37 protein-coding genes, 2 pseudogenes and 1 riboswitch (1 of these 40 running past the window's edge) are annotated in these 57,671 nt (G+C 68.3%); of the genes and pseudogenes, 15 read left to right on the top strand and 24 right to left on the bottom strand.

Features of this window, described 5'->3' with window-relative positions; all coding sequences use genetic code 11:
* Positions 1 to 552: 552 nt before the first annotated feature.
* Entirely contained in the window at positions 553 to 1,308 is a 756-nt protein-coding gene (locus ABZU74_RS28015) for a DUF1707 domain-containing protein (protein WP_355429835.1), read from the bottom strand.
* A 711-nt stretch (positions 1,309 to 2,019) separates the two neighbouring features.
* Here ABZU74_RS28015 and ABZU74_RS28020 point away from each other — a divergent pair.
* The gene (locus tag ABZU74_RS28020) at positions 2,020 to 2,919 is read left to right on the top strand and encodes a DUF1963 domain-containing protein (RefSeq protein ID WP_355429838.1); all 900 of its coding nucleotides are present in this window, start codon (positions 2,020 to 2,022) and stop codon (positions 2,917 to 2,919) included.
* 1,293 nt (positions 2,920 to 4,212) lie between these two features.
* Here ABZU74_RS28020 and ABZU74_RS28025 read toward each other — a convergent pair.
* Together ABZU74_RS28025 and ABZU74_RS28030 are read right to left on the bottom strand one after the other, a co-directional pair.
* Entirely contained in the window at positions 4,213 to 4,608 is a 396-nt protein-coding gene (locus ABZU74_RS28025) for a hypothetical protein (protein ID WP_355429840.1), read from the bottom strand.
* 81 nt (positions 4,609 to 4,689) lie between these two features.
* Positions 4,690 to 5,681, bottom strand: a pseudogene (locus ABZU74_RS28030) (transposase).
* Between the two features lie 849 nt (positions 5,682 to 6,530).
* Between ABZU74_RS28030 and ABZU74_RS28035 the strand changes: the two are divergent.
* Together ABZU74_RS28035 and ABZU74_RS28040 are read left to right on the top strand one after the other, a co-directional pair.
* A complete protein-coding gene (locus ABZU74_RS28035) occupies positions 6,531 to 8,216 on the top strand; it encodes a hypothetical protein (RefSeq protein WP_355429843.1) in 1,686 nt (561 codons plus the stop codon).
* Positions 8,217 to 8,399: 183 nt separating this feature from the next.
* Positions 8,400 to 8,606, top strand: coding sequence for a phosphopantetheine-binding protein (locus tag ABZU74_RS28040; RefSeq protein ID WP_355429846.1), 207 nt, complete (start codon positions 8,400 to 8,402; stop codon positions 8,604 to 8,606).
* Here ABZU74_RS28040 and ABZU74_RS28045 read toward each other — a convergent pair.
* The 8 genes from ABZU74_RS28045 to ABZU74_RS28080 all read right to left on the bottom strand — a co-directional run bounded on the left by ABZU74_RS28045 (position 8,592) and on the right by ABZU74_RS28080 (position 24,421).
* Entirely contained in the window at positions 8,592 to 10,580 is a 1,989-nt protein-coding gene (locus ABZU74_RS28045) for an amino acid adenylation domain-containing protein (protein WP_355429849.1), read from the bottom strand. The genes ABZU74_RS28040 and ABZU74_RS28045 overlap by 15 nt on opposite strands.
* Positions 10,577 to 13,459, bottom strand: coding sequence for a type I polyketide synthase (locus ABZU74_RS28050; protein WP_355429852.1), 2,883 nt, complete (start codon positions 13,457 to 13,459; stop codon positions 10,577 to 10,579). The genes ABZU74_RS28045 and ABZU74_RS28050 overlap by 4 nt, the downstream gene beginning before the upstream one ends.
* Complete coding sequence (locus ABZU74_RS28055; protein ID WP_355429854.1) at positions 13,456 to 16,869, bottom strand: amino acid adenylation domain-containing protein; 3,414 nt, start codon at positions 16,867 to 16,869, stop codon at positions 13,456 to 13,458. The genes ABZU74_RS28050 and ABZU74_RS28055 overlap by 4 nt, the downstream gene beginning before the upstream one ends.
* Positions 16,869 to 17,135: a phosphopantetheine-binding protein gene (locus tag ABZU74_RS28060; RefSeq protein ID WP_278146919.1), complete on the bottom strand. Its 267-nt coding sequence runs from the start codon at positions 17,133 to 17,135 to the stop codon at positions 16,869 to 16,871. Before ABZU74_RS28060 ends, ABZU74_RS28055 begins: the two co-directional genes overlap by 1 nt.
* Positions 17,135 to 19,390, bottom strand: coding sequence for a beta-ketoacyl synthase N-terminal-like domain-containing protein (locus tag ABZU74_RS28065; RefSeq protein WP_355429857.1), 2,256 nt, complete (start codon positions 19,388 to 19,390; stop codon positions 17,135 to 17,137). Before ABZU74_RS28065 ends, ABZU74_RS28060 begins: the two co-directional genes overlap by 1 nt.
* Positions 19,383 to 22,610 carry an amino acid adenylation domain-containing protein gene (locus ABZU74_RS28070; RefSeq protein WP_355429860.1) on the bottom strand — a complete coding sequence of 1,076 codons (3,228 nt, stop codon included), beginning with the start codon at positions 22,608 to 22,610 and terminating at the stop codon, positions 19,383 to 19,385. The genes ABZU74_RS28065 and ABZU74_RS28070 overlap by 8 nt, the downstream gene beginning before the upstream one ends.
* 165 nt (positions 22,611 to 22,775) lie before the next feature.
* Positions 22,776 to 23,615, bottom strand: a complete 840-nt coding sequence (locus ABZU74_RS28075) for an aminoglycoside phosphotransferase family protein (protein WP_354974201.1) — start codon at positions 23,613 to 23,615, stop codon at positions 22,776 to 22,778.
* A 5-nt stretch (positions 23,616 to 23,620) separates the two neighbouring features.
* A complete protein-coding gene (locus tag ABZU74_RS28080; protein ID WP_355429863.1) occupies positions 23,621 to 24,421 on the bottom strand; it encodes a response regulator transcription factor in 801 nt (266 codons plus the stop codon).
* A gap of 389 nt (positions 24,422 to 24,810) precedes the next feature.
* On the opposite strand from ABZU74_RS28080, the gene ABZU74_RS28085 reads away from it, so the two are divergent.
* Positions 24,811 to 26,058 carry an MFS transporter gene (locus ABZU74_RS28085; RefSeq protein WP_355429866.1) on the top strand — a complete coding sequence of 416 codons (1,248 nt, stop codon included), beginning with the start codon at positions 24,811 to 24,813 and terminating at the stop codon, positions 26,056 to 26,058.
* A gap of 66 nt (positions 26,059 to 26,124) precedes the next feature.
* On the opposite strand, the gene ABZU74_RS28090 is transcribed toward ABZU74_RS28085, so the two are convergent.
* Positions 26,125 to 26,496 carry a hypothetical protein gene (locus ABZU74_RS28090; protein WP_355429869.1) on the bottom strand — a complete coding sequence of 124 codons (372 nt, stop codon included), beginning with the start codon at positions 26,494 to 26,496 and terminating at the stop codon, positions 26,125 to 26,127.
* Between the two features lie 116 nt (positions 26,497 to 26,612).
* Between ABZU74_RS28090 and ABZU74_RS28095 the strand changes: the two are divergent.
* A pseudogene (locus tag ABZU74_RS28095) lies at positions 26,613 to 26,807 on the top strand (Ig-like domain-containing protein); the annotation flags it as partial.
* Between the two features lie 259 nt (positions 26,808 to 27,066).
* On the opposite strand, the gene ABZU74_RS28100 reads toward ABZU74_RS28095, so the two are convergent.
* Positions 27,067 to 28,020 carry an EamA family transporter gene (locus ABZU74_RS28100; protein ID WP_355429872.1) on the bottom strand — a complete coding sequence of 318 codons (954 nt, stop codon included), beginning with the start codon at positions 28,018 to 28,020 and terminating at the stop codon, positions 27,067 to 27,069.
* A 72-nt stretch (positions 28,021 to 28,092) separates the two neighbouring features.
* Between ABZU74_RS28100 and ABZU74_RS28105 the strand changes: the two genes are divergently transcribed.
* The gene (locus ABZU74_RS28105; protein WP_355429874.1) at positions 28,093 to 29,022 is read left to right on the top strand and encodes a LysR family transcriptional regulator; all 930 of its coding nucleotides are present in this window, start codon (positions 28,093 to 28,095) and stop codon (positions 29,020 to 29,022) included.
* 494 nt (positions 29,023 to 29,516) lie between these two features.
* Positions 29,517 to 29,637, top strand: a riboswitch (SAM riboswitch).
* 213 nt (positions 29,638 to 29,850) lie between these two features.
* Positions 29,851 to 30,267 (top strand): hypothetical protein, encoded by a 417-nt coding sequence (locus tag ABZU74_RS28110; protein ID WP_355429877.1) that lies wholly within the window; start codon positions 29,851 to 29,853, stop codon positions 30,265 to 30,267.
* A gap of 134 nt (positions 30,268 to 30,401) precedes the next feature.
* On the opposite strand, the gene ABZU74_RS28115 is transcribed toward ABZU74_RS28110, so the two are convergent.
* From ABZU74_RS28115 to ABZU74_RS28125, 3 genes are all read right to left on the bottom strand, one after another.
* Complete coding sequence (locus ABZU74_RS28115) at positions 30,402 to 30,827, bottom strand: hypothetical protein (protein WP_145796055.1); 426 nt, start codon at positions 30,825 to 30,827, stop codon at positions 30,402 to 30,404.
* A gap of 204 nt (positions 30,828 to 31,031) precedes the next feature.
* Positions 31,032 to 31,769, bottom strand: coding sequence for a Stf0 family sulfotransferase (locus ABZU74_RS28120; protein WP_355429880.1), 738 nt, complete (start codon positions 31,767 to 31,769; stop codon positions 31,032 to 31,034).
* 269 nt (positions 31,770 to 32,038) lie between these two features.
* Positions 32,039 to 32,995, bottom strand: coding sequence for an aldo/keto reductase (locus tag ABZU74_RS28125; RefSeq protein WP_355429883.1), 957 nt, complete (start codon positions 32,993 to 32,995; stop codon positions 32,039 to 32,041).
* A gap of 468 nt (positions 32,996 to 33,463) precedes the next feature.
* Between ABZU74_RS28125 and ABZU74_RS28130 the strand changes: the two genes are divergently transcribed.
* The 5 genes from ABZU74_RS28130 to ABZU74_RS28150 all read left to right on the top strand — a co-directional run bounded on the left by ABZU74_RS28130 (position 33,464) and on the right by ABZU74_RS28150 (position 38,129).
* Positions 33,464 to 34,384 (top strand): hypothetical protein, encoded by a 921-nt coding sequence (locus ABZU74_RS28130; protein WP_355429886.1) that lies wholly within the window; start codon positions 33,464 to 33,466, stop codon positions 34,382 to 34,384.
* A gap of 488 nt (positions 34,385 to 34,872) precedes the next feature.
* Positions 34,873 to 35,646: a hypothetical protein gene (locus ABZU74_RS28135; RefSeq protein ID WP_355429889.1), complete on the top strand. Its 774-nt coding sequence runs from the start codon at positions 34,873 to 34,875 to the stop codon at positions 35,644 to 35,646.
* A 389-nt stretch (positions 35,647 to 36,035) separates the two neighbouring features.
* On the top strand, positions 36,036 to 36,791 hold the full coding sequence (locus tag ABZU74_RS28140) for an SUMF1/EgtB/PvdO family nonheme iron enzyme (protein ID WP_355429892.1): 756 nt from the start codon (positions 36,036 to 36,038) through the stop codon (positions 36,789 to 36,791).
* Between the two features lie 962 nt (positions 36,792 to 37,753).
* A complete protein-coding gene (locus ABZU74_RS28145) occupies positions 37,754 to 37,993 on the top strand; it encodes a VOC family protein (RefSeq protein WP_355429895.1) in 240 nt (79 codons plus the stop codon).
* Positions 37,914 to 38,129, top strand: a complete 216-nt coding sequence (locus tag ABZU74_RS28150; protein WP_355429898.1) for a VOC family protein — start codon at positions 37,914 to 37,916, stop codon at positions 38,127 to 38,129. Before ABZU74_RS28145 ends, ABZU74_RS28150 begins: the two co-directional genes overlap by 80 nt.
* Before the next feature lie 195 nt (positions 38,130 to 38,324).
* Here the strand turns inward: ABZU74_RS28150 and ABZU74_RS28155 are convergent, their stop codons facing one another.
* The 3 genes from ABZU74_RS28155 to ABZU74_RS28165 form a co-directional block, all read right to left on the bottom strand.
* Positions 38,325 to 39,164, bottom strand: coding sequence for a nucleotidyl transferase AbiEii/AbiGii toxin family protein (locus ABZU74_RS28155; RefSeq protein WP_355429900.1), 840 nt, complete (start codon positions 39,162 to 39,164; stop codon positions 38,325 to 38,327).
* A 126-nt stretch (positions 39,165 to 39,290) separates the two neighbouring features.
* The gene (locus ABZU74_RS28160; protein ID WP_355026968.1) at positions 39,291 to 41,516 is read right to left on the bottom strand and encodes a hypothetical protein; all 2,226 of its coding nucleotides are present in this window, start codon (positions 41,514 to 41,516) and stop codon (positions 39,291 to 39,293) included.
* A 635-nt stretch (positions 41,517 to 42,151) separates the two neighbouring features.
* The gene (locus ABZU74_RS28165) at positions 42,152 to 43,222 is read right to left on the bottom strand and encodes a restriction endonuclease (protein ID WP_355026969.1); all 1,071 of its coding nucleotides are present in this window, start codon (positions 43,220 to 43,222) and stop codon (positions 42,152 to 42,154) included.
* 475 nt (positions 43,223 to 43,697) lie between these two features.
* On the opposite strand from ABZU74_RS28165, the gene ABZU74_RS28170 reads away from it, so the two are divergent.
* Entirely contained in the window at positions 43,698 to 44,171 is a 474-nt protein-coding gene (locus tag ABZU74_RS28170) for a hypothetical protein (protein ID WP_355026971.1), read from the top strand.
* A gap of 1,333 nt (positions 44,172 to 45,504) precedes the next feature.
* Here ABZU74_RS28170 and ABZU74_RS28175 read toward each other — a convergent pair.
* The 5 genes from ABZU74_RS28175 to ABZU74_RS28195 form a co-directional block, all read right to left on the bottom strand.
* Positions 45,505 to 46,083: a hypothetical protein gene (locus tag ABZU74_RS28175; protein ID WP_355429905.1), complete on the bottom strand. Its 579-nt coding sequence runs from the start codon at positions 46,081 to 46,083 to the stop codon at positions 45,505 to 45,507.
* Between the two features lie 26 nt (positions 46,084 to 46,109).
* Positions 46,110 to 52,571, bottom strand: a complete 6,462-nt coding sequence (locus ABZU74_RS28180) for an RHS repeat-associated core domain-containing protein (protein WP_355429908.1) — start codon at positions 52,569 to 52,571, stop codon at positions 46,110 to 46,112.
* Positions 52,572 to 52,801: 230 nt separating this feature from the next.
* On the bottom strand, positions 52,802 to 54,325 hold the full coding sequence (locus ABZU74_RS28185; protein ID WP_355429911.1) for a LamG-like jellyroll fold domain-containing protein: 1,524 nt from the start codon (positions 54,323 to 54,325) through the stop codon (positions 52,802 to 52,804).
* Positions 54,226 to 55,005 carry a transposase family protein gene (locus ABZU74_RS28190; protein ID WP_355429914.1) on the bottom strand — a complete coding sequence of 260 codons (780 nt, stop codon included), beginning with the start codon at positions 55,003 to 55,005 and terminating at the stop codon, positions 54,226 to 54,228. The genes ABZU74_RS28185 and ABZU74_RS28190 overlap by 100 nt, the downstream gene beginning before the upstream one ends.
* 42 nt (positions 55,006 to 55,047) lie before the next feature.
* The gene (locus ABZU74_RS28195; protein WP_355429917.1) at positions 55,048 to 55,719 is read right to left on the bottom strand and encodes a helix-turn-helix domain-containing protein; all 672 of its coding nucleotides are present in this window, start codon (positions 55,717 to 55,719) and stop codon (positions 55,048 to 55,050) included.
* A gap of 127 nt (positions 55,720 to 55,846) precedes the next feature.
* Here ABZU74_RS28195 and ABZU74_RS28200 point away from each other — a divergent pair, with 127 nt between their 5' ends.
* A complete protein-coding gene (locus tag ABZU74_RS28200) occupies positions 55,847 to 57,235 on the top strand; it encodes an MFS transporter (protein ID WP_355429920.1) in 1,389 nt (462 codons plus the stop codon).
* Positions 57,232 to 57,671 carry the start of an alcohol dehydrogenase catalytic domain-containing protein gene (locus ABZU74_RS28205; protein WP_355429921.1) on the top strand. Its footprint extends 667 nt past the window's final position, so only the first 440 of its 1,107 coding nucleotides appear in the window; the start codon lies at positions 57,232 to 57,234; the stop codon falls past the right edge of the window. Before ABZU74_RS28200 ends, ABZU74_RS28205 begins: the two co-directional genes overlap by 4 nt.

Raw genomic sequence — 57,671 nt, forward strand, 5'->3', positions numbered from 1 at the left:
TTGGTCGATTGCTGTCTTACCGGGAGCCTCGTCCTACATGGACAGCGGCCTCCCGCACCGCCCGTGACCTGCACCGTCACGATGAAAATGGCTCAAGGTGAAGCAATTCCTCAATCTCGCCCGGCACCGAGATCCTCCTGAACAGCTGGACCGCCCACGCCGCTGAACTGGTCGCCGTCGACCCCGCCACCGGCCAGCGCCGAGTACTGACCTCACTACCCGACCACGCGCGACTGACCGTCCGCGGCAACTAGAACTGTTCGAGCCAGCACCAGCACGGCCCAGCGCTCGTGAGCAACCAGGGATTCGAACCCACGACAGCCTCTTGTCGAGCCTGTTCAGGAGTTGTCATTGCTTGTCAAACCCCTTGCTACCGACAGCAGCCCAACCGAGCTCATCATTGCTTGCCGACAGTGGTCGTTGAGCTGCGGAGACATCGCCAGACGCTCATCCCGACATCGTCAAGATCACCAAATTGAGCAGCTGGGATCGACGAGGTCGCGGCAAATCGTCGCGTCGCGAATCGTCGACTCACGTACTTCATGACCGTGGTCAGCGATGGAGGATCTCGACCTGAATCGCACCGCCGAGCACTCCAGCGGGACAGATCGTCACCAGGGCTGCTACCACGGCAAACGAGACCCTCGGCCCACGCTCCATGCCCGGGTTGAGACGGTAGACGGCCGTCGCCACGAGGAGCAAGCCGGGAAGCATCATCAGGAAGCTACGTCCGCCTTCGGCGGCGCTGGTCGCCCCGACCATGAGCACGAACGCGATCGCTAGCAGCCACAGGTCGCCGGGGCGAGGCGGCGCGACCTTCAGGTCGGTGACTCTGACCTTGAGTACGTCCGCGAGTTCGCCGCGGGTTCGGGCGGCCTGGACAGCGACCGTCACACTCGCCATCTCGTCCGGCGTCATGTCACCTGCCGCGACTTGCGCGGCAACCGTCGCCAGAACATGCTCCCTATCCCGCTCGGTGATTAGCTTTTGGGCGATCGCAGCGGCGCGCCTGGCATCCTCGACCTCGACGACTGCGGGTTCGCACGCCTCTCTGTTGAAGTAGGACATCTGCTGTGCTCGCACGAAGACAAGGTCGTCCGCTTGCAGGGGCAGCGGCTCGGAGGCTGTCCACGAGGTCCATCGTCCAGCTCCGTCGAGCGGCTGGAGAGTGATCCTCGGCTGGCCGTCCTCGATCGTGATGTCCTTTACGGCGTGAAGCTTCCATCGACGATCGCGCAACTCGCTCTGCCGCTGGGCGACGCTGAAGTCACGGTGGCTCGGTGCCTGGCGACCACCCACGGTGGTCACGTGCCGTGCGGGGTGGTCGGTGCACGGATGCTTGGGCCATGGCGGTCCTAGATCATCGAAGAAGACTCGACTGCCATGCTCATTGGCGTAGAAATAGACCGACGCGCCGCAGAGGGGACAGCGGGCGTTAGGGGTAATCCACCCTACCGAGGTGCTGGACGGCGTTGGAGATGATGACGACCTCGTATAGCTCCGCCGCGGCGGCGCGGAAGCCCTAGCAGAGGAACGACTCACGTTGTGGGTGGACACCCAGTGCCGCTTACCGCCCGACGTTGTTCGCCAATGCCCGCGACGTCGGTACGTCGTCACCAGACCACCACGAGGCGTTGCGTCAGCATCGCTGGAGGATAGCCACCCTCGACGACAGGCCGCTAGCGGCTGTCGCACGCTGGTGCGCGGCTCGGCGTGGCGGGCGCCGATGCACGTCGAGCTGGTGTCAACGCCGACGCCAAGCATTTTGGTCACCAAAGGGTGGCTATAACGAACGAGATCGGCTCCACTGGGACAGCCATAACCGGCCCACCACATGCCGGTCTCGCCGATAGTCACGTAACGCCGCTCAAGGACTACGACTCCTGGCGCTGCCGCCGACAGTGCGCCGATCTGTCGAGATGTGTGCACCCGATCCCGGCGACAGCGATGCCGACGACAGCGCGTGCGGGCCGTGGGCGCACGGTCGCCGGGCTCGCCCTCGTGGCACCATGTTGCGCTATGGATCATCAGGGTCAGCTTCGTCGTGCAGCGCTCGCGTTGGGCATCCCGGACGACGAGATCAGCCGGTTCATCCAGCACCTCCGTTTGTCGATCCGGTTGAGCGGAGGATCCAGCGGTGATCCGGTCGGGCAGTTCGGTGGGTTGCCCCGGCTGCCGGTGGGCATGGACTGGCCGTCCGACGGGGTCAGTCCGTTGCCGTTCATCTTTTCGGTCGACTGTGCGGCGATGCCAAGAGTCGAGGGCTTCGGCCTGCCGGCAGACGGCTCGCTGCTGTTCTTCCTGAACCACGAGCAGGCCAGTGCCACCGGGGAGCGGAGGTACGGGCGAGTCGTGTATGTGCCGGCCGGCACCGATACCGAGGTGGCAGCAGGATCCACCGACCCCGCGTTCACCGAGAAGCAGTACGACGTCGGCGCCACGCTACGCGCGGAGTTCCCCGATTGGTTCGGGGCGGACGAGGACGAGGCTGACGAGGACGAGGACGAGGACGAGGACGACCTGTCGCCCTTCCAGCAGCAGTTGGCCCGGGACCTCGAGCGTGACCTGCCGCACCTGGACGAACTCCGCACGCTGGCCAACGATCTCTGGCCGCCTGACAACGGGTACGCCAGCGCCTACCTCGGCGGGTACGCCGACAAGGAGGTAATCAAGAGTATTGCGGAGCAGACCCTCGCGTGGCGCGAGAAGACCGGCGAGATCGTCATCCCGGTCGCGAAATGGTATTCCCATGTGGAGAAGGAGACGCACCGGCTGACGAGTGAGTGGGTGTCGCTCGCCCGCTTTCCCGTAGACAACGAGTTCTACTACCGGAGTGACGGGAGTTTCGTGATCCGTCACGACGACCTGGCCGCTGGTCGGCTGGACGAGGCGCTCCCCATGGCTGAGTTGATCCCGTAGAACACCGGCGGCGCCGGGCCACGATCTGCGGTGCCGGCGATGCCGACGTCAGATGCTGAGCATCCGCTTTTGCCGATCCGGATGTCGATTGTCGACGGCCGGTGTCAGCCTCAGCGCGTCAGGTCACCAGTTGCGGCGAGGTCAGCAGCGATGCCGGGCAGATTCCGTTGCGCTGGCCCGTCGCGTGCGGGCAGCCACGCTACGACGGTTTCGGCTCGGTCGTCGGCCAGCGGCACGAAAACCACCCCGGGGCGGCGAATGCTGCTGGCCAAGCGGGCCAACCGGGTCACCCCCCAACGCCAGCGGCGACGAGTCCGAGCAGGCTCGACATCCCGCCGGCTCGCTGGACGACCCGCGGGGTGAACTCGGCGGCGGCGAAGTTCGCAGGCCGGTGACCTCGTCACCCTGAGGGTCGTACATAACCAGGCCGTACCTTCGTTACGCGCCGCGAAAGCGCTGAAGCGGTCGGCGAGCGGTCCAAGCACGTCAGCCTGTTTCGGGCGCCGCACGGCGGCGTCTCCGCTCCCAGCGGGCTTGTCGATCGGCATAGGCACGCCGCGCATCCGCCAGACTGACCGGCCGTTCGGCATAGGCACGACGATTGGAAGCTGTCCCCTGACGAGAGGGCTCTTGTGGCGTCTGGCCATCTAGCGGTTCTATCCCTCTACGCCGCGACCGAAGCCGGATCGGCCCCGCGCCTTGACCCTCACACAGTCGTTCTGTTGTTGCCGATCATGAGCGACGCGGACCTCCCCTTGGATGCGGGCGATGTCCTCGCTGCGATGTTGACCGCCTGTGGCGCCGCTGGAGAGATCGGAGCTCTGGCGCGGATACTCCTTGAGGAGCAGGGCTGCTGGGGCCCGCAGCACTGGACTCTGAACCCGGCCGGGCGAATCAGCGAGAGTAGGTACGCATTCCGCCGCGCTGGGGCTATGTCGTCAGACATGCTGACTCAGGTCAGTTTGCTGCTGGGGTCCGGTGGCAACGCTTGAAAACCGCGCTGCTGCGGCGGATCTCCTCGTCGGGCAGTCGTTGACCGTCCAGCCTCCCACGGACGGGAACAAGGTGGAGCGCTCTAGGTCCGAACGACCTTGTCCCCGTCCGGGGAGGCTGGTAGCCCTTGTGGTGCCCGGCGAGGGGATCCGCAGCGATCTCTGAGGAGGGCCGGAGTTCGGGGTGGAAGAGAAGCACAATCCGCGGGGAATGAGGCGTCGCGTCTGCTGACGTTAACCGTTGCTCGCCGTTGTTTCGGGCACGGATCGGGCATGCTTGGACGTAGTGTCAGCCACGCCCTCACCGTCGACGGTTCGCCCTCGCAGCCTGGATGGCCCAGACGTTGGCGAAAAGAAGGCCACCCACTAGGCCGGCAAAGAGTGCGCCTCCCCCACCAGTCATGCCGGTCACTCTGAAAAAGATCCAGGCGGCCACTGCAACGGCTGCCGAAGTGATGCCGAGCCCGGCCGGAATCCCCTTGCCGGAGAGCCATCGCTGCATTCCGACGACTATCAATGACGATCCGATCAGCAGACCCGCAAGCAGACAGAGCGCCGATGTGAAGGCCTGTGCAGAGCTCGCGGTCACTGCGACCCCGAAAGCGGTCACGGCCAGACCAACGACTAGGGAGATTGGCCCCGCTCCACGCGGCCACGCACGATCATCGCGATGCGGAACCTGCTCGGCTTGGGTCACGGCCGAGATACTGCCATGCCGGCTGACCATAGAACCAAAGGCAGGCGACAAGGCGTTGCCATCCCGATGCTCCTCTGGGGGTCAAGTGCTCAGGGCAGGAGAGTCTGCGCGGAGGGCGGTGTAGACGTCGCGGACGATGTAGCGCTTGAGACAGCGCAGGATCTCCTGCTTGCTGAGGCCTTCGGTAATGCGTCGTTGCTGGTAGGCGCGGGTGCGTTCGTCGTAGCGCAGACGGCCAGAGGGCGATGGTGTGCAGGGCGTGGTTGGCGCCGCGGTCGCCTCCTCGGTGGAGACGATGGCGGCGCACACGTCCGGAACTGGCGGGGATGGGTGCCGCTCCGCAGAGGTGGGCGAGGGCGGCCTTGGAGTGGAGTCGGTCGGGTTGTCGCCGGCAGTGGTCAGGAGTTGGGCAGCGACGTCGGTGCCGACGTCCGAACAGAGCGCTGGTGCGTGGTGCGGTTCGACGGACCAGCGGTGTCAGTTGTCGGTCGAGGGCGTGGATCTCCTCGGTGAGAGCGAGCGCCCGTCGGGCGAGCCCGGCCAGCGCCGCAGCGGTGGCTTGTTCCTGGTCGTGGAGTCGGCTCAGGTCGGTGGTGAGGGCGGCACAGCGGTTGACCAGGACAGCGGCGCTGAGCGTGGTCAGCTCGACCCGGAGGGCTTGCGGGGCAGCGGCGACCAGGCCCCGCATCTGGTTGATCGCGGCGGTTCGGGCCTTGACCGCGCCCTGGCGAGCAACCCGTAGAGCGCGGATGGCCTCGACCGGACCAGTGCGGCTCTTCGGGATGCCCATGGCGGTGCCGGCGAGGGTGGCCCTCGCGGGCGAGGCCAGCGCCGTAGCTACCAGTGCCCTCAACCCCGACCGCCACCAGGCGACCGAAGGACCGCGTCCAGGCCAGCAGGTCCGCGTAGCCGTCGCTGGTCGCGGGGAACTCGACATCCGCCAGGAGACCGCCGGTACTGTCGATGATCGCCGCATGGTGAGTGTCCCGGTGGGTGTCGACACCACCGATGACCGATCGCTTCTTCGCTGCATTGCTGGTGAGGTCCGCCCTTCTCGGTCGCGTCGAGAACACGTGGACACGTCACCGGTCAGGCGATGCGGACAACACAGTGGTGGGCGCCTCTCGCACAGGCTCCTATCAAGTCACGACGCCTGACCGGTGACATGCAGTTGGCGGGGCCACCGAGCCGGCCGACGAATCGGGATCAGGACAGCAACCGTCGGTCTGCCGGTGAGTCAGACCAACCCGGCGACCCACCCCACCATCCTCACTGTCTGCCGCCGACCCACACCTTGGTGGAGCGGGCCAGGGCCAGGGTGACAAGGTAGAGCGCCCTACCGGACGAACGACCTTGCACCCTGGCCCTGGTCTGCTCGGCTCGCCTGGGTTGGTGGGCTGGCGGGTTGCACCGAGACGGCCCCACGCCGCTCCGGCAGGTCGGCGGCCCATTCGACGATTCCCACGACGCGGCTCGATCCCGAAACCACCGCCGCGATCGCGAGCAGTCCCGGCAGCGGATGGATCCGGCCGCTGGCGTCCCGTGGGTCCGGAACCCTGGCGAGGGCCTGCAGCAACCCTGGCGTGTCCTGTTCCGACAGCGGCAGTATTCGCCGCTGCACCGATCGCGACTCCTGCGTGACAAGACGTCTTTGATAAACAGCGTACGGCCCGGCTACCTGAAAGACATTGATCGATGTCTTGACTCCATGCGCCGGCCTGCTCATGATTTACTGCGGCGGTTCAAAAGTGAGGGTGGATGTGATGACGCAGGTAGAGCCACCGGCAGGAGGCCCCACATCAGCCGCCACTCTCAGCGAGCTTGGACAAACTGGCCGACTCGCGCGTGCCAGTTCAGGCACGAGGGACTGGCTGACACGTGGGGCCCATCGGCGGGAACTGAGTATCGCGAGCCTCGGTTCGGTGCTCCTCGCTGTCGCGATGATCTGGCTGATTCCGCCGTACGTTCGCGTGGTGACTGCCGGCGGCAAGACTGTGCCGATCGCCGACCCGGCCCACACCATCGTCGGTGACGTGGGTGACCCGACGGCCCAAGCATGGCTGGTGGGATGGGGTGGCCACGCTCTCACCCACGGTCTGCGTGGCCTGTGGGATACCAACGCTTTTTATCCCGACGCGTACGGCCTAGCCCTGAACGACAGCCTGCTCGGCTATGCCCCGGCAGGGCTGATAGGCACCGGTGTAGTCGGCGCCGTGCTGCGCTACAACATCCTGTTCGTGCTGGCTTTCGCGCTCGCCTTCCTCGGCGGCTACGCGCTCCTGCGCCAGCTTGGCGCGAATAAGGTCGCCGCCGCGGTAGCCGGGGCCGCCCTCGCCTACGCGCCCTGGCGCTACGGCCACGACGGCCATTTGAATATTCTCTCCACCGGTGGCATCACTCTGGCCCTGGCGATGCTGGCGCGCGGCCACGGACTCTCGTTCACCCGCGGCTACCTTGCCGAACGAGTCCGGCCGGGCTGGGCGTTCGCTGGCTGGCTGGTCGCGGCCTGGCAGGTCAGCCTAGGCTTCGGCGTGGGGCTGGGATTCGTATACGTCCTCGCCGCCCTCTGCCTGATCACACTGACAGCCTGGCTGATCCACCGCCCACGCCTTAGCCCGCGGCTGATCGTCAGTGATCTGATCGGCGGGCTGGCCTTCACCGCGGTGACCGGATACTTCGCGTACGCGTACCAACACGTGCGCGAGCTCAACCCAAATGTCACCCGGGACTGGGACTACGTCGCGTTTTTCTCCCCGACACTGCGCGGGCTTCTCGTGGCGCCGCAGTCCTCGCTGCCCTGGGGCACCCTGCACAACGACGCCCGCACCGCTCTTGGTGACGTACCGACTGAGAAAGTGCTGCTATGCGGGTATGCACTGTATCTACTGGCCTTCGCCGGTTTGTTCCTATCCCGCTGGTCACCGGTGCAACGGCTTCTGCTGCTGTTTGGGGCGGTCGTCGGAGTGCTGTTCGCGCTGGGCACGAACGGGCCGATCTACCGCCTGCTCTATCTTTACGTGCCCGGGTTCGATGGATCCCGTACACCAGGCCGGTTGATCTTGTGGCCCACTCTCTGCCTGGCCATCCTCGCGGCCGGCCTGGTCACCCACCTGGCCGAGGTGGCTCGCAGGGGCGCCAAGCCGAAATGGTCGGTGAGCGCGGCACGGCTGCTGACCGTTCCGTTGCTGGTCCTCGTGCTAGCTGAGGGCCTGCCTGACCTGGACCACCCCCAAACCCCAGCCGAACCGGCCGCGATGGCGCTAGCCTCCGCGCACGCTCCGATCATGGTATTGCCGTCCAACGACGGCATCGACCTCCACGTTCTACTTTGGTCGACCGACGGTTTTCCCACCATGGTCAACGGTGCGGCCAGCTACACCACACCCAACCGTCAGGCGATCCGCGACGTTATGGCGACCTTCCCCAGCGAGCCGGCCCTGGATCGGTTGCACCAGCTCGGCATCCGCAGCGTCGTCCTGCTGCGCGACCGGGTCCTAGGTACCCCATACGAACCACTGCTTCACATCCCGGACGTACCCGGCATCACCCGCCATGACGTCGGGCCAGACGTCGTTTACACCATCGACACCAACACTAAGAACCCCTAACGAAACGATGGTGGGCGTGTCCTCGGGACACGAGGATCGTTCCGTCTGAACGTGAGGAGGGGTGAGCAGTCCCCGCGCCGGTCGCCGCTCTGCTGCGTGGCCTCATCGCGGGAACGGTCGCACCGTGGTGCCGGGCCGAGGGCTCGCCAAGAGCACTCCGGCCGAGAGGGGGGCAGCACGGGCGTGGGGCCGACGGAGATCAAGGTGGTGGCCCTGGAGGTGGTGGGTGAGGTGCTCCAGCAGCAGGTGCGCAACACCGACAACTTCCTGGACCTGGGCGGACACTCCTTCCTCGCGGTCCAGGTCGCACAGGCCGTGGAGCAGCGCGTCGCCAAATCCCTCGGACCCGTTGCGGACTCCTCCGCTCCCGACGCCCTACGCCGAGGGTGACCCGACCCGTACCGGCCGGCGGACCCGGGCCGGCGGGGCGGGCAGAGCCCTGCGGTCGACCTTGCCGTTGGCGGTGGCGGGCAACTCGGGCAGCACCACGTGGCGCAGCGGCACCATGTGGTCGGGAAGCTGCTCGGCCAGGAACGCCCGCAGTGCCGCCTCGCTCACGTCGCCCGCGTCGGCGTGCCGCTCGGTCACCACGTACGCCACCAGGGTCGGGGCCGCACCCAGGTCGTCGCGGAGCAGCACCACGCTGTTCGCGACGAGCGGGTGACTGTTCAGCACCGACTCGATCTCGCCGAGTTCCACCCGCTGCCCACGGATCTTCACCTGCGTGTCGATGCGCCCGCCGTAGTTCAGGTACCCCTGTGGTGACCACCAGGCCAGGTCGCCGGTGCGGTACACCCGCTGGGGACGCCCGGCGACGTGCACGGTGCCGAACCGCTCGGCGGTCAGGTCGGGCCGTCCGGCGTACCCCCGGGCGAGGCAGTCGCCGCCGACCACCAATTCCCCGGGTACGCCCAGCGGGGCCAGCGCACCGTCGTCGTCCAGCACGTATGCCGTGACGTTGGTGATCGGCCTGCCGATCGGGACGGTGGGGTCCGGTTCGGGTCGGCGGCACGGCCAGGCGGTGACGTCGATCGCGGCCTCGGTGGGGCCGTACAGGTTGTCCACCCGCACCGTCGTCAGGGTGGCGGTGAGCTTGTTGACGAGCTTCGGCGGCAGGGCCTCCCCGCTACAGATCACCCGGCGCAGGGCTGCGCACGCGGCGACCCCGGGCTCCTCGACGAACAGGGCGAGCATCGACGGCACGAAGTGCACTGTGGTCACCGCCTCGCGGGCGATGACGGCGGCCATCTCCTGCGGGTCGCGGTGCGCCTGGGCCTCGGCCGTGACCAGCGTCGCGCCGGCCAGGAAGGCCCAGAGCAGTTCCCACACCGACACGTCGAAGGTGTACGGCGTCTTCTGCAGCACCACGTCGCCCGGCCCGATGCGGTACTCCTCCTGCATCCACGACAGCCGGTTGGCCAGCGACAGATGGGTCATCTGCACACCCTTCGGCGCCCCGGTCGACCCGGAGGTGAAGATGACGTACGACAGCCCGTCCACCACCTCCTCCGGCGCGCGGTAGCCGCGCCAGTCGACGGGCAAGGCGGGCAGGTCGGCGCCGGCCAGTGGTCGCACCGGAACGGCCGGGGCTCCGCCGGTGCCGAGCGCGACCCGTCCCTCCTCGTCGGCGAGCGCCAGCGCGGCGTCGGCGGTGGTGAGCATCAGGTCCAGCCGGGCCCTCGGATGGGACGGGTCGAGCGGCAGGTACGCCGCTCCGGCCAGCAGGACACCGAGCACCGCGACGACCATCTCCGGGCTCCGCTCGGTGCACAGGGCGACGACCGAGCCGGGGCCCACGCCCTCGGCGCGCAGTCGCCCGGCCAGCGCCGCTGCCTCGTCGAGCAGGTCCCGGTAGCTGCGGTCGCGTCCCCCGCCGCGCAGCGCGACGGCGTCCGGGGTGCGCTCCGCCTGCCGGCAGATCGCCTCGTGCACGGGTGTCCGGGGGGCCGGGGTCGGCGCGGGGTTGAAGCCGAGCAGGGTGGCCCGCTCCCGGGGACCGACGAGCACCGCCTCGCGCACCGGGCGGTCGGGATGGGCGGTGAGCCATCCGCTCAGGGTGTCCAGTCGTTCCTGGAGGTGGGTGGGATGACAGTGGTCGCCGGCGAGCCAGACCGGCACCGGGCCCACCGTTCCCGCCGCCTCGCCCGGTGGGCCGGGTGTCACCAGCACCACGTCCACCGGGGACAGCTCGGGTGACGGTGTCCGCGTCTGCGCGCGTACCTCTGTCAGAGTGGTGTCCGGGTGCACGCGCAGCGTGTGGTCGCCGTGCGGGCCGCGCACCGTTACCGACGTCGCGCCGGAGAGGCGTTGGGCGAGCACGGCCGCCACCGCTGCCGCATGTGCCAGGTCGGTGGGGTCGGTCATGCGGTCACCAGCTCGGCCAGGACGCGCGGCGTGGGTCGCGCGGACAGTTTCTCCATCGGGATGCGGACGGCGAAGCGGCGCTGCACCTGGTTGACCATGCGGATGAACAGCAGGGACTCACCGCCGACGGTGAAGAAGTCGGTGTCCGGCCCGATGTCGGGCGAGCCGAGCAACCGGCCCCACAGCTCCACGATCTCGCCCACCACCGTGCTCTCCCCGGTAGCCGCGGGAGGCGGCGACGGTTCGGCGGTGTCCGGGGCCGGTGGCGGTGTCGCCTCCAGCCAGTGACGGGTACGGGCGAACGGGTACGTGGGCAGCGCCACCCGTCGCGCCGGGGTGTCGCCGCGCACCGCCGGCCAGTCCACCGTCACCCCGGCCGTCCACAGTCCACCGAGCCCGGCGAGGACGTCGGCGGCGTCGGCCCGCGGCGTCGGTCGCGGCTGTATGGCGAACCCGGGCACCCCCCGTCCCTGCGGTGTCTGCCGGGCCATGCTGGTCAGCGCGGTGCCGGGACCGACCTCGACGAGCACGGGGTCGGGTAGCTCCAGCGCGGTCAGCAGGGCGTCGTGGTAGCGCACGGGGCTGCGCAACTGTGCCGCCCAGTAGCCCTCGGCACGCGCCCGGCCGGCGTCGAGCAGCGCGCCGTCGACGCTGCTGACCACCGGGATGGTCCGGGGTCGGTGGGGCACCCGGTCGGCCTCGACGCCGAGCAGCCGGGCCGCGTCGGTCATCATCCGGGTGTGGAAGGCGCGCTGCGCGGGCAGCGCCCGACAGGGCACGCCGGCCGCGTCCAGGCGTTCGCGGAACGCGGCGAGCGGTGCCGGCGGTCCGGCCACGACGGTGACCTCCGGCGCGTTGCGGGCGGCGATGTCGAGGGCGTCCAGGCCCGCGAGGTGTTCCTCCACGGTGCGCGGCCCGGCCAGCACGACCAGCAGGTGACCCTCCGGGGCGTCCTGCATGAGCCGGCCCCGGGTGGCGACCAGGCGCAGCATGTCGTCGTCGGCCAGCTCACCGGCGAGCGCGGCGGCCGGGAACTCACCAACCGAGTGGCCGATCATCGCCGCCGGACGGACGCCCCACGACAGCAGCAGCCGGCCGAGCGCCACCTCGTACAGGGCCAGGGCCGGCTGGGTGACGTCCGTGCGGTGCACGACACCTTGCGGGTCGTCGTCGACGAGGACGTCCCGCAGGTCCAGCCCGAGGACCGGGGCCAGCAGCTCCGCCCCGTGGTCGAGGTCGGCCCGCGCCGACGGGTAGTGGTCGTAGAGACCCCGCGCCATGGCGGGAAACTCGGCGCCCTGCCCGGGGAACAGGAAGACCACCCGGGGTCGGCGGGCCGCCGCGCGCACCCGCGCCCGGCGCAGCCCGGCGAGCGCCGCCGGGACGTCCCGCGCGGCCACCGCCAACCGGTGCGGGAAGTGCCGGCGGTACGCCTGCGCCGTCACCGCGACGTCCCGCACGGACAGGTCGGGGCGCTGCCGCACGTACTCGTGCACCTGCTCGGCGGCCTCGCGGACCGCCTCCGAGGTCCGCGCGGACAGCACGATCACCTCGGCGGGGCCGTCGGCGGCCGATGGCTCCGGCGGGATCGGGCCGTCGGCCTCCTCCAGCACCACGTGCACGTTGGTGCCACCCAGACCGAAGGCGCTGACCGCCGCGCGGCGCGGACCATCGGCGGCCTCCCACCGACGGGCGACGGTGTCCACTGTGAACGGTGTCGACCCGTCCAGCAGCTCGGGCCGGGCCTGCTTCAGGCCGGCGAGCGGCGGGATCTGCCGGAAGTGCAGGGCCAACGCTGCCTTGATGAGACCGGCGACACCGGCGGCGGCGTCGAGGTGCCCGACATTGGCCTTGACCGAGCCGATCGAGCACTGTCGCCCGCCGCTGCGGAACACCTCGGTCAGCGCGGCCAGCTCGATGGCGTCGCCGACCTCGGTCGCAGTGCCGTGCGCCTCGAGGTAGCCCACGGTCGCCGGGTCGACGGCGGCGGAGGCGTACGCGCGGGTCAGCACGTCGACCTGCCCGGCGATGCCCGGCGCGGTGTAGCCGACCTTCATCCCACCGTCGTTGTTCACCGCCGACCCCTTGATCAGGGCGTACACGGTGTCCCCGTCCCGGCGGGCGTCCTCGGCGCGTTTGAGCACCACCAAGGCGACCCCGTTGCCGGGCACGGTGCCGTCGGCCGCGGCGTCGAAGGGCCGGCACGTGCCGTCCGGCGACATGATGCCCTTCGTCTCGTAGAGGTACCCGGCCTGCTGCGGCACGGCCACGCAGGCGCCACCGGCGAGCGCCACGTCCGAGTCGCCGCCGCGCAGGCTCTGGCAGGCCAGGTGCACCGCCACCAGCGACGTCGAGCAGGCGGTCTGCACGGTGATGGCGGGTCCGCCCAGGTTTAGCCGGTACGCGATCTTCGCGGCCAGGTGGTCCTTCTCGTTGCCCAGCACGACCGACAGCAGCCCCTGCGACTCGACGACGTCGGGCTGGGCGAACACGTGGTGCAGCGCGTAGTAGTTGAACCCGGCCCCGGCGAAGACGCCGACCCGACCAAACGGTCGCTCGGTGGCGAGCCCCGCCGACTCCAGCGCGGCCCACGCCGTTTGCATCAGCAGCCGGTGCTGCGGGTCCATCGTCTCCGCCTCCCTCGGAGTGATGCCGAAGAAGGCCGCGTCGAACAAGTCCGGGTCGGCCAGGACTCCGCGCGCCGGCACGTACGCCGGGTCGTCGAGCCGGTCGGCGGGCACCCCGGCGGCCAGCAGCTCGCCCCGAGTCAGCGCACTGACAGTGGTCTTCCCGGCGACCAGGTTCGACCAGTACTCCCAGACGTCGGCGGCGCCGGGGAACCGACCGGCCAGGCCGACGATCGCAATGTCGTCGTTCATGAGGGTACGCCTGCTCTCTCGGTCTGCGCGTGCAGATGCTGGGCCAGCGTCTGGACGGTCGGGAAGCGGTAGAGGTCGGTGAGCGGGATGGTCCGGCCGGCCAGCCGCTCCTGGAGCAGCCGGCGCACGATCGCCAAGCGCAGCGACTCACCGCCGACGTCGAAGAACGCCTCGTCGACGTCGAAGTCGTCGGTGCCCAGCGCCTCCACCCAGGCGCCCATCACCAGCTCCTCGAACTCGGCCAGCGACGCCGAGCGCTGGGCGGGAACCCGGGCCGACGCGGCCGAGGTCTCCGGCGGCGCGGCCGAGGTCTCCGGCGGCGCTGTCGGTTGGGCCAGCGCTCCCAGCGCCCGCAGATCGACCTTGCCGTTGCGGTCCAGCGGGAACTCGGTCACCGTCACCCACTGCTGCGGCCGGGCGTACGGGGCCAGGTCGGGCTCCACCGCGCGGCGCACGGCGGCCACGTCGACGCCGTCCGGGTCGGGCTTGAGCGCCGCGCAGAGGCGTACCCCGCTCGCCGGGTCACCGGTGGGGAAGACCACGGCGTCGCGGACGCCCGGCTGCGCCCGCAACCGGCGCTCGACGTCGACCGGCTCCACCCGGTGTCCGGCGATCTTTACCTGGCGGTCGTTGCGGCCCAGGAAGCGCAGTTGGCCGTCGGTGCCCCAGCGCACCAGGTCCCCGGTGCGGTAACGGCGTTCCCCGTCGTGGCGCACGAAGGAGGCGTCCGTCCTCGTCGGGTCGCCCAGGTACCCGTCGGCCAGACCGATGCCGCCGGCCAGCAGTTCGCCGACGGCGCCCGGTGGGACGAGACGACCCGACGCGTCGACGACGGACAGGTCGGTGCCGTGCACCGGAGCACCGATCGGCAGCGGGTCGGGCGTCGCGTCGGCGTGCTCGACGGAGTACGTGGTGGTGAAGGTGGTGTTTTCGGTGGGGCCGTACCCGTTGGTCAGGCGCAGGCCCCGGCAGGCCCGCAACACCTGGCGCACGTGCGGCGGTGACACCACTCCCCCGCCGGTGAACAGCTGCCGCAACCCGGCGAACGCGTCCGGACGGTGGTCGGCGACCAGGTGGAACACGCCCGAGGTGAGCCAGGCGTGGGTGACCCCGGCGGTGCTCAGGACGTCGGCCAGCCCGCGTGGCGTCGGGTCCTCCGGCGGGAAGACCACCACCGTGTCGCCGGTGGCCAGGGGCACCAGCAGCTCCAGGGTGGACGCGTCGAACGCCAGCGGGGACAGCCGCAGCATCCGCATACCCGGCCGCTCGGCGAACATCCCCGGGTCGTCGGCCAGTCGCAGCACCGCCCGGTGCGGCACGACGACGCCCTTGGGCACGCCCGTCGAACCGGAGGTGAAGGAGACGTACGCGGTGCGCGCCGGGTCGGTCGGCGCCGCCTCGACCGGGTCTGCCCCGACGGGCGTCCGCGGATCGACGAGCGGGCAGTCGACGACTCCCGGCCAGGGCTCGCCCACACCGAGGCGGGCCCGCGCCGCGACGGTCGCCGCCAGATGGGTACGCCACTCGGCGGTGGCGTGCTGATCCACGGCCACGTAGTGCGCGCCGAGCCGCAGCACGCCCAGCACCGCAACCGCCTCGGCGGCCGAGCGGGGCACCTCCAGGAGAACCGCGTGGCCGGCACGCACCCCGTGGCCGTGCAGGAGACGGGACTGCTCGACCGCGGCGTCGTGCAGGTCCCGGTAGGTGAGCGTCAGCCCGGTGTGCGCGTCGACGAGCGCGGACCGCTCGCCCGCCGACTCCGCGTACGCCGCGAACCGGTGCCACACGTCGTCGGCGGTGTCGTACGTCCCGCCCGAGCCCAGCTCGCGCAACCGGGCGCGCTGACCCGCCGAGAGCGTGGTGACGTCCCGCACCGTCGCGTCCGGGTCGGCGGCCAACTCCCGCACCGCCGCCTGGAACGACTCGACCAGTTCCCCGGCGTCGGCGGCGGTCAGCAGGGCTGTCGCGTACTCCAGCGCGAACCGGGGACGATCCGACCACGACTGGAGGTAGAGCAGGGCGTCGAACACCGCGCCGCCGCAGTGGCTCTCGTGCACCCGCCAGGTACGGTCGCCCACCACCAGCTCGTCGGGCACCAGCTCGTGGTGGGCGGCGAAGCCGAGCTGGGCCAGGGGGTTCCGTCCCGGGTCGGTGCCGGCGCCCAGCGCGGAGACGACCTTCTCGAACGGCACGTCGGCGTCGGCGACCGCCGCGGCCAGGGCGTCGGCGATCCCGCGGACGAACTCCCGGACGGTGCTGTCGTCGGTCGCCGCGCAGCGGACCGGGACGACCCGGGTGCAGAGGCCCACCAGGCGGTCCATGCCCGCCTCGAACCGGCCCGCCGCCGGCACCCCGAGCACCAGGTCGTCCAGACCGGCGCGGCGGGACACTGTCAACGCCCAGGCTGCCAGGGCCACCGACGTGACGGTCACCCCGCACTCCCGGGCCAACCCGGTCGTCGCCTCCGCCGCCGTCTCGTCCAGGTGGAAGCGCAGTCGGGCGCCCCGCCCGTCGGCCTCGGCGACCGGCGGCAGGTCGGTGGGGAGCGTCACCGTCCACGGTGCCCCGTCCAGCCGCGCGGCGACCCGGGTCAGGGCGGACTCCAGCGCGCCGGACGACTCCTGCGCGGCGAGCCGGGTGCCGACCCAGTCCGGCGACGGGGCCGCCTCGGCCGGGCCGTCCCCGGCGTAGAACTCGGCAAACTCCCGCGCGAACAGTCCGACGCTCCAGCCGTCGCTGACCGTGTGGTGCACCAGCATGGTGAGCAGGTCGCGCCGGCCGGTTCGGGTCAGTACGAACACCACGGGTGGCTGCGCGAAGGGGCGCAGCAGACGCGCGGCGGCCGGGCCGTACAGGTCGTGCACGGCGCGTACCGCGTCGTCGTCGGGCAGCGTCTGGTGCAGCAGGCGCGGCTCGTAGGGCGCGGGCAGCACGATCCGGGCCTGGCGGGGGTCGCGCACGAAGCGTGTCCGCAGCGCCTCGTGTCGGGTGGCCAGCTCGCGCAGCGCCCACCGGACCCGGGCCGGGTCGAGGGGCCCGTCCGCCTCCACCGTGAACATCAGGTGGTACGGCGCGTCCTGGTCCAGCAGGTGCGCGGCCAGCATGGACCGCTGACCCGGCAGCAGCTCCCGCTCTGCCGGCCGCCGCGCGACGACGGGTGGCGCGGTGTCGACGAAGTCCACGGCGCCGGCGAGGGCCTGGGCCAGCGGCAACGCCGACAGCAGGCGGGCGCTGTCCACGTCCGCCCGCAGCTCGCGTTGGCCCAGCGCGACGAGGGCGATGGCCTGGAGCGAGGTGCCGCCCAGGGCGACGAACGACTCGGTGGCGGCCACCGCGCGGAGCTGTTCGGGGGTGCCGCCGAGCACCCGCGCGGCGAGCGGCGCCCAGGCGGCGAGGTCGGGGGCGACCATCAGGCGGTCTCCGCCGCCGGACGCTCCAGCGGCACCTCGCTCGCGACCTTGCGCAGGTCGGCGAGGCGGGGGTTCTCCAGCACGTGGCCGAACATCACCGCGAGGTTGAGTTCCTGGCGGATCAGGGTGCTCAGCCGCAGCGCGCTGAGCGAGTGGCCGCCGAGGTCGAAGAAGTCGTCGTCGTCGTCGACGGTGTCGACGCCGAGCACCTCCATCCACAGCTCTTCGAACTCGGCCACCCAGGTCCGGTCGTGTACGTCGCGCATCAGTGTCGCCTCTCTGTGGTCGGGTCGGCTCCGGGTGCGTCCAGGTAGTGCCGGGTGGCCGCGAAGGGGTAGGTGGGGGCGGGCAGCCGGCGGCGGCCGGTGTCGTGCACGGGATCCCAGGCGTCGGTGAGACCCAGCTGCCACAGCGCGCCGACGGTCGCCAGCAGTCGGGCGTGCCGGTTGGCGGGAAGTGCCGGCTGGTCGGCGTCCAGGTGCGGGGTGACGCTGGTGCCGACCTCGATCCAGAGCACCTGGTCGGGCGCGTCGGGGGGCGGCGTCGACGTCGGGGGACGAAGGGCGGCGGCCCGCCAGAAGGCGCTGTCGTCGGGCCGCCCGTCGATGAGCAGGGGCAGAGCGGCGGGGTGCAGGCGTACCCCGGAGTCGTCGGTGTCGCGCAGCAGCGCCAGCGCGTCCGCGAGCGACATCACCCCGGCCACGACGGCGGCGGCCACCGCGCCGACGCCGTCACCGGCCAGGGCGCGCGGAGTGACGCCCCGGCTGCGCAGCGACCGGGTCAGGCCGACGCAGGCCAGCAGCCGGTCGCCGCGTTCCCGGGCCGAATCGTCCAGGTCGTGGCCACGCAGCAGCGCGACGCCCTCGTCGACGGTCCGCCGGTACACCGGGTCGGCGTCGTAGTTGGGTCGGTTGCCGGTCACCGCACCGGCCCCGGTGAGGTGCAGCGCCACCCCGCGCGCCCGAGCCGTCGCGTCGACCTTGCGCAGCCGGGCGACCCCGTCGGTCACGCCGGTCAGGACGGCGGCCCGCCAGGGCAGCTCGGCGCGGCCGGTCCGCAGTGTGTACGCGAGGTCGGCCAGGTCCCCGGGGGCGGTTCCCGCCGCGAACGCGGTGACCCGGTCCAGGCTCTCCTGCGCCACCGCGGCGGTCTTCGCAGAGACCAGGACGAGCTGCGGGACGTGCCGGCGGGGTCGGGCCGCGATTGGCGGCGCCTCCTCCAGCACTACGTGGGCGTTGGTGCCGCCGATGCCGAAGGCGCTCACCCCGGCGCGGCGTACGCCGTCGACAGGCGCCCAGGGTCGGGCGGTCGTCGGCAGCTCGAACACCGAGCCGTCCAGTCGGATCGCCGGGTTGGGCGTACGGAGGTGGGCGATCGGAGGAATCGTCCGGTGCGTCAGGGCCAGGACCGTCTTGATCATGCCGACCACCCCGGCGGCGGTGTCCAGATGTCCGACGACCGACTTGACGGCGCCCAGCGCGCAGGGCGCCCGGTCGGGCCGGGCGGAGTCGAACACCTGCCGCAGCGCCGCCACCTCGATCGGGTCGCCGAGCGCGGTGCCGGTGCCGTGCGTCTCGACCAGGCCCACGGTGTCCGGGTCGACGTCGGCCACCTCCAACGCCGCCGCGATGACGGCGGCCTGACCGGTCGGACCGGGCGCGGTGAAGCCGGCCTTGCGGGCGCCGTCGTTGTTGACCGCGGAGCCACGGATCACCGCGTGCACCGTGTCGCCGTCGCGCAGCGCGTCGGTGAGGCGCTTGAGCACCACCACGCCCGCTCCGTCGCCCGGCACCGTCCCGTCGGCGGCGGCGTCGAAGGCGCGGCAGCGACCGTCGGCGGAGAAGATGCCGCCGGGCTCGTGCAGGTGTCCGCGCCGGGTCGGCGGGGCGACGGTGGCCGCGCCGGCCAGTGCCACGTCGGCGTCGTAGGTGAGCAGCGCCTGCGTCGCCTGGTGCACCGCGACGAGCGACGTCGAGCAGGCGGTCTGCACTGTCAGCGCCGGCCCCTGAAGGTTCAGCTTGTAGGCGATCCGGGTGGCGGCGAAGTCCTTGTCGCTGCCGATGATCACGCCCAGGCCACCGGCCGCCTCGACCGCGCGCTCATTGGGCCACACGTTGTCCAGCAGATAGACGTTGAGCCCGGTGCCGACGTACACCCCGACCCGGTTGCCGTCGGCGGCGACCGGCGGGTGGCCGGCGTGCTCCAGGGCCGCCCAGGCGCACTCCAGCAGAATCCGCTGTTGGGGGTCCATCAGGGCGCTGTCCGACGGTGAGTAGCTGAACAGCCGGTGGTCGAAGCGGTCCGCGTCGGTGAGCACCGCGCGGGCCGGCACGAAGCCCGACTGTTCCACCAGATCCTTGGGTACGCCCCAACCGACGAGCTGCTCGGGCGTGAAGACGCTGACGGCGTCGACGCCGTCGTGGACGTGTCGCCAGAACCGGTCCAGGTCGCGTTCGGCGCCGGGGACCCGGATGGCCATGCCGACCACCGCCACCGCGGCGCTGTCGTCCAGCTCAGCCACGGCCGGCTCCCACGCTGCGCCGCCGGTCGGCCAGCAGGGCGCGGCCATGGCGGCGCTGCGCCGCGTTGGGGTCCGCGACGACGGGCGCGGTGTGCTGGAGCGCCGCCGCGCAGCCGGCGATCGTGCCGCAGCGGAAGAGGTCGGTCACCGAGACGTCCAGACCCTCCTCGGACATCCGCTGCTGGAGCGCGATCAGCGCGAAACTGTGGCCGCCCAGGTCGAAGAAGTTGTCGTGCAGCCCGACGTCGGGCCGCCGCAGCACCTCGACCCAGCAGGCCCGGATCCGTTCCTCCAACCCGGTGCCGACCACTGCGGCCGGTGGCCGCGACGGCGCGGTGGCCGTCCGTGCCGCGCGGCTGTCGGCCAGCAGGCGGGGAAGGTCCACCTTGCCGTGCGCGGTGAGCGGGATGGTCGCCACGGTCAGGATCCGCGACGGCACCATGTACGCCGGCAGTGTCTCGCGCAGGTGCGCCCGCAGGTCGTGCTCGGCGTCCGGGCCGATCCCGTGGACCACGAACGCGACGAGTTCGTCGTCCTCGGCGGCCACGGCGCACGACCGCACCGCGGGGTGGGTGAGCAGGGAGCCCTCCACCTCGGCCAGCTCGACGCGGTAGCCGCGCAACTGCACCTGCGTGTCGTTGCGGCCGAGGTACACCATGCTCCCGTCGAGACCCCACTTCACCACGTCGCCGGTGCGGTACATGACCCCGCCGCCGTACGGGTCGGGCGGGAACCGCGCCTCGGTCAGCTCCGGGTTGTCCAGGTAGCCGTGCGCAACGAGCGCGCCGCCGCAGTACAGCTCGCCGGGCACGTTGAGGCCGGTCGGCCGCAGGTCCTCGTCGAGGACGTAGCAGCGCGCCGACGGCAACGGCACGCCGATGGCACCCTCGGGGACCCGGGGCACGTCGGCGGCCGACGCCTGGAAGATCGTGACGTGGATGGTGCCCTCGGTGATGCCGTACATGTTGACGAACACCGTTTGCAGACCCGGCGCGTCCGCGATCAGCGACGCCAGCCGCGACCAGCTCAGCGCCTCACCGCCGAGGACGACGTAGCGGATGCGGGAGGTCTCGTCGGGGTCGAGCGCCCGCAGGTACGGTGGCAGCAACCGGTAGAGCGCGCCCGGGGTCTGGAACAGCACGGTGACGGCCTCGCGACGCACCAGCCGGGCCAGCCGTTCCCGGTCCACCAGGTCGACCCGGTCGGCGATGACCAGCCGGGCGCCGGTGGTCAGCGCGCCCCACATCTCCCACACCGACGCGTCGAACGAGAACGAGCTGGCCGCCAGCCACACGTCGGCGGCCGTGACGTCCAGGCCCGCCGGGGTCGGGCTGTTCAGCGCGTCCAGGCCGCCGTGCCCGACCAGGACCCCCTTGGGTACGCCGGTCGAGCCGGAGGTGTAGATGACGTACGCCGGGTCGTCCGGCCCGGGGAAGGTCTCCTCGAGCACGGAGATTCCGTCGAGGGTGTGCGCGTCGGCCAGGGGGGTCCCGCTGTCGCGGGTGAGCGCCGCGGCCGCCTCTGCGGTCTCCGGGTCCACCACGAGCACCGCCATCCCGGCGTTCGCGGCGATCAGTTCGAGGCGCTGGCGCGGGTAGTCCGGGTCCAGCGGCACGTAGACGCCGCCGAGCTTCCACACGCCCAGGATCGCCGCGACGACCGCCGGTGAACGGCCGAGCAGCAGCCCCACCCGGACACCGGGGCGGACACCGCGGTCGGCCAGGCCCGCCGCGATCCGCCCGGCCCACCGGTCCAGCTCGGCGTAGGTGATCTCGACGTCCCGGTGGCGTACGGCCACCGCGTCCGGGGTCGCCGCCGCGTGGTCGGCGAAGCGACGCAGCACCGACGGGTGCGTGACCGGCGCCGACGCGAGCGGCGGGTTCACCCCCTCGGTGAGCTGCGCCCGCTCGGCCTCGTCCACCATGGACGGCTCCCGCTGCTCCTCGTCGACGATCGACCGCAGGAACGTCAGGTAGTGCGTGAGCAGCGTGCCGACGGTCTCCGCCGTGAACAGCTCGGTGCTGTACTCGGCGCGCAGGAACGGCACGTCGGTGGAGACGTCGAGGGTCAGGCCCAGGTCGAACTTGGTGACGTCGATCTCGACGTCGACCTCGGTCAGCCGTACCCCGGCGAACTCGGGGAACGCGAACGGGAAGTTCTGCACCGTCAGCGAGGTCTGGAACAGTGGCGCGTGGCTGAGCTGCCGCTCCCCCACGGTGGCCCGCACGATCTGCTCGAACGGCACGTCCTGGTTGGCGAAGGCCGCCATGCTGGTCCGTCGTGCCCGGTCCACCAGCTCGGTGAAGCTCGGCCGGCCGGACACGTCGAGCCGGATCGGCAGCGTGTTGACCAGACATCCGACCAGGCGCTCCTCGGCGTCGTCCATCCGGTTCGCCACCGGAACGCCGACCACCACCTCGTCCTGGCGCGCGTACCGGGACAGCACCGAGGCGTACGCGGCGAGCGTCACCGCGAACAGCGTCACGCCCCGCGCCCGCCCCCACTCCCCCAGCCGCCGCACCAGTTCCGGCTCGACCGGGCGGCGCAGCACCGCGCCGGTGGTGCCGAGCACGCTCGGGCGGGGGAAGTCGGTGGGCAGCGCCAGTTGTGGCACGTCTACCAGCGCCGCACGCCAGAAGTCGAGGCCCGAGCTGTCCCGCCGCCACGTCTCGTGCTGCCGCTCGGCGTACGCCAGGTAGGACTCGGCGGGCTCGTCGTAGGCGGCCACCGACCCGTCGACAGTGGCGTCGTACTCGGCGGCCAGGTCGCGCAGGAGCAGACCCACCGACCACCCGTCGCAGGCGATGTGGTGCACGAGCACCGCGAGGCCGTGCTCGTCCGGGCCCCAGGAGCGCAGGAAGGCCCGTACCACCGGCCCGTCGGCGAGGTCGAAGGGCTGCCGGGCCTGCTCGGCGACGAGCGTCCGCAGGTGGGCCTCCTGGGTGGCGCGATCGACCCACCCGTCGGCGGTGATGTCGACGTCCACAGCGGGCGTCGACGACACCCGCTGGGTGAGGACACCGTCGACCACCGCGAACGTGGTGCGCAGCGCGTCGTGCCGGGCGACCACCCGGGTCAGGGCCGTGCAGAGGGCCTCGGGTCGCAGCGCACCGCGCAGGTGCACCGCGAAGGCCACCACGTACGCCGGGTTTCCGGGCTGGAGCTGATCGAGGAAATAGAGGCGTTCCTGGGCGAAGGAAGCACGACCGGTACGAACCATGCACCGATCGTGCGGCCCGGCACGTCCCGCGCGGCAGAGCACGTTCTCCTGCCCCACCAGGAAAAGCTCCCGGTCGCGTCGGCGACACGTCGACGCGGGTCCCCGGGCATGGCGCGGCCCCGGCCCGACGCGGGTTGCCGTCGGACCGGGGCGGTGGTCGGCCGGTCAGTACTCGCCGCGCCCGAAGGCCGCCAGCTCGGCGGAGTGCACGGGATTGCTGACGTACGTGGCGCCGATCGGGGCCGTCACCCGGCACCAGGCGTCGAGCCGGCCCACGTCGATGCCGGCGGCGCTCGCCAGCTCGTCGCGGCGGCGCACCATCTCCGCGCGGTCCAGACCCTCCAGCACGTAGTCCACGGCGTCGAAGCAGGGGTCACCGGCGCACGCCATCGGGTCGATCGCCACCAGGCCCCTGCCTCCGCCGTTGAGCACGTTGCCGAGGTGCAGGTCCCCGTGCAGCAGCACGGTGTCGGTGGGCACCGCGAACAGGTCGTCGCGCAGCCGCTTGGACCCGCTCAGGTCGGCGCCCCGGCGCGTCGCCGAGTTGAACAGCACGTCGATCCAGTCCGCCAGTTGACGGGGAGCGGCAGCCGGGTCGCCCGCGCCGTGCAGATCGGTGAGGAAGGCGGCGTACTCCCGCGGTGAGGGCGGCTGCGGCATCTTCTCCACGAGGGTGCCGGGGTGGATCGCTTCGAGCAGGACGGCGCCCTTGGCCGACTCCCGCACCGCCGGCACCCGTCCGCTGGAGGCGAACTGGCGCAGCATGTCTACCTCCTCCCGCACGGCGTAGCTGTCCGGGGACAGCTTGAGCACCGCGTCGCCGAGCGGGCCCACGCACCGGAACACCACTGAGGAGTTGCCGGACTTGAGCGGGTCACCGAGAGTTAACTCCCACTGCTCGACGAGGTCGTCGAGCCGCTGGCGCAGCGTGCCCACCCAGCGGTGCGCGGCCCGGCCGAACCGTGGCTCCAGTCGGTTGGCGATCGCGTCCAGGTCCAGGCTCATCCCGCTCACCCCCGCACCGACCGCGCGCCGGCGTACGCGGCCGCGCCCGGCGCCACGACACCACGCCTGCCGGTCAGCAGAACGCTGCCACCAGGCACCACTGGTGACCGGGAGCCGGGCGGCCCGGGGCGCCCCAACCGCGCCCGGCGGGCGACCTCGATCGCCTCGTACCGGTCAGAAACGTTCAATTTGCTGAAGATGATGGAAATATGATTGCTGACCGTTTTCGGGGACAAATTCAGCTTCGCGGCGATCGCCACGTTGCGCATACCCGAGGCAATCAATTCCAGCACCTCCCGCTCGCGGGCTGTCAGCTCCGGGAAGAGCTGCTGATTGCGGGGCTCCAGGGTCAGTTGCCCGATGAGCTTGTCGGCCACCCGGGGGCCGAGGATGACCTCACCCGTCGCGAGGCCCCGGATCGTCCGGACGATGCCGTCGCCCGGGCAGCTCTTGAGCACGTAGCCCCGGGCGCCCGCCCACATGGCCGCGAGGATCGCGTGTTCGTCCTCGACCGCGGTGAAGACCAGCACCGCTGTCGAGGGCGACACCCGGTTGATCTCCTGGATCGTCACCCCCGCCTGGAACCCCGGCAGCTCGACGTCGAGAACGAGCACGTCGGGACGTGTGGCGGTGGCCAGCGCCAACGCCTCCCGCGCGGACGCCGCCTCACCTGTCACGGCGACCTCAGCCGACGGCGACAGCAGGGCGTGCAGGCCCCTGCGCACCACCGGCTGAGCGTCGGCCAGGACCACCGTCACCGCGTCGGGTTGTGTCTCCGCCGCGACTTCCTCCGGATACCGCCTCATGTTCCGAGTCAGTTCCGAGACCGAGCCAACGCTGACCATCTATCCACCTCACCCCGTCCGAACGGCCCGCGGTGTCTTAGTCGCGCGGGGAAACGCCGCGGTAGCGCCGACCCCGCGTCGTGATGAACATCTACTCACGGCCAACAGAACAACACAAGAAGTGATCCCGGGAACGGGCTCGGTCAGCCTTTTGACGCATCGAAAAACCGAACCAGACTTTCCGTCTTGGCCCTGACGAAGCCGTCCACAGCGGACCTCTCACGGGCGGTCGACGTGCCGCCGACCCCGGGAGTCCACGGGAGAATTTCCCGGCCGATCCGGGACGTCGTCCCGTACGCCCTACACCTGTCGCCCTGTCCGCCGGACCCCGCCGTCGCCAGGATTGACCCATGCCCTTGTCACGAGTGACGGACGTTGTCGCCGGCCTGGTACCGACCGACCCGCTCCGCAGGAAGCTGATCGCGATCCGACTGGCCGAGTCCATCGGCAAGGGAGTCTTCCTCAGCGGCAGCGTCGTCTACTTCACGCTGCGTGTCGGACTCGACGCCCGGCAGGTGGGCCTGGGCCTGTCGGCCGCCGGCCTGTCCGCCTTCCTCTCGTCGGTCCTGTTCGGTGTGATCGCCGACCGGGTGGGCGCCCGCCGCCTGCTCGCCATCCTGTTCGCCACGCTGGCGGTCGGATTCGGGCTATACAGCCTTGTCGACAGCGCGACCGCCTTCTTCGCGCTGGTGGTCACCGTCGGCTTCCTCGAGTACGGCACCGGCCCGACCAACGGGGCCCTCATCGGCAACCTCGTGCCCGCCGAGGAGCGGGTGAAGCTCAAGGCCATGATGCGGTCGGTGTTCAACATTGGATTCAGCATCGGTATCGGCGTGGCGGCCGTCGCCGCCCTCAGCCAACGGCTGCTCGTGCTGATCCCCCTCACCACTGCCGCGTTGATGGCCGGCGCCGCGCTCCTCGTCACCCGCCTGCCCGACGTGCCGCCGCGTCCCGCACCGGTGGGCTTCAAGCGTTTCGCCGCAGTCCGCGACCCACGCTTCCTCGCGGTGATCGGCGTCTCGACGATCCTCGCCTCGCACGTCAGCATCATCCTGGTGACGATGCCGCTCTGGGCGCTCAACCGCACCGACCTGCCGCACTTCCTGATTCCTCTGCTGCTGATCGTCAACACCGCGTTCGTCATCCTGTTCCAGGTACGGGCCAGCCGGGGCGCGGACACCGTGCACGGCGCCGGTCGGCTCGCCCGGCGCTCCGGCTACTGGCTGGCCGGCGGCTGCGCGGTCCTGGCGGTGACCACGCTCGACGACAACGTGGTCCTGGCGTTCGTGGCGATCGTCGCCGCCGTGCTGATCCTCTCCGTGGCCGAGGTGATGCAGGCCGCCTCCGGTTGGGGGCTCGCGTTCGGCCTCGCCCCCGAGCACGCTCAGGGCGAGTACCTGGGGGCGTTCGACCTGCACGTAATCACGCAGAACATCATCGGCCCGGCGGCGCTCTCCGGCCTGGTCATCGCCTTCGGCTTCTGGGGATGGCTGGGCATCGCCGTCGCCGCGCTCGTCGCATCGGCGCTGATCATTCCGGCCGCCAACCACAGCGCTGTCACGCTGGTCCGCGAGACGGCCTCGGCCTCCACGACCTGAGAAGGTGGTTCGGGAGCCTTTGTCTGATGTGGGCTTGGCGGTTCGTTGGAGGCCCTGCTGGTGGGGTTACGCCGAGGTCGTCGGCGGGGCCAGGGTGAACAGTTCGGCTTCGGGTTCGGGTTCGGTTTCGGTGAGGATCTGGCGGGCGACGAGGCGTTTGAGCTTGGCGCGGAGATTCTCGGTGTCCTTGGCGGTGGCGCCGGCGCCGAGGGCCGGGCAGATGTCCTTGGCGCGCATCGGCGCGGTCCCGGCGTGGAATGCGGCGAGGATCTGTTGGTAGGCGGGGTTGGCGACGGTCGGGTCAGCGGGTGCCGTCGTGTCGAGTGGGCCGCCCAGACTCAGGAGCGTTTTGCGGGTGATGGCGAGTTCGGCGACCTCGGTCTCGGCTGCGGTGAGCTGCTCGTCGAGGGAGGCGATCTGGGGTGCGGAGCCGCTCAACGGCGAGGCCGGCGGCGGTCTCGCGTTCGGTGAGCAGGGCCAGCAGCGTCGGCTGGGTCACCGTTGGTCACGCCAGGACGTGGTGGCGGTGCCGGTAGCCGCACGCTCCGACCCCGACCGGCGAGGTCACCGTCACCTTCGGCGACACGGTCCAAGTCGTGCCATTGGCGGCCGGTAAGGCCGTCGTCGAACTGCAGACTGCCGACCTGCAGCCCGGGGCCTACCAGGTCCACGTTGCCTACTCCGGCAACCCGACCTACCAGCCCTACGTTGCCAACTACCAGACGTTGACGGTGCGGAAGCCAGCATAGGCACCCCGAGGCGTGCCGAGACGCGCCACAAGAAGGAGCGGGCGAGATCTAACGATCTCGCCCGCTCGCTACTGCACGGCCCAGCAACCGGACCGGTCCCATACCCCTCTCCGCGCGCCTCGGGTAGCAGAGAGATGCCGAGGTGGGCGTACTGATGATGCCGGGGCGGCCGGACCGCGCGGCGTGCCAGACTTCGCCGTGACGACGACGAACGTGCGCGTCGATGCCGGCGATCGGTGAGCCGGCATCGGGATCCCGATCAGCGCGCGGAGGTGTCGTAGCTGCGGACCAGGTGGCCGCGGCCGGGACGTACTCGGAGCTTGAGGCCCTCGCTCTCGGCCGTGGCGTTCTTGCCGTCCGCTGTGGAGCGCCGGACCACCAGCGCCAGCCCGGCGAGGATGATGGCGGCCGCGGCAAGCTCCGTCGCGCCGACGGGCTCGTCGAGCAGTAGCCACGCCGCGCTGAGCCCGAAGACCGGCACCAGGAGGCTGAACGGCGCCACCCGCGCGACCGAATACTGGGCGATCAGCCGGTTCCAGATCCCGAAGCCGACGAGGGTCGACACGTACGCGATGTACACCACGGCGAGGAGCCCGCGCCACGACAGGCCGGTGATCGCATCCAGCACCGCCTGTCCGCCGTCGACCACGCCGGCGAGGCCGAGCAGCGGCAACGGCGGCACAAGGCTCGACCAGACCAGCAGCGAGAGCGGCCGCGTCTCGCCGCTGGCCCGCATGACCAGGTTCGCCGTGGCCCAGCTGGCCGCCGCGAACAGCGTCAGCACGAAGCCGATCACCGTGGCGTGGCCGCCGCTATCGATCGCCAACACCCCGATCCCGACCGATCCGACCAGTACGCCGGCCACCTGCGCCCGCGCCGGCCGCTCGCCCAGCACTGCCGCCGCCAGCAGCACCGACATCAGCGCCTGCGCCTGCAGCACCAGCGAGGCCAGACCGGCCGACATGCCGGCTGCGAGCGCCGTGAACAGCGCGCCGAACTTCAGTACGCCGAGCACGAGCCCGTAGGCGATCACGTAGCGGAGCCGGGCGCTGGGGCGCGGCACCAGGAAGACCAGCGGCACCGCCGCCGCGACGAAGCGCAGCGCGGTCAGCACGAGCGGCGGCAGGTCGCGCAGGCCCAGCTCGATGGCGACGAAGTTGACGCCCCAGATGGCGGCGACGAGCACGGCGAGAAGTCGGTGCGATGTTTTCACGCCAGCCAGGTTGCCCGAGAAAATACTTAAGGACCAGTTCAACGTTCTTCATCGAAGCTGTAGCGTGGCTACATGGATCTTGACGCACGCCGCCTGCGCGTGCTGCACGAGGTCGCGCTGCGCGGCAGCGTCACCGCCGCTGCCGCGGCGCTGCACGTGACCCCCTCGGCGGTCTCACAGCAGCTCGTCCAGCTGTCCCGCGAGGCCGGGCACGAGCTGGTCGAGCGGGCCGGGCGCGGAATCGTCCTCACCCCGGCCGGCCAGGTGCTGGCCAACCACGCGAAGGACGTACTGGACGCGGTGGAGCAGGCGGTGGCCGGGCTCGCCGCGCTCCACCAAGGGGTCAGCGGCACGGTACGGGTCGGCGCGTTCGCGTCCGCAGCCGGCGCGCTGGTAGCACCCGCCGCCGCCCGCGCGCGGGCGAAGCACCCAGAGCTGGACGTGCGGGTGATCGAGGCCGAAGACGAACAGAGCCGCCTCGACCTGCGCTCCGGCACCCTCGACGTAGTGGTGCTACAGGAGTACGACCACGTGCCCGTGCCACTCGTCGACGACCTGGACCGACATCCGGTCACCACCGACCCGATGCACCTGATCACCCCGGTCGAATGGCGCCGTCGCACCGGCCGGCTGAGCGAGCTGCGTGACCTGCCATGGATCGCCAGCGCCGAACACACGCCCTGCCTGCGGTCCACACTGCACGCTTGCCGGCTCGCCGGCTTCGAGCCGGACATCCGGCACCGTGCCGTCGACTTCGCGCTCACGCTGGACCTCGTCGCGGCCGGGCTGGGCGCCGCACTCGTGCCGGAACTGGCGCTACGCCACGTGCCACCCGGGGTGCACGTAGAACCACTGGTCGAACCGACCACCGAGCGACGCATCTTCGCGGTCACCCGTGCCCTCGGCGGCACGCCGCAACGGCCCGCGGTGGACGCCCTCCTGGCAGAGCTGAGCAGCCCGCCCGACCTCCCCCACGGACAGCTTCCGCCGATCATCGCCTGACGTACGTTCTTCGGCCCCCGGTCGACGACCATGCAGCCACGATCGGGGGCCACCTGCGGCGGACCAACCGGACCACGAAGGAGCCGGTCAGCCGTTAGAACGCCTGGCGAAGCAGCGAGGACCCGCGCATTGTCGAGTGCACGGTAATCGACAGCTGCGGGTGGTCTCTCGTGCCAGCTCCGGCAGGTACTGACGCACGTACGCGCCGCCTCCGGCGACGTCTCCCCCACGGCTCTCGACCTGCGCCGCAACATCGGCATACTGCTGGTCCCCGAAGACAAGCCCGCCGAGGACGTGAACGAGCTGCAACCGCTGCACGACGACCTTTGCGTCGTCTACGGCCCAGATCATGAACTGACCCCGGAGGTCGCCGACCTGCTTGCCCGGCTCCGACTCGCCGCCGACGGATAGATCTGCCACCGCCGTCGGCTCACGTCTCCCCCGCGAATTGCCCGGGGTTGCTCCCGACCTCGCTGATCTCTACACTTCCTGGGCGTCAAGAGTGGTCAGCGCCAAGCCTCCCGGCTTGCTGACCCGGCAACCGCGCCACCCGCGCACGGTGCCCCCGGGGGAAGACCAGGCCGACCGCAAGCTGCGGTACGGCAAGAGCGGGTGCCCTGGGCACCAGAAGGCGAGTTCACCGTGCCATCCGAAGAGCTGAACCTTGCCGCTTTCGCGGTCTGCCTGACCTGCGGGCACCTCCGCGATGGCGCTCCACGCGAGCAGCGGTGCCGCTGCCAGCCCCGTACGCCAGAGTGGGAGCAGCAGTGGCAGGGCCAGGACATCCCTGGTGACCTCGACCTGTGTGTGTTGTGCGTCCGGGATACGGTGACCACCCGAACCCGGTGGTCGTGGCTGGCCTGCGAAACCTGCCGACACGTCTCGCAGCTCGTCGGCGAATGGTACGGCCACCGGGCCGCACTGCCGCTGGGCCGGCACTCGCTCATGAACGGCGACGTGGTCCAGCCACCGACGGCCACGAACACCGAGGTCGCCGCCTCGCTGGTGGCCTCCGCGCGGCGTTGCGACGAGCTGCGCGAGTGGCATCAGGTGGAGTTCGACCGGCTCGCCGAGCCACTACGCGCGGTCGGCCCAAGCGTGCCGCTGGCCGAGTGGCAGCGATACTCGCCGCCGTCGCTTGGAGCGAGCGTTGACGCCCTCGACCGCTACGGCGTCATGCCCGTCCCCCACGACCTCAGCAGCCTCCGCCAGGCCCAGAAAGAATTCTTGTCCACCGCTCGTTGACCGCCAGTCCAGCCGGCTGCTGTTGACGGTACCCGATATCGCGAACAGCAGCCGCGCTGTCGGTGCGGTTACCGAGCGCTACGGACAAGCCTGCAGCGCGCAGACAGCGGCATGAGAGTGTTCCTGATCTTGAATCAGAAACCTCGGAAGACACCATCCGCGCCCGCTGAAGTCGCAAACTCGATGTAGTCCATGTTCGCAAGCGACAGGTTGTTCTGGATCGCCTGCACCTGCTGCGGCAGCGCCCGGAACGGTCGCGCGTCGACCCCGGCGTTGAGGTTGATGACCAGTACGGGGTGGTCTGGCGTGGACACCGCGACAGCGTCGATCACGAACAGCACTGGGTGCCGGTACTCGTGCGGGTAGCTCGGTGGGTAGCCGGCCACGATCGTCTCTTCGTCCAGGCCGTTCAACGCGCGGTCCTCAACGAAATCTACGTCCGCGCCGAAGCCCTCCTCGGTCGGCTCCGCGATCCACTCCCTGATCCGGTTCCAGTCGGCGTCATCGGTGAAGTCCGCCCGCACCACCGGAACGCTCCACGTCCCCGGCAACTCTGCCACCGGCGCAGCGTAACCGCCGAGACAGGCCCTGGCCTAGTGGCGTACACGCAGCGCGCCTGCTGCCCTCAGTCGCGGCCGGCGTTCGCCGGCAGCGCGCTCGTGGCGGCAGATCCGGATGCCGCAGCGCACGCGTCTGCGGCATGGGCGGACGCACTCCGTTCCTTTCGGCTGGTGAGCCGACACGAACCCAGCTGGGTCGGACCGTTAGCGAGACTTGAACCTCGTGGTCCAATCGGCGTTGACCTGGTCGGCCTGCCGATGGTGTCGGACGATGAGCTGCCGGCCGTGTGGAACCGTTAGGCCGAGGTAGTCGAGCACCCCTTGCGCAGCGGACCGTGGATCCGCCGCCAGCTCCTCGTACGTCACCTCGTGAGGCACGATGCCGTGGGCGTCGAACCACGTCGCCCAGCCCGCCTCGGCACTCTCGATCGTGGCGACGAGCTGGCCGATGAGCACCTCGTCATATCGAGGATCTTGGCCTCCCGGAGCGACGGCCTCATGGGGATGCCAGAAGTGGGTCTGCAGTGCCTTCGCCCACGACACGGCCTGGGCGATGACATCGCGTCGCCGCAAGTGGACGAATCGAAGTCGACCGAACTGGGCAATCAACAGGCCCAGGTCGTCAGTGTCCGCTGGTCTCGGTGCGGAGGAAACAAGATCTGCGATCAGCTCCGGCATCGTCTCTGCCATGAGCCGTCCACCGAAGACATTGTTCGACGTTCTACCGGCCGTCAGCGCCGCCCGCACGAACCCTTCGTCGATCCGTCCGTCACGCGGTCGGGCGATGTGCCAGGCATCGGCGTACGCAGTCAGCGTCTTTCGATTGAAGTAGGAGGCTGGGTGGCCAGCGACCCCAGACGACTCCAGTAGACCGCACAGCAAGGTACTTCCCGTGCGTGGCGTCGCGCAGATCAGGTAAGAGTCGACCTCCAGGCGTCCCACAGCTGCGAACAGTAAACACGCGCCGATCTAGAGCGAACCGAATTACCGAACGCCGGCGGCCCGCGCAGCGCGCGCTCTGCGGCATGAGAGTGCGTCGACCGTTGCTACGACACCAACGCCCGGAATTGAGGGAAGGCGGATGGACTCTGGCATCACCGGGATGACGAGTTCGGTGAAACGACGAATACATCCGACCTCAACTCCGCTGGTGCCTGTCGGCTGGCTGCCCGGGCGCTGTGCGTTCGAGATGTTGCGCGGTGCCGTGTCGGTCAGTGTCGTGCGTACGGGTCGGCCCAGGCAGAGTGGTCCGCCGCGTCGAGTCTCCGCACTTGTTCGTCGTCTAGTTTCAGCGTTACACCGTCGAGGGCGCTGTCCAGTTGGCTGGGCTTGCTGCCGCCCAACATGGGGCGGATACCTCGGCTCAGGAGCCAGGCCAGGACCACCTGGCCGCGGGTTGCCTGGGTCTCGGTGGCCACCTCGTCGAGGACCAACAGCCGGGCCTTGTTGCCGGGGTGGTCGTACACGTCGGGGATGGGCTTGGCCGGATTGTCGTAGGCGCCGGACAGCAACGGGGTATACGCCCACAGCTCCATCGTGTGTTCAGCGGCGTAGTCCGCCTGCTCGTCACTGAGCACCCCGAAGCGGTGCGCCACACCGGGCGGCAGCGTGCCGGGGCGCGGGCGCAGGTAGGTGGCGTTGAGTTGCAACGCGTCGAACGGCCGCGATCCGATCGCTTGGGCGTGAGCTCGGCCGCGTTCGACCAGCCAGGCAGGGTGGTTGGAAACACCGAACCGGTCGGCGCCCAGGCCGGCGAGCGCCTCGACGGTGTCCTCGATGGGCACCGACCGGTCCTCCTGGTGCAGCCACAGTAAGTCGACCCGGTCGATGCCGAGTCGGTCGAGGCTGCCGGAGAACGCCGTTCGCACCGCGGCCGGGGACAACCCTTGGCGGCGTTCTGGCCAAGAGCCTGACTCGAGCGGCTCGGCGCCCAGCTTCGTGGCGATCCGGACCCGGTCACGGACGCCAGGGCGAGCGGCCATCCAGCGTCCGAGCAACCGCTCGCTGTCGCCTCCGTGGCCGGTGCTGCTCGCCCAGAACGCGTAGCAGTCGGCGGTGTCGATCCATACTCCACCGCGCTCGACGAACCGGTCGAGCAGTGTGAAAGACGTTTGCTCATCAATGGTGGTTCCGAACATCATCGCCCCGAGCACGAGTGGGGACTCCATCGCTTCGACCATGTCGAAGACCTTGACACCTGGAGTGCGCTCCAGATCAAGCGGCACAGCCGATCGAGCGGTTTCTGGTGCAGTGGAACGTCGTGCGGACCCAACCCACTACCCACTCTCATCGGCACGACCGGACATCGTGTATGCCGGTCAAGCAGCATCACGCTGTGTGACCCACACGCGGCCCGCCGCCGCGCGTGCTCTGCGCCATAAGCGTGCGTCGTGACGCGATGGAATGCCTCGTTCCACTCGGCGAGGATGCGCTCCGATCGTGGCGTGTAGTGCCTTCAAGGCATCGACCAGGCGGTCGATGTGTTTGACGGGCATACGGGCCGTGAATCGGGTCAGCCGATGTGCATCGGGATCGCTGCCGCAACCACGGCGTCCGCGCTGCATCGCCTCCTGGACCAGCGCCGTTGACCTTGCAGTCAGCGACTTCAGCTTGACTTGGTCCCGCATGCTTGAGTCGTGGTGAACGAGGGTTGCACAAGCTACGGCTGGAGCATCATCAGCTCGGCGTCAGCGAACTCGGCTCTCGCCGCCGTGCTCGCCGGCTTCGTCTTTTCAGGAATTACCATTCTTTTCGGCCGGACAGGCGCCCGAAGCACCAACGCTTGGGCCCTATTCATCTCCGCTTTCGTGGTCCTAGCCTTCGATAGTTACATGTTCGCGATGGTTTCGGGCAGCGACCGCAGCGACCTATGCGTACGGGTCTGGAGCGAGGGAATGACTGCCAGCGGCATGCTGGCCGTTGGCGGCGCGGCGGTAATGACAGGTATTGGCTGGCTGGTGCACAATCACGCTGACTCCACGCAAACCCCCAGCGCTGAACCACCGGCCGACGGTAACGGATTTGACGTCGACCGACTCGCCCGAGTAATGGCGCAAGGTGTCGTAATCGCTGTGGCGTTACTACTGAGCCGAGCCACGCGAGATTATTACAACATAGCAATTCCTGACGTCCCGGCTTGGGTTGAATGGATGACCTTGGCCGTGCCACTCATCATCGGTGGCCTCATCGTCTGGCTGGCGGTCTGGCCACGAGTCCAACCTGGTCGTTCGGGATCAACGGCAAATGCCACATCCGCTCCGCCGCACGCATCAAATGCCGCCTCCTTCCGGTATGCCTGCTACGCCGTCTTGGCCTACGGGCTGATGGCGCCGATATTCGCGGGTACCCTGTCATACCTCCCGCCCCTGATGATGACTCCCGGACACTCAACCGCAGTTGTCGTCGGCACCACCGCCTTCGGACTCGTATTTCCCGGCGCATTGCTAGTGCTTCTGGTCCTCGCCGCGGCCCCTCCAACCACAGCTCGCACACCTCATTCCCGAATCGATACCTCACCGCAAGATCCGGGCGAGAAATCAGCTTCGCAGGACTTCTAATTTCTGTGCTTATGGTGGCTTATGCGGCTCTCCAAGCCAAACTGAATCCATGATCTATTTCGAGATAAGCGGGCACCCTGAACATAGTCCCGGTCAACGTGATTTGTTGGTAATGGTGCGTTGGTGCGCTAGCAGGCTAGGTTAACCGAGCGGCAATGCCGACGTGGTGCGTCCGTTGGGGCATGATCAGGTGCACGCACATCGGCAGATCCGGACGCCGACGCTAGCCCGCTCTGGCTACGGTGCGTGACGCGCCCCGACAGCGGCCGCCCCATGGAGGAAGAATTCGCGTCGAACGAATACGCGCTCCTGCCAGTCAACCGGCTCTCTACCGCGTCCAGGCCGCGCTCGAGCACACAGGCACCCACCCTGCCCTAGCAGACACCGCAGAACGGCAACGCAGACCTACACCATCGGCCTACGGCGGCGGCGTTTCCCGGGCAATACACTTGCGACTTTGATTCCGGTCCGGGAGACGGTGGCGACCAATGCCTCGAAAGAAGATGTGGGTTGAGTACGACGACGGATCGCATCTGTCGCAGTCGCAGAAGAAGCCCGGCGAGTACAGCCCCCTCACCCGTGAAGACGGCACCAACAAGCTCGGTCACGTCACGCTCAGCGACATCGACGAGGACGACGAAGAAAGTCCGTACGTCTACACCACGGATTCGAGCGAGCCCGACAGACCGTCGACACCAGCGGAGCCGTTGTTGTCGGACCGGGAAGTGGAGATGCTCGGCGCCCTACTCATCCTCGGTGCCACCGCCGCCGTGGACAAAGCCAAACCGCATGTGACGAGATGGCTGGAGCAGGCGGTGCCGGTCGTGAGGTCGACGTGGAGCCGGTTCAGATTGCGCGAGATCGGCGGCCCAGCCACTCGTGTGGAGAAGGCTGCGGCGGTAGAGGTCGCGCCCCCGACCGAGACGCAGGAAGTGGTCGCCGCGCTCGAGGCGTACCGGGCCAGCATGAGCACTGAGGAAGCGCGGAACCGTTTCCTCGCGGCCCTCGTGACCCGGCTGTACAGCGAGAAGCAGCTGAGAATGCTCCGGGAAGCCCGAATCGAGGACGTCAGCGGCCTCCTGGAACTGGACAGCATGGTGGAGCCGCTCACCGCTGAGCAGATCCGATCCGCCATCACGGCGCTGCTCGAGGAGAATCCGTCCCTGGTCGGCGACGGTGCGCAGGCCGAACTCGGGAAGATCCTCGGTACAAACCACCCTAAAGGCACTCAAGTACCCCTGGCCCGCAAGTCGTCCGCATAGCCGCACCGAACCGATCGCGGGTTGTAACCGCGAGGAGCTGGCCGCCCCCTGGCGTCAACGAGCAACCCTGTATCCAGCAGGTCATCCTGCCGCCGTACGCGCGCCCGCCCTTCGCCTCGCAACGCGCTTACCGCCTCGCCGAAGGCACCCAATCCGCCCGCGCCCTGTTGGTACCCGACCGCCAGCAGGACCCGCCCCGACAACACGGGCCTCGGAGCCGACCACTCCAACACCCGCCACAATCTTGCCCACTGGCGCAGGCGTGACGTGCCGATCAGCACCAACGCGGCATAGCGCCGGTCCGAAGCGCCACATTCGGTTGGTGAGCGCGCGAGCTGCGGGTCATCGGGAGAGACCGCCGGACGGATTGGCTGCTAGCGTTCGCCGCCATGTGGACCGAGGAGATCGTGGCCGGGCGACCGGCATGGCGGCATGTTCCGTCGGGGGTCGTGTTCCGGGAGGTTCCGGGCGGCACGTTCCGGATGGGACTGTCCGAGGCGGAGCTGGACGCGGTACGCGCGATCGAGCGCAGCGGAGGAGTCGAGGACACCATCGAGCCGTTCCTCGCCAGCGCCAAGGACGCACAGCCGGTACGCGAGGTGCGGGTCGAGCCGTTCCTGCTCGCCCGGCACCCGCTGACCGTGGCGCAGGTCCAGCACTGGCTGCCCGAGTACGAAGACGGCTACGCCGAGGCGGACACCGGCACTGCGCGGCTCGAAGGCGACCTGGAGGACGTGCTCAAGCTGATGCCGTTCCAGCTGCCCAGCGAGGCGCAGTGGGAGTACGCAGCGCGAGCCGGCACCACCACGCTGACGTTCCGCGGGGACAGGAAACCCGACGAGGACCAGCTTCTCGACGATTTCGGCGACGAGACGCGGACGGCCGCCGGCGAGAACGCGTTCGGGCTGGTGGCGATGGGATCGGCAAACGAGCTCTGCGCCGACGTGTGGATCGCCGGGTTCGACGGCGCACCGTCGACCGCGCGACCGCGGACCGGAGACGGGCCCCGCAGTGTGCGCGGCGGAGCCGCCGACCTCTACCCATGGCAGGGCTGTGACGAGTGGCTGCTACTGCTTTCCGCCACCCGGTACGAGCACGCCGACTTCACGGCGGTACGCCCGGCCGCACCACTGCCGCCCCAGTGAGGGTGGTCTAGCGGATCTCTCTCGAGCCGGCAGCAGGCCGACGATCGCCGAACAGGTGCGCCGCCCGTCGGCCCACCGCCCGTACAGCCCGAGGGACCGCTTGGTCCCCCGGCAGCACGGTAGTCCGGCCGACACCTGCCGGCCGGACACGACGCCGTGCGACGAGTCAAGACGATCGAGGCGTATCCCGAGCTCGACAGGGTCCGCGCTAAGCAGCCTCAACGAGCAGCGATCCATCGATCGCCAACACGCTGGCCAAGCGGATCTACGTCCACCCCGACAGCAGCCACCTCAAGGTGGCGGCCGAGCACCTCGAATCAGGCCTGTTCGGGTGACTCGATCGCCCGAAAATCAGCAGTACGCGCGTACGTCAGAATTGTGAGACGAAACGGCAAAAGGCCCCGATCCACCGAAGCGAATCAAGGCCTCTGACCTGCCGAAACTCTGTCGGGACGGCCGGATTCGAACCGACGACCCCTTGTTACCATCCGTAACGAAATCGAGCTTGTCATTGATTGTCAAAAATAGGCGTTGAGCTGCACAGACACGATCAAATGCTGGTCGCTCCTTGTCACTGATTGTCAACGGCAGACGGGGGTTTTCGGGGGGTAAACGGGGGCCCGGCAGACATGACAGTGCCGGGTCCCACCGCGCCCCGCTCCCCCGCCATCGGGGACGTGCCGTCACCAGAAAACAGCGTGCGCCTGCCCGTCGCGACTCGCCTACCCCGGGCAAGGGGTTCGTCTCGGTGGACCGCCACGGACCGATGCCCGACGTGGGATACGCCTTATCGGCGCCATCCCGCTCAGCTGAAGATCAGCCCACCTAGGTCCCGCGCCAGCCGTTCGGAACCCGTCTTTGTCACGAGCCCTCTCAGCCGGACGCGCGTCCACGACCCGACGCGGTGCGCGCTCATGCCGAGATGAGTGCGCCCCAGTGGGAGCGGGCTGCACATCGTCGCTATGGTCGGTGTCGTGGAGACACTGGGCCGACTTGCCGGAGTCACGGTCGACTGCCGGGATCCGCAGCGACTGGCTGACTTCTGGTCCGTGGTGCTTGGAGGACGCGTGACGGAGTCTCTTCCCGGCTGGGCGTCGCGTCACTGTCGCCGGGGGCGGCCCGGTGCTGACATTCCAGCCGGTCCCGGAGCCCAAGGCCGGCAAGACGCGGCTACACCTCGACATCGCCGTTACCGACGTTGACGAAGCGGTCGATCGGATCGGGATGTTGGGCGGGCGGTGGACAGGTGAACGGCATGACTACCGAGAGGGCGCAGTCCTCGTCATGACCGACCCGGAGGACAACGAGTTCTGCGTCGTGCAGTACTACCGGGTGTGATCTGGTTAGGCTTTCGACCGAGCATCCGAGACCTGCTGATGGCGTCGTACGCACCGTCGTCGTTGCACACTGATCACAAGCGGCCGCGAGAGTGTGGAGCCGTCGACACACTCTTTCGCCGCTTGTCGCGCGCTTCCAACTATTACGACAGCCGGATGAAGCGAGTGCCAGTCCTGCCGACCTGTTCTAGCTTGGTCAGGTCCAGGCGTGGTCGAGGGCCAGTGCGAGCCGTCTGGCCCACTGCTCGGCGGTGCCCGTAATTCCGGAGTACTCGTCGGTGAAGTTGGACCAGTCGACCTTCCAGGACAGCACGGTCTCGGCCCCGAATGTATCGGCTTCAGAGCCGAGTTCCGGTCGCATGAGCTGGCGGACGAGGGAGTGGTCAACGGCGGTGTGTTCGGCGAGCAGGACCGCGTCGTAGAGGTCCTTGCCTTGCGGGTACGTGTCGGTGGTCAGCCACAGCAGCTTCCACGCCAGGGCCAGCGGGGCGGGCGCGGCCAGTAACGGCTTGTCGACGTCCGGCAGGATCAGCACCTCTGGTGGAAGAGGAAGTCGTTCGCCGAAGACGACGTCGATCTGTACGCGGCCGCCCGGTGCCTCCGGAGTGCTGAACGGGATGAGCAGGCGGCGTCCGTCCGCGCGTTCGTAGGTCCAGATGGCGGACTCGGCGATCCGGTCTGGTTGCACGCCAGCGCCCGTTGAGGTTCGAATCGCGGTCTTGATGTCATCGAGCAGCGTGCGCGCGTCGGTGCTGTCGCTAGTGATGGTGTGCGGGGTGACAACGAAGTCGAGGTCACCCGGCTCGCGGGCGGCGTCGCCGACCCAGGCCGCCATGGTGACGCTGCCCCGCAGAACCAGGTGCTGGCCTGAGGTGGTTGCGGCGATGGCCGCCAAGACGTGGCGCATGGCGGCGCGTCGAGCGTTGGTCCATAGCTGGCCGGCGGCCGCCACGAGGAAGTCGGGTTCGCCGGCGCGGTAGGCCATGAGCGTCTGCTTGTCGAAGACCTTCGAGACGGCGTGGTGCCAGCCGTGCACCGTCGTCTCATCGGCGGACAGCTGCGCTCGATGACGACCGAGGATCTTTAGGCAGCGGCGTTCGTGACAGGGCTGCTGTCGAGGATGTGTGGCAGACGCCAGGGCCTTTCTAGGTGGTCTTAGCAGCTATTCGACGAATCCCACATGCTCGAGCACCTGCCGTAGTGCTGGGTCCGTGTCAGTGTGGCCGCGTTCCAGGCTCTTGACCGTCACAGTCGTGGCGTCTGGGGTGTTGTCGACGTGGAAGGTCTCCCAGCTGCGGCACACCGGGCAGCGGCGTCGAAGCAGGAAGGGGCGCAGTAGATGCAGCTGCCCGTTCTCGTTCGCCAGGTACAGGCTGCCGATCTCTAGGTCACTGTTTGCATAAGGTCGCTGTTTCCCTGGTGCCAGCGCGTTGTCGCCCATGAGCTCCTGGTAGTCCACCTGGGCGGTTCTCCGGAGGGTGTCCCAGCGAACGCCTGTGACGTGCACCAGGGGTAGGTCCGCGAGGAACGACGCATGTGCCAGCAGGGTCGTCAGGTCGGCGTGCGCTTCCTTGATGGCGGACGGGAGGTCAATGGCGTCGACCCGTCGGAGATGAGACTTGGCGTTGCGTCGTCCGGCCAGGCGCTGGCGGGCTGATGCCGCTTCGGTAGCGGAGAAGATGCGGCTGAAGTCATTGAGCGGGTCTCCGTCGGGTCTGCGCCGGAACGCCTTGCTTTCTGTTGCCTCCTTGAGGATGGCCGCCCAGTCCCCGAAGCCGGGCCCGTTGCTTCCTCCCCGCGACAGCCTCGTCCGGATGCCGTCAACCGCGCCCAGGCGAAGCCCTGCATCGCGCGATAGCGACAGGACAGCCAGCGCGGTGTAACACAGCAACACCTCAGCGGTCTCCAGAATTGCTTCGTAGGCCGCCTCATGGGCGCCCCTGGAGAGGTGGACCTGTACCTCGCTCCAGCGGTAGGCGATCGGGTGCGGATATCGGGTCCGCACCTGGTGGCTGAAGTCGTCTAGCAGTGCCGCCGCGTCCACCCGCATGCGCAGCTGGCGGCCGGATTCCAGGATGCGACGCCTCGCGGTAACCGCGCTCTCATCCTCGAAGACGGACGCGAGCAAGGCTTCGGACTCGTCCCTCCAGCTCTCCAATTGTGATCTAGCGGCTTCAAGCCCTTCAATTGTCGCGGCCAGCGCCGCATCGGGCTGTGGGATGGGCAGGTCCCGCAGGACCGACGGAGTGAGACTGGCGACCGAATGTCCGACGGCCCACGCCCGGGCGAGCGGCGAACGGAGGAACTGAACAGCGACGAGGCGCTGCGGACCCTGCAGGCGCCCGTTGGCGCGAAGCGTGACCACGCTGTCGTCCGCAGCCAAGGGCAAGTCGTCGGCGGCCACCTCCGCGACGACCAGATTGCCTCGCGCATGTGGTGAGAACATTCGCCGGAGCAGGAGGTCTCCCGCTCGCAGTTGCCGATCCGGGGGAATCTTGGCCCACTTGGAGGCGTCGTCGGGGCCAGCGAGCGTGCCGTCGTACCTGAGGTCTCGCCCCGCCATGACCCGCACAGATCCATCCTGCCGCTGATCATGAAGAAGATGACGATGAGCGGTTCGATGGAGGGCTGCTGCCGGAAACGCGAACAGATCCTTCAGAGGAACGGTCACGCCCCATACGTTCAGTTCCGACCAGCGAGCGGTGATGGCGGGATCGTGCAGCTCGACGGAAAGGCTTCCGCCTGCTCCCGGAGGGCCGGGCAGGACGTAGCCGAACTTTCCCGTGCCGCTCGCACGGCCGAGGAGCCTGCGGAAGTCGATCTCCACCACCTTCTCGTCCTCGTGCCCTGGAAACCTGAAAAGCTTGAGGGGCTGGCCCTGCGACGAGCGCGGTCGCCAAAACACCGCGGCCGTGTCGAACAGCTGATGCACCCCGGCGAAGACGCTTGTTGCGAAGATGACAAGGCACGGCTGCCAGGAGTAATCAACGATTTCACGGAACTCCCGGTACCTGGGAGACGTTAGAGCGCTGGCCGGCAGCAAGGCCGCCAGCAGCGCTTCGTTACCCTCTGGCCGGATTCCGGCTAGGGCGATCTCGTGACCGGACCGCAAGGGACCTTCCGCAGCAGACGCCAGAGTTCCGGATACTCGCCCCCACGGCGGAATCAAGAGCACTGGCACGGTCCGGAGCAGGTTGTTCGCGATGTCCGGGAGTTCGCCTGCAGATTCGGCCAAGTACGACGGCCACTCATGTTTCAGAGGTGCGGCCATCTCGTCGTTTGTCGTCACTACGACCGGATCGGTGCCCGCCAGGGCGCCAAAGGCCAACTCAAGTAGCCCGCGGAAGGTATCGTGCCTCGGCGGGTGAGGGGTCGTACCGTCGGTCACGGTTGGCAATGATATTCGGGCCAGGCTCCGCCGGATGCCCCTGACTGCGGCCAGAACCATCCAGCCCTTCAGCCGCCCGACCAGTGTCTCGCCCGCCCCTGTCGCCCACTCGATCTCGGCGACGTGGACGCAGTGAGCCGGTCGAGAAGCAAGATGGTGGGAGCCTAGGGCGGGTGCTGGAGGAGGGCCAACGTGGGGATCCCCGGCGGGTCGGCACGAGTAAACCAACGCACGTGGCCCACCGCGCTGGATTGCGACCTCGTCGAGGACCTGTTGCGGCCCGAGGAGGTGATCGCATACGCCTCCCGCCTGAGCGAGGGGCTCCAAGCAGGATGGACGACGAAACGTGAGACAGTTGAGGACGTCACGGAATTCGCGAGTAGCCGTTTTGGCCTCATGAAGACGCGGCTCCGGCGAGCGGCGGTACATCGTGGGCCGACAGGTCTGCCCCCAGCCTGCAACGTCGCCTCACTCGCGGCAGCGCCCCCGAGAGGGCCGGCAGCCTCTCACACTGGCCAGTGCTCTGCCCTGCCCTGCCTGGCCGTCGCCGCAGGCGGCAGCTAAGTGGTTCTGTCTGCCATCGCGACGACCGAGATCGGGCGGCAGCGCCCGCGCTTGCGATCAGGCGGTCCAGGTCAGAAGCCAGCGTCGGAGAGCATCCATACCCTGCGCAGCGGTACCTGGGCGCGGATCTCTTCCGGCAGGCGGTCATACGTACGCAGCACGGCATCGACCACGTCAGCTGCTTCCCACACCCGCACCCGCAGGTGCTGGTTCTTCAGGGTGTCGCGGGCTGGTTTCGTCAGGCCGCCCCAGGCGACGAGTAGGCCCTGCTCGGCGCCGTGCGTCGTCATAACTCCGTGGAGCTGCGCGACGATGGGTGACCCGATCTGCGAGCCGGACTTGACCTGGGCGAGCAGGCGGGGGCTGTCGAGACCAAGCGGGCCGCGTCCGGCAGTGATGTCGATGCCGCCGTCCGGACCGGGGGGTGCCAGTGTGCAGTGGAAGCCTTCTGCGGTGAGGATCGCGGTGACGAGCGTCGCCAGATCGTGGCCAGCGAACTCCTCTGCGATGCGGGCGGTGATCTGATCGAGGGCGACCTGCTCGATGTCGGCCGCCAGCTCCGGCTCGTCGACGTCCGTCTGCGCGGCGGTATCGCTGGCCTGGCTAGTCGCGGCGGTCTTCGGCGTGGTGCCACTCAACGCGGCGTTGCCGGGATCGGTGCCGTACGTAAGCAAGTGCTCCAGCCGAGCGGTGGCGTTGTTCTTGCTCGGCGCGAAGATGGACATGGCACTGCCGAGGGTGAACAGCAGATCCTGCTTGACCGCAGCGCGTGGCAAGTCGATGCGTTGCCAGTCGACGGTGACGACATGCCGGCGGTCGGCCTCCCCCTCGTCGGCGCGATAGTGGTAGCCGCCGGTCACGCGTCCGAAGGCGATCTGCTTCGTCGTCTTCAGCGGCATGACCAGTAGATCCTTGGGACGGATGCGGGACCGCAGGGCCCACAGCTGCCCGGTGAAGTTGTGCCGCTTGCCCACCGACGCGCCCGGCCACGTTGCCTCAACGACCTTCGCAACGTCCTCACGGCTCGCGCAGGGGCTCAGGTCGGGGACCTCGCGCCATCCGCCGCCTGAGAACCCGTTGACCAGAGCCCACTGGTCACGCTCACCATGCCGCCCGGACCGAATCACCCACGCATTCGCCATGCGGTGCATCCTCCTACCTCGGTTGTCGCACGTCGACCGCCTGCCGCAGAAGCGACGTTCGCCGGGACGGCGGGGCGAGGCCGCGCAGCACGGCGTGAAGAGCGACCTGGCTTCGCCTGAGCCCTCGCTGTAGGGCGCGCTTCCGGCCGGAGTCGCAACCTCCGCCGACGGCCACGAGGTCCGCGCTGGGCCCGCGGACCGTGACACCGACGTCCGGCCTTGGCCACAACGGCTGATGCCAGACGTGGATGCCAACCGCCAGACTGGGGGTGTGGCGACAGTAGAAGGGTGGCCACTTGCCGGACCGTCCAAGGGACGACTGGTCCCGGCCGAGGCCGCCGCCGAGGTTAGCCCACCCAATGCGGATCCGTCGTTTGAACAGCTCCGCGGTGCCATATGCGCGTCGGTTCATGACCTATACACCCATGACTTAGACCTACTGGGAACCACTGAGCGGGTAGTGGTCGGGCGCTTGATGATCTACCTCAACAGGCACCTGACCGGCCTGTCATTGAACGGCTTAGTACTCGACCAGGACTACGAGCGCGCCGGGCAAGTGACAAAGCGGCTGATCGGTGAAGGACTCAGTCGCAAGATCATCCCGGACATGATTGTTCACCGACGACACGAGCTGGGCCCCGCAGGCAACCTGCTCGCGATTGAAGTCAAGACCCACAACCGCGAGGACGGGAGACTCCACGACTTCGCCAAGCTCTCGGTTCTCACCGGGCACGCCGCCGAGACGATCGCCTACGACAAGTGCCTGCGCTTGCTGCCGAGCGACCCGGTCCCGAGTGACCAGAACTTCCGGGGCCACGTCAGCCTTCCCGCCAGCATGTGTCCCTACAAGCATGGCCTCTGGTTGCTCATTGAACCCGATGGACCCCAGTACTGGTGGTGGTCCAGCGGGAGCGGCCCCCGGCGACTCGCCTGCGACATCGAGCCTTAGCAAATCCACCGGTCGGCCCCTTCTCAGGCGTCATGCCAAAGGGACGTTGTCGCCGGTGGTGGCGACCTCGGTCATTGTTGATCGCGACTGCCTCGCCGGCGTCGGCGAGGACCTGCCTCTGAGGTGCGCGTGGAGCAGGAGATCGACAAGGCTGGCGGTCCGCGCCTGGGTGAGGTCGTGCATCGAGCCTGGCCGAGTGTCGCCGCAGAACAACAGGCGACCAGCCGGATTGCAGATCTGAGGTTCCCCGGCGACTCGGAGGCTTCGCGCCAAGCGGCGCGCCACGGAAAGTTCCCAGGCTCCAGACTCCCTGTCTCGCTCCTCCTCCTGCGCTGCGACTACCGTGACTGCGGGGCAGTTGCCCAGGTAGTCCTCGTGGAACGAGGAGATTCGAACCCAGGAGAACCTCATGTCGAGCTTCGTTCAGGACTTGTCATTACTTGTCAAAACCCCTTGTTACCGACAGTAACCAGCCCGAGCTTGTCATTGCTTGCCGGAAGTGGTCGCTGAGCTGCAGAGACATCCACACGCGTTCATCGCTCGTTGTCACCCTTCGTCAACGATCGGTCGGGGTTTTCGGGGGGTAAACGGGGACCGCACCCCGCCAGGCCTGAGTGCCCAGCTGCAACTGCCACCTTGCCGTGCGCGCCTCACCGCATGCGCACTGACCGAACCTGTGGCAACCCTTCCTCGGTCAGCACCACCGTTACCGAAACCTCGTGCGCTGGCGACCTCTGAACGCATCTTGCACCGAGCGGTCCACAAGGTACTTGCACGACGAATGTTGCGGATCCGGACACCCGACAAGAGCAACCTTCAACGGTTGATAGCCGTCTGGCGCACCGGCACGACTCAGCCACAGACCGCATGTCCGATCCCAGCAGCGGCCGATGATGTTAGGGCGACGGAGCGGAAGCGCATCAGTACGCCGACCTCGTTGGTGGTGCCGGTCCAAGTACCAAACGCTTTTCCAGTTATCGATCACGCCACGCCATGACCACCTGCCAACCCGAGTTACGAAACACGCCTTAGTTAGCGAACGCGGCCACCCGACGTTGCCATTGAGCGTCAGGAGTGGTGTTGATCTGCACTCTCACGACCAAGTAAGGACCGGGCGTTGCCACTGCCCTCCACCCAGCTCGACCTGATCAGCCGCACTGGGAACCGCGTCGACGAGGCGGCAATGAACCAATGCCGCCTGCCGATGCTACTCAACGCGACTCTTAGACACGCATAATTCCAGCCCCGCTGGCACCATGCGCCGAAGAGCTCTTCCGGCCAAACGTCACGAGATACCGGACCGCATTCGGACGTACAGGAATTACATGGAGTATCACCCACCATGAGAGGCATATACATACGCCTGCACAGCTGACGAGCCAGGGACGTGTTGGACTAGCGCCTGAATCGAATATTGATTCTGTTTACCAACACTGAATTCTTGGAACCGCTGATCCGGCCCCAAATTCCATTCCATTCGACGAATAACGCCTTCATTCATCCAGCGACTCCGAAATCTCAACGGGCTTTCCAACTCAGAGCCCCCGATTTGCTCGGTTTGGAGAGCGGTTCGCATGCCGTTGGCCGCGAGAAAACCATTAAGGCATTCCTCAGACGAATAGATGTGCATGTAAGTTTTATAATAGAATCCAAGCCCGTCGTCGATTAATGCGTACCGAAGGCTATCGAGGGCACATCCCGGCACCTCGATACCTGCCCGCTGCATGCCCTCGTCAAAGCTCAGATCACCACTATCAACCTCGTATGCACGGTCATCCTTCGCATGTTCAGCAGCGGGGGCCCGGCCAACACCGTCGGACTCCTGAAGTTTGTGCATCCCGAAGAATACGCCAGCGAGCAAAAGCGCCACCGCAACGGACAGCCACGCAAAACGAGCTCCACCACTAAACATCAACTCGATACCCTTTCGAGCCAGTCCTACCAGCTACGCGCTGAACTAGTACCGACTACCGCAAATTCGCGGGCCATCCCGTACCCTGCGGCGTCGGCCGCGCCAGCGAATTTTACGCCGTACCACGCATCCGGCAAGCGCTCACCTCTGTCGAAGTTCCACGCCTTGTAGGCATCGACAGTGTAGGAGCCGCGGGTCGTATAGGCGCCGCCGGAGCTGCGCTTGACCGTTACGGTGCCGGCAGCTCGGTATGTCATGCCCCGGTACCCATAGAACTCACTCTCGCTTATCTCCTTCTCGAAGCTCATAACCGTCCACCCGGTATCAAAGGTGAAAGAACATTCGTTCGCTAGGCAACGTGTGCCGGATACAGCAGCAACATCGGCCAAAGATTTGTCGACGCTGTCACGGAATTCTGGCGTTCCAAGGAGGCCGTCCACGTCCGCAGCTACATCCGTACCGGACGCGTCCATATAATGCTTCATCAACCCGCAGGCGAGGTCGGAGTCGAGCCAGAGCGACCAGCAGGACAACTTGTGCCACTCGCTAAGGCCCTCCGCTGCATCAAGGTACCGCTTACATTTGCCACCGGGCACGAGCAGACAGCCTGTAGGCGGCGGGCCCAGGGACCCAAAGGGAACGCTACGGGACGCCGTATCGTCAATGGGACACGCGTAGGATCCATTGATCGTTCCACCGATATCTGCGGCACCACTCTGACACGTAAGCGATTTCGACTTCGGGCAGGCCGACCCGGAGCATCCGCTCTTCTTTGACTTGGTGCTGCTCTTCCCGTTCGCCGCACCCCATTTTAGATTGTCACTTGATCCGCAGCCCTCCGGACAGCCCGTTGTTGGGCTGTACCCATAGCAGTCGTACTCACGGCAGTCGGCCGGGATCAGCCCAGACGGATCACTGGATGTGACTGGAGAATTGTTGGCGTAGGCGTATCCGTTCCATTGCTGCGGATCAGCCAGATCCATGATCGAGTCTACGCTAACGAAGCGCCCGAGAGCAGGATCATATTCCCGAGCACCGATGTGTGTCAGGCCGGTGGGGTCCTTATCACCGCCGACGAAGCCTTTGCTGTTGGGCCAGGCCGGGTTCGTGCCGCGGGGTGCGCCGTAGGGGGTTTGCCGGCGGGTGTCGACGGTTTGGGTGCCGGCGTTGATGGCGATTTGTTGAGTGCCTTGGTGGTCGCTGTAGAGCCAGGTCAGGTCGGTGACCGCGGAGCCTGCGGTGCGGCTGGCGATGGTCGTGCCGGCGAAGTCGTAGTAGCGGGTGCCGGTCGTGACGCCGCCCTGGAAACGAATTTCCTGGCCGGGGAGGTACAGGGTCGTTCCGGTGGTGTCTTTGCGGATGAGCCGAACGCCGTCGGTGTCGTAGATGTTGGTCTCGACGGGGTTCCCGGCGACGCTGACGGTGGCGAGCTTGCCTTCTGCGTCCCAGCCGAGGATGTGGTTGTTGGCGCCGGTGACGCAGTTGTTGCTGGCGCGGTTGAAGCTGGGCCGGCAGGTAGTGTTGCCCGACTTGTCGTACTCGTACTTGTTGCTAACCGTCGTCCGATCAGGGTTTACGGTCTTCACGTTGGTAACGGCGTGAGGTCGTACGACTCCCGGGCCACCTTCGGGCACGGTGTAGCTGCGGGTGGTTTTCCCGCTGCTGTCGTTGCTGGTTTCGGTGAGCCGGCTGCCGGTGTCGCTGAAGGTCCAGTCCTGCCAGTACGGTGCCGGCCCGCCGAGGTTGGCGAGGACGGGATCGGTGTCGCAGGAAACCCCGGCCTTCGGGGTCCAGGCAGTCGTCAAACGCCCCAGGGCGTCGTCGCGGAAGCATTGAGCGTCCGCCTCACCGACCTCTGGGGTATCAGTGATCCACTCGAGGTTGCCTGCGTCTTGGTACTCGTACTGCCGGTTCGAGACGGTGCCGGCGACGGTGGACCGCTCGATGGTGGTTCGGTTGACGCGGCGGGTCCCCTCCTCCCGATAAACGGTCTCTTGGGTGTAGTTGCTGCTCCCAGGGACCTTGTAGATCGAGCCTTTGCGTTCGCCGTACGCGGTGTAACTGGCGGTCGCCAAGGTACCCACGGAGGCCGTGAGGCTGGTGTCCAGGCGGACCGGCATGCCGGTCGTGGCGTCGTAGTCGGTGGTCAGTTGCTCGTTGACGAGGCCGCCGCCGGCCGGGTACGCGATCTTCGTCGGGGTGCCGGTGTACTGGGAGTAGCTGTAGCCGAAGCCGTAGGTGTCGCCGAGGTCGGAGTTCCACGGCATCACGTAGTCGACGCCGGTCGGTTGGTAGCGCTCGTTGAAGTTGCCGACGTGCCACTCGTACTTGCTGGCGGTGCCGGCGGAGTCGTAGTCGTAGCGGATTTTCTGGGTGAGCTGTCCTTTGAATCTGGGGTTTGGCTCGCCGTAGAGGGTGTCGTATTTCCATTCGGAGCGCAGGCGTCCGGTGGCGGAGTCGTCGCGGAGTTGTGTTTTACGGCCGAGTTGATCGTAGACGTACCAGAGTGCCTCGCCGCGGGCGTCGACGGTCTGCTTCAGCGCGTTGTCGTCGTAGAAGGCGTTGGTCGTGGTGCCCTTGTCCGGGTCGGTGGTGCGCCAGAGGCGGCCCTTGGCGTCGTACTCGTTGATCCACTCGTTCCCAGCGGAGTCAGTGTTCTTCGTCGCCTGGCCCTTGCGGTTGAAGGCGTAAGTGCTTTCCAGGTATGGGCCGTTGACGCCGGTGAGCGTGGTGTGTTGCCGCAGCGCGACGGTCCGGCCCTCGACGTCGGTGACGGTGGTGGTGGGGGTGCCACCCTTCGGCGGGGTGACCTTGGTCAGATCACCCTCGTAACTGGTGACGGTGCGCCACTTCTCGACGAGGTTCGTGGTGTCGTCACCGGCCAGGAAGATGCTGTTCGTGGGCCGCGACGCCTGGTCGTAGACGGTCCGCGAGACTGCCGGTACAGACCAGTCCGGTTCCGACCAGAAGACGCCTGACGGGGCGCCGGGCTCCGCGTGGGCGGCGTAGCTTGCCGCCTCGCGCCCGTACTCGTCGTAGAGCGTGTCGGTGACAACCCGGTCGCTGCTGCCCCCCAGCGACGGCGACTGGGTCTGCCGCGGACGCAGCAGCCCGTCGACAATCTGGTGCGCGGTGATGTAGTTGCCGTCCGCGTTCAGGGTCTTCGACGTGACGTACGGGTAGCTGTCGCGTCCGGCAGCAAAAGCGTAGGTGTATTGCGTCGAGGGTGTGTTCGGGTTGGCGGCGTTGGTCCAGCCTGGTGTCCATACCTTGGCTACCCGGCCGAGCGCGTCGTACTGGATCGTCGAGGTGATGTTCGCGTTGGGGTCGGTGGTCTGGGTCGTCGAGCCCCAGTAGGGGTTCGTTTGCACCTTCGACGACCAGCTCAACTGGTTGGTGCTGGTGACCAGGGTGATAGGCCCGCCGACGGCTGGGGTGTACGCGGTGGTGGTGACGTTGCCCTTGATGTCGGTCGAGGTCAGTTGCTTGCCGGCGACGTCGTAGGTGGCCTGGGATGTCGTCTGCCACGCCGTTCCGGTGCCGGAGGTCCAGTCCTTGAGTTGCTCGGTCTTGGTTCCGGAGCCGAACGCGGGTGCGGTGTCGACGCTGGTCGCGCCGTCGTAGTAGACGCGGGCGTCGGAGATGACGTCATCGACGCTGGCCGGGCTCGTGCCGCAGGCCAAGGCGGTGGTCGTGGTCTGCTTGACTAGCTGCGTGAGGTTCTTTCCCAGATTCCGGTTGTAGATGTACGTGGTGCACTTCTCGTCGCCGGTCTTTGGATACTCGCCGTCATCCTGCGACCACGTGACCGTGCCGTACGTCTGGTCGAAATCGCTCATACCACGCGAGGTGCGCCACCCTCGAGAACCGTCGACGCCCAACGCGGTAGCGGCGTAGGTCGTCTGGGTGTTGACGAACCGCGCCTCCACGACGTCGCCGTTGATGGTGCGGCTCGCGGTGGGGTTCGACCGCCAGGGCACGTTCACCGTCTTGGACACCGGCTTGGTCTCGACGCCGTTGTAGACGACCTGTTCGCGGATCTGTCCGGAGAACTGGTCCTCGTCGTAGACGGTCTCCGACCCCAGCGACGCCGACACGGGCACGCTGCGGGTGCCGCCTGACGGGCTGAGTTTGTCGCCGTGCATACCGCGCAGGAACGTCGTCCTGGTCAACGTCTGCGGGTTGCCGCTGTCCCCGACCCGGGTGTTGACCTGGTCGTAGCCGCGCCACTGTCCCCACGTCTTGCGGTCCGGTCTGGTCAGGCCGTCATCGTCGTTGAAGTGCCACGCCGGGGATCCGGGGTAGTCGTACCAGGTGTGCGTGGTCGGCGACTTCCCCTTCGGGAGCTGTACGTCGTCCTGGGCTACGTGCTCGACGCGGTACTTGTGCCACCACTCGGTGACCAGCGTGTTGCCCGTCGGGTCCTGCGGGTCTGGCACCTTCACCGGGTAGCAGCGCCGCGTGTTGGTGTGCGGCGCCAGAGCGTCGACGATGGCGGCGGTGCACTCGGGCGACGAGTAGTCGACCTTGATGCGTGCGCCGGTTTCCGTGACGATGCTGGAGATGCGCAGCCAGTTGTCGGTGGCGCTGTGCTCGGTATACACCCGGTTGGGCAGGGACTCCGCACCGAACGTCACCGGTGGCAGGTTGATGGTGGTGCCGACCAGACCTGCGTGGTCGATCCGGTCCAACCACAGCCCCTCATGGGTGGAGTCGGCCGTCGCCGAGAAGGTGTGCCCCAGGGTCCAGGACTCGACGTTCTGCCAATCCGGGGTCGACTTGGTGGTGTCCCACACCCGGGTGGTGACCGTCTTCAACCGCTTGGTCGTCCAAAAGGTCGGCGTGTACTGCTGGGGGCAGGACGTGGCCGACGCCTTGCACTCCTGGTCCCAGGGAGTGTCCTTCCAACTCGCGGTCACCGGGGCAGCCTCGGTGCCACAGTTGGAAAAGCAGCGCATGTCCGTCGCGAACAGGACCTGCGCGTACGGGGTGGTGCTGCGTTCGGTAACACCGTGCGTCGCGGTCGTTCGGTCGTAGGTGCCGTAGTCGATGCGGGTGAGGTAACCGGCCCGGTGGTAGGTGACGGGGTCGGAGTCGGTGAGGTTACGGGCGTACTTGTTGTCTTCCCTGCCGTACCAGAGCGACATGGTGTTGCCGCGCACGTCGACGACGTAGTCGAGGTTCCACCGCCACGCCTGCACACAGTCCGACCCGGCGAACGTGCCCTTGGCGCACGGCTCACCGGTGTGGTTGCCGAAGACCGGCACCGTGAGGGTGGAGTTCGTCGCGGCCGTCTGACCGGGCAGATTGTGCCGGCCGAAGAAGTACTGGGTGCCGTCGGTGGTGGTCACCTTCCAGTACTCACCCACGTCCCCGTAGGCCGGGTCACCGCTGTCGCCGTTGGTCGCCCCGGTCAGCTTCTCAATCTTCGCCCCGTCCTCGGCGCGGGAGTTCCAGCCCTTACCCGCCTGATAGACGAGCTCACCGCCGTGACCGTTGAGGCTCATCGTCGCGTTGTCCGAGCGCCAGCACTGGTCGCCGGTCCTCGTAGTGTTGGTCGCCCCGTTTTTCATGTCCTCGGCACACGGCACGTACCGCCGCTCGATGAAGCCGGACGAGTAGTCAAAGCCCTCGCCGACCCACGACGGCTGGTTGTTTGTCACCTCCGACCGGCCATCGACCGTGGAGGACGAGTAGCTCAGGGCGACCGACGGGGCCGGGCCAGTCGCTGGTGGCATGCGCAGCGGGTAGTTCCACGTGAAGTCACCAGCGCTACCGCCACTGGACCAGGTGGACGAGGGGGCGAGGCTGGTCGCGCCGAAGTCACCGTCGGTCCCGGCAGACGTAGCGGCGAGCATGAGGAAGGATCCTGATGGCGCAGTGGCGGACGCGACGCTCACGTCTGCGGTGGCGATTCCCGCGGTGGTGTCGTTCAAGGTGCGTAGCGGCATTGACCGGCAGCTGGGGCTGGTGGGGTTGCTCATGGCGCACTGCGGAACCTGCCACAGACGCAGGCGCGACGCCCAGGACCCGCCGGCCGTGTACCGAAAGGAGTCGTAGTTGACCGACACCTTCGCCACGCCGGTCGGTGCGCCCTGCGGAGCGGTCACCTGCAGCATCAGGCCGTCGCGCCAGGCCTGCGGGAGGGTTGCCCGGTCCACGACCTTCACGTCGAGTTGGGCGAGCGGCTTGTCGGCCTTGCCTGCGGCCCGCTCGACCCAGACCGGCAGGGAACCGGCCCGCACGCCGCGGCTGCTGGCCGCACGGGCTGAGTTCGCGGAGAGGTTGACCCGCGCGGCTGCGGCAGCGGGCCACTTCGGTGCCGGTGAGGGAGCGGAGGTCACCCTGTTCTGCTGCCAGGCTTTGCCGCCGGTTACCGGGCCGCCGTCGCGGTCGAGCTTCTCCGCCGGCGGCTTCGACGGCTGTCGCGGTGCCGCTGCCTGCGCCGGCACATAGGGCACCAGGGACAGCACCAGCGACGCGATCACCGTCCCGACCAGCGGCCAGCGCCGGCCGCTCGTAGCGTGAAGACTCCGGCGGACCCGCCGTGGGCCGCGCACAGACCGTGCCGACATGAACTGTTCCTCTCCGACAACCACTACAAAGCTGGGGGGAATTCGACAGGAGCGACCGGCTGGTGCTCCACCGGCGGACCTTGACCTCTCCTGCTCGGCCTGGCCGGGGAACCGGGCCGAGCAGGAGATGGTCTACGGCCGGGTCATCGGTGCCATATGACCGTTCCGCCGGGGTCGAGGAGCACCAGGTCGCCGTCGTCTCGCAGCACTAGTTGGCTCGCGTTCGAGCCTCGGGTGTTGGTGTGCCACACCGGTGAGCCATCCCTGCTGTAGACAACCAAGTTGCCGTCGGTCTGCAGAATCAGGTGGGCGCCGGGAGTGCCCCGGGTTTCGGTGTCCCAGAGGGGGAAACCGGCCTGGGTGAGGACGAGGTTGCTATCCTCCTGCATCCACAGTTGGTAATTGCCGGTATCCGAGCGCAGGTACTGACCCGCGGCGAGACTCTCTCCCTTGGCCAACGTGTTCGTGCCAGGTGAGACCGACATGTGGGCGTTGTACGCGTTGAGCACGGCGGTGTCGGTCATCGCGCCCTGGAAGACGGCCACGTCGTCGATGCCGCCGCTGAACTGGTCGGCGAACTGGTCATGCCAGAGCGTGCGTCCCACCAGTAGCGGCCCCGACGATTTCATCGGCGTGAACGCGACCGTCTTGGTTGCCTGCAGCTGCCCGTTGACGTAGAGGCGTAGTTCGCGGCGGCTGGCGTCGTAGACACCCGTCAGGTGGGTCCAGACTCCTTCGGCCGCGGCGGACTTCGACGACACCCAGTCGGTTGTTGTGGTGGTGGCGTCCTCGTCGCTCACCACGAAGGACCATTTGCCCTCTGTCTGGGTGTACTTGAGCCAGCCGGCGCTCTCGTGGGTGCCCCGTTGCGAGAGGATCGTTCTGCTTCCGGTCAGGCTGTCGATCATTGCCCAGGCGGACAGGGTGAAGGAGTCGTCGGTGCGCAGCACCGGGGTGTCCTGCCAGATGGTGAATTGGTTGCCGTCGCCGTTGGGTGGGGTTGTTCCGGTCTTGACGGCGCTGCGGGCGTACTCCTCTGATGCGTCGGTGTAGCCCTCGTTGGGGAAGTATTCCGAGTCCAGCCACAGGCCGAAGCCGCCGTTGCCGTGACCTGACCCGTTCGTCGCGCCTCGGGTGAGGGCCAGCCACCGACCCCAGGATGACGGCGGATCAGGTGCCTGGCAGGTATCCCGCAAGTTGGTGAGGTAGCAGCGTCTCATGTCGTCGAAATCCCAGCTGCCGGCGAGGATCGGCGTCAGGATTCCGGGCTCGTTGAATCCGCCGGACAGCGGATCGGTGGCCAACTGGCCGGTGAAGTCCTGTGGCACCAAGACCCGGTCGAAGGCCTGCACGTCGGCGAGGCTGCCCTGCCACCATGTGGAACCCGCCCTGCTCCTACCGATCCAGAACGGTGCGGTTGCGTCATTGAATCCGACGACACCGGTGACCGTTGACTCCAATGACCCGTTGACATACAGCTTGAGCGTGTTTTCCGTAGCGTCGTATGCGGACGCTAAGGGACGTCTCGTAACTGGGTGAAGGCGTTGCCCGGCATCAGGGTCGTGGGTCAGCCAGCGAGGATGATGTTGTGGAGGTTCGCGATGCCGGAAGCGGCATCGGCCAATGTGTGGGCCGCGCGGCGGTAGTCGCGCAGGATCTTGAAGCACTTCATCCTGGCCAGAGCGTGTTCGACCCCTGCCCGGACGGTCCGGTGTTCGACGTTGAGGGCTGCCTTCCAGTCCGGCAGGTCGGCGCCGTCGGCCGGCTTGCGGTACGGCATGATCACCTGCGGGTTGCCGCGGTAGCCGCCGTCGGCCATCACCGGCCGCCCGTCCAGCTTCTGGTCGATCCCTGAGCTGCGGTAGACGATGGTGTCGTTGCGGTTGCCGGGCTGTGGGTCGCCGACGGCGATGACCAGGCGGGTGCTCGCGTCGATAGCCACCTGCAGGTTCGTCGAGTACCGGTAGTTCTTACTCCGGGCGGCCAGGCGGTGATCACGGGTGGGAATCAGGGTTCCGTCGACGATCGCGATCTGCTCGACGGGTCGCTTACGCACCGGTGCCAGGGCCAGCAGTGGCGCGAGGGTGTCGATAACCCGGTGCGCAGCCGAGTGCGACACCCCGAACAGCGGGCCGATCTGGCGCATCGTCAGGTTCGTACGCCAGTACGCCGCGACCAGCAAAACCCGATTCGGCAGGTCCAGGGCCCACTGCCGGCCCGGTCGCCCGTCGGCGATGCCGTCACCACCACGCTCAGCGACCAGCCGGACCAGCTTGCGGAACTGGACGGGCTGCAGCCCAGTGAACGGGAAGATCCACTCAGACCGGGCCGCCGTGATCACCTGCACCCAGGCATCCTGCCCGAGCATCCTCACCAGACAGACGCCGGGTTACGAGACGTCCCTTAGGTCGCTGCGGCGTGGCCGGGTCATCGCGGCGTGGGTTTCGTCCGGGGTCAACGGCTTGACTGGTAGACGAGTGAATACTTCCCGGTCGGTGCGGATGCCGTCGAGAAAGAGTGTGAGGTAGCGGCGATACAGGTCGGGCGACACGTCGCGCGTCGCCTCGGTTATCGCGGAGAGCGCGAGCTGAATGAAAATCAGATCTGACTGATCAAAGTCGGGCCGTACGACCCCCTGGTCTTTCGCCTTCGTGACGAGCTTCGTGATGATCGGCGCGATCCGATCTCGGACCTGGCTGACGCGCTCATCTCCGAGCACTCCGTTGTTCATGATCTCGTCGAGACCGCGATCGCCGTGGCGCATGTACAGGGCGCGCTCCAGAAACGTCAGCAAACCGTTCCAGGCGTCGGAGTCATCCAGCGCGTGCTGAGCGACGTCGACGACGGCTTGCAGGCGCTCCTCAAAGAGCTCGTCAATGAGAGCTTCTTTGTTGGGGAAGTGGCGATAAGCCGTGCCCACACCGACGCCCGCACGGTGCGCGATGTCGTTGAGCGTCACCCCGAGTCCATGCTCGGCGAACAGGTCGCTCGCAGCCGCCAGCAGACGCTCGCGGTTCTCCGCGGCGTCCTTGCGTAGTCCTTGGTCGAGGCGGCCTGCCATGCCCACACCGTAGCATGTATGCGGATAGCACATATCCGCATGCGTGCTACGGTGGCTATAAGCGGATGCGGCGTATCCGGTACGTGGTGGGGTCAGCAGCTCCGGCCAACACCAGTAAGGAGGTGACATGACGACGCAACTGATTCGGCCGGCTGCATCGGGCCTGACCTCGTCATCGCCGCGCCTGACGCTGGCGGCGGCCCTGCTCGGCTTCTTCATCGTGACGCTCGATGCCGTCGCGGTGAACGTTGCGCTGCCGACCGTCGCCCGCGACTTCGGTAGCGGTGTCAGCGGTCTGCAGTGGGTCGTTGACGGCTACACGCTGATGTTCGCGGCTTTCCTGCTGAGCGCGGGTGCGCTGTCCGATCGGATCGGCGCTAGGCGAGCATTCGCCGGCGGCGTGTTGATCTTCTCGCTGGCTTCGCTGGCCTGCGGCCTGGCGCCGAGTCTGGCGCTGCTGGTTGTCGCCCGCTTCGTGCAAGGCACGGCAGCGGCGGTGATGATGCCCTCGTCCATGGCTCTGATCGGCCAGGCCTACAGCGATGCCCGTGAGCGAGCGCGAGCTGTCGGCGTATGGGCGATGGGCGGGGCGCTGGCTTCCTCATCCGGCCCGATCCTCGGCGGCCTGCTTACCGAGGTCAACTGGCGACTCATCTTCCTGATCAACGTGCCGGTCGGGTTGGTAACCCTGGGGTTGTTGCGTCGGATCGCCGCCTCCCCGCGCCGACCGGCATCGATCGACTGGGTCGGGCAGCTCACGGCCGTGGTCGCCATGGGCGGGCTCACCTACGGGGCTGTCCAGGCCGGCTCGGGCGGCTTCGGTCGCCCGCCGGTTGTCGCCGCGTTCGCGCTGGCTATCGTCGGGATCGGCGCCTTCGCCCTGAGTCAGGCCCGAGGCCGCCAACCGATGATCCCGAAGCAGCTCGTCACGAACCGCGCCCTGCGCACATCGGCTCTCATCGGCTTCGCCTTCATGGTCGGCTACTACGGGCTGCCGTTCGTCTTCACCCTGTACTTCCAGCAAGAGCGCGGCTTGTCCGCCCTGGCGGCGGGTGCGCTGTTCTTGCCCATGATGCTCATCGGCGCAGCCCTGACACCGTTCTCCGCCCGCCTGGTCGAACGCGTCGGCCCGCGCTTGCCGATCGTCACCGGGCTACTGGTCATGGCGCTCGGACTGATCATCTTGGGGCTGCTGCCCGTGACGACGCCGGTAGTCGTCCTGTCCGCCCTGATGATCCTGGTCGGCTTGTCAGGCCCGTTGACCATGCCGCCGACAACGGCGGTGCTCCTCAACCGCGTCCAGGGCCACTCCGCCGGCATCGCCAGCGGTGTCTTCAACACCAGCCGCCAGGTGGGCGGGGCACTGGCCATCGCGGTTTTCGGATCGCTGCTGGCGTCCTCGAGCGGGTTCATGCACGGGCTGAAGGTCAGCCTCATCATCGCCGCCGGCGTTGCGGTCACCGCAGCCGTGGCAGCCCTGAACCTGCGCCCGGAAGCCGAGGGAAGACCCAAATGACTAACCGCACACGATCGAATCAGCAAGTAACTAATCAGAAAGCGAAACTCGAAATGAAAGCAGCAATCTTCAACGGCAAGGGCACCATCACGGTCGAGGACCGACCCAAGCCCACCATCAACGAACCCACCGACGCGGTCGTGCGCGTGGTGCTGGCCTGCGTCTGCGGATCCGACCTCTGGTTCTACCGCGGCATCTCCGAGCTGGCGCACGGCGGCGTCGGCCACGAGTTCATCGGCGTCGTCGACGAGGTCGGCGGCGAGGTCAAGGACCTGGCGGTCGGCGACTTCGTGATCTCGCCGTCCTCGTGGAGTGACGGCACCTGCCGCAACTGCCAGCACGGCTTCCACACCGCCTGCGTGCACGGCGGCTTCTTCGGCCAGGGCGGCGACGGTGACGGCGGGCAAGCCGAGTACGTCCGCGTTCCGCACGCCGA

Origin of the sequence: Micromonospora sp. NPDC005171 (genome assembly GCF_040608575.1) — a bacterium.
In the GTDB taxonomy this organism is placed as follows: Bacteria; Actinomycetota; Actinomycetes; order Mycobacteriales; family Micromonosporaceae; genus Micromonospora.

What these genes read in the sequence shown, in the direction of transcription:
- ABZU74_RS28085 (WP_355429866.1), top strand. Translation starts at nt 24,811, where the DNA reads ATGCCCTTGTCACGAGTGACGGACGTTGTCGCCGGCCTGGTACCGACC.
- ABZU74_RS28165 (WP_355026969.1), bottom strand. Translation starts at nt 43,222, where the DNA reads ATGGCGAATGCGTGGGTGATTCGGTCCGGGCGGCATGGTGAGCGTGAC.
- ABZU74_RS28045 (WP_355429849.1), bottom strand. Translation starts at nt 10,580, where the DNA reads ATGACCGACCCCACCGACCTGGCACATGCGGCAGCGGTGGCGGCCGTG.
- ABZU74_RS28170 (WP_355026971.1), top strand. Translation starts at nt 43,698, where the DNA reads ATGATCTACCTCAACAGGCACCTGACCGGCCTGTCATTGAACGGCTTA.
- ABZU74_RS28195 (WP_355429917.1), bottom strand. Translation starts at nt 55,719, where the DNA reads ATGGCAGGCCGCCTCGACCAAGGACTACGCAAGGACGCCGCGGAGAAC.
- ABZU74_RS28125 (WP_355429883.1), bottom strand. Translation starts at nt 32,995, where the DNA reads ATGGAGTCCCCACTCGTGCTCGGGGCGATGATGTTCGGAACCACCATT.
- ABZU74_RS28175 (WP_355429905.1), bottom strand. Translation starts at nt 46,083, where the DNA reads ATGTTTAGTGGTGGAGCTCGTTTTGCGTGGCTGTCCGTTGCGGTGGCG.
- ABZU74_RS28060 (WP_278146919.1), bottom strand. Translation starts at nt 17,135, where the DNA reads ATGCGCGACGTACACGACCGGACCTGGGTGGCCGAGTTCGAAGAGCTG.
- ABZU74_RS28080 (WP_355429863.1), bottom strand. Translation starts at nt 24,421, where the DNA reads ATGAGGCGGTATCCGGAGGAAGTCGCGGCGGAGACACAACCCGACGCG.
- ABZU74_RS28075 (WP_354974201.1), bottom strand. Translation starts at nt 23,615, where the DNA reads ATGAGCCTGGACCTGGACGCGATCGCCAACCGACTGGAGCCACGGTTC.
- ABZU74_RS28070 (WP_355429860.1), bottom strand. Translation starts at nt 22,610, where the DNA reads ATGGTTCGTACCGGTCGTGCTTCCTTCGCCCAGGAACGCCTCTATTTC.
- ABZU74_RS28200 (WP_355429920.1), top strand. Translation starts at nt 55,847, where the DNA reads ATGACGACGCAACTGATTCGGCCGGCTGCATCGGGCCTGACCTCGTCA.
- ABZU74_RS28050 (WP_355429852.1), bottom strand. Translation starts at nt 13,459, where the DNA reads ATGAACGACGACATTGCGATCGTCGGCCTGGCCGGTCGGTTCCCCGGC.
- ABZU74_RS28020 (WP_355429838.1), top strand. Translation starts at nt 2,020, where the DNA reads ATGGATCATCAGGGTCAGCTTCGTCGTGCAGCGCTCGCGTTGGGCATC.
- ABZU74_RS28105 (WP_355429874.1), top strand. Translation starts at nt 28,093, where the DNA reads ATGGATCTTGACGCACGCCGCCTGCGCGTGCTGCACGAGGTCGCGCTG.
- ABZU74_RS28055 (WP_355429854.1), bottom strand. Translation starts at nt 16,869, where the DNA reads ATGGTCGCCCCCGACCTCGCCGCCTGGGCGCCGCTCGCCGCGCGGGTG.
- ABZU74_RS28140 (WP_355429892.1), top strand. Translation starts at nt 36,036, where the DNA reads ATGTGGACCGAGGAGATCGTGGCCGGGCGACCGGCATGGCGGCATGTT.
- ABZU74_RS28145 (WP_355429895.1), top strand. Translation starts at nt 37,754, where the DNA reads ATGGTCGGTGTCGTGGAGACACTGGGCCGACTTGCCGGAGTCACGGTC.
- ABZU74_RS28135 (WP_355429889.1), top strand. Translation starts at nt 34,873, where the DNA reads ATGCCTCGAAAGAAGATGTGGGTTGAGTACGACGACGGATCGCATCTG.